Source organism: Carnobacterium sp. 1290_CSPC, from assembly GCF_001053265.1.
In the GTDB taxonomy this organism is placed as follows: Bacteria; Bacillota; Bacilli; order Lactobacillales; family Aerococcaceae; genus Aerococcus; species Aerococcus urinaeequi.
This window is the reverse complement of the sequence record NZ_JVVG01000064.1, coordinates 1-45,345: the sequence shown is the minus strand read 5'-3', so window position 1 is coordinate 45,345 and position 45,345 is coordinate 1. Positions and strand designations below refer to the sequence as shown.

General features: G+C 41.6%; 40 protein-coding genes and 1 other annotated feature. Of the genes, 25 read left to right on the top strand and 15 right to left on the bottom strand.

Features of this window, described 5'->3' with window-relative positions; genetic code table 11:
• The first annotated feature begins 118 nt into the window (after positions 1–118).
• The 5 genes from AC973_RS05720 to AC973_RS05700 all read left to right on the top strand — a co-directional run bounded on the left by AC973_RS05720 (position 119) and on the right by AC973_RS05700 (position 3,762).
• Complete coding sequence (locus tag AC973_RS05720; RefSeq protein WP_048728438.1) at positions 119–502, top strand: OsmC family protein; 384 nt, start codon at positions 119–121, stop codon at positions 500–502.
• 24 nt (positions 503–526) lie between these two features.
• Positions 527–1,336 carry an aldo/keto reductase gene (locus tag AC973_RS05715; protein WP_048728435.1) on the top strand — a complete coding sequence of 270 codons (810 nt, stop codon included), beginning with the start codon at positions 527–529 and terminating at the stop codon, positions 1,334–1,336.
• Between the two features lie 247 nt (positions 1,337–1,583).
• Positions 1,584–2,294 (top strand): MBL fold metallo-hydrolase, encoded by a 711-nt coding sequence (locus AC973_RS05710; protein ID WP_048728433.1) that lies wholly within the window; start codon positions 1,584–1,586, stop codon positions 2,292–2,294.
• 54 nt (positions 2,295–2,348) lie between these two features.
• Positions 2,349–2,996, top strand: a complete 648-nt coding sequence (locus tag AC973_RS05705; protein ID WP_048728430.1) for a YczE/YyaS/YitT family protein — start codon at positions 2,349–2,351, stop codon at positions 2,994–2,996.
• Between the two features lie 58 nt (positions 2,997–3,054).
• Positions 3,055–3,762 carry a DNA alkylation repair protein gene (locus AC973_RS05700; protein ID WP_048728428.1) on the top strand — a complete coding sequence of 236 codons (708 nt, stop codon included), beginning with the start codon at positions 3,055–3,057 and terminating at the stop codon, positions 3,760–3,762.
• Positions 3,763–3,842: 80 nt separating this feature from the next.
• Here the strand turns inward: AC973_RS05700 and AC973_RS05695 are convergent, their stop codons facing one another.
• The 4 genes from AC973_RS05695 to AC973_RS05680 form a co-directional block, all read right to left on the bottom strand.
• Positions 3,843–4,496 (bottom strand): SDR family oxidoreductase, encoded by a 654-nt coding sequence (locus tag AC973_RS05695; protein ID WP_048728423.1) that lies wholly within the window; start codon positions 4,494–4,496, stop codon positions 3,843–3,845.
• Positions 4,497–4,609: 113 nt separating this feature from the next.
• Positions 4,610–5,158, bottom strand: coding sequence for a QueT transporter family protein (locus tag AC973_RS05690; RefSeq protein ID WP_048728418.1), 549 nt, complete (start codon positions 5,156–5,158; stop codon positions 4,610–4,612).
• Positions 5,159–5,297: 139 nt separating this feature from the next.
• On the bottom strand, positions 5,298–6,077 hold the full coding sequence (locus AC973_RS05685; protein WP_082148247.1) for a 3-oxoacyl-ACP reductase: 780 nt from the start codon (positions 6,075–6,077) through the stop codon (positions 5,298–5,300).
• Positions 6,078–6,118: 41 nt separating this feature from the next.
• Positions 6,119–6,343: a DUF2829 domain-containing protein gene (locus AC973_RS05680; protein ID WP_048728409.1), complete on the bottom strand. Its 225-nt coding sequence runs from the start codon at positions 6,341–6,343 to the stop codon at positions 6,119–6,121.
• Positions 6,344–6,529: 186 nt separating this feature from the next.
• Here AC973_RS05680 and AC973_RS05675 point away from each other — a divergent pair, with 186 nt between their 5' ends.
• Positions 6,530–8,482, top strand: coding sequence for a heavy metal translocating P-type ATPase (locus AC973_RS05675; RefSeq protein WP_048728406.1), 1,953 nt, complete (start codon positions 6,530–6,532; stop codon positions 8,480–8,482).
• A 154-nt stretch (positions 8,483–8,636) separates the two neighbouring features.
• Here the strand turns inward: AC973_RS05675 and AC973_RS05670 are convergent, their stop codons facing one another.
• On the bottom strand, positions 8,637–9,677 hold the full coding sequence (locus AC973_RS05670; RefSeq protein WP_048728403.1) for an ornithine cyclodeaminase family protein: 1,041 nt from the start codon (positions 9,675–9,677) through the stop codon (positions 8,637–8,639).
• Between the two features lie 210 nt (positions 9,678–9,887).
• Here AC973_RS05670 and AC973_RS05665 point away from each other — a divergent pair, with 210 nt between their 5' ends.
• On the top strand, positions 9,888–11,270 hold the full coding sequence (locus AC973_RS05665; RefSeq protein ID WP_048728402.1) for an FAD-dependent oxidoreductase: 1,383 nt from the start codon (positions 9,888–9,890) through the stop codon (positions 11,268–11,270).
• Between the two features lie 115 nt (positions 11,271–11,385).
• Here the strand turns inward: AC973_RS05665 and AC973_RS05660 are convergent, their stop codons facing one another.
• The gene (locus AC973_RS05660) at positions 11,386–12,897 is read right to left on the bottom strand and encodes an FAD/NAD(P)-binding protein (RefSeq protein ID WP_048728399.1); all 1,512 of its coding nucleotides are present in this window, start codon (positions 12,895–12,897) and stop codon (positions 11,386–11,388) included.
• Between the two features lie 595 nt (positions 12,898–13,492).
• Positions 13,493–13,725, top strand: a binding site (T-box leader).
• Positions 13,726–13,814: 89 nt separating this feature from the next.
• Between AC973_RS05660 and AC973_RS05650 the strand changes: the two genes are divergently transcribed.
• From AC973_RS05650 to AC973_RS05620, 7 genes are all read left to right on the top strand, one after another.
• Positions 13,815–14,807, top strand: coding sequence for an MsnO8 family LLM class oxidoreductase (locus AC973_RS05650; protein ID WP_048728394.1), 993 nt, complete (start codon positions 13,815–13,817; stop codon positions 14,805–14,807).
• 7 nt (positions 14,808–14,814) lie between these two features.
• Positions 14,815–15,102: a glutaredoxin family protein gene (locus AC973_RS05645; protein WP_048728391.1), complete on the top strand. Its 288-nt coding sequence runs from the start codon at positions 14,815–14,817 to the stop codon at positions 15,100–15,102.
• 1 nt (position 15,103) lies between these two features.
• A complete protein-coding gene (locus AC973_RS05640; protein ID WP_003141837.1) occupies positions 15,104–16,396 on the top strand; it encodes an LLM class flavin-dependent oxidoreductase in 1,293 nt (430 codons plus the stop codon).
• A gap of 776 nt (positions 16,397–17,172) precedes the next feature.
• Entirely contained in the window at positions 17,173–17,922 is a 750-nt protein-coding gene (locus tag AC973_RS05635; protein WP_048728441.1) for an amino acid ABC transporter ATP-binding protein, read from the top strand.
• A 1-nt stretch (position 17,923) separates the two neighbouring features.
• Complete coding sequence (locus tag AC973_RS05630) at positions 17,924–18,595, top strand: amino acid ABC transporter permease (RefSeq protein WP_048728389.1); 672 nt, start codon at positions 17,924–17,926, stop codon at positions 18,593–18,595.
• Positions 18,596–18,609: 14 nt separating this feature from the next.
• Positions 18,610–19,419 carry a transporter substrate-binding domain-containing protein gene (locus AC973_RS05625; protein WP_048728386.1) on the top strand — a complete coding sequence of 270 codons (810 nt, stop codon included), beginning with the start codon at positions 18,610–18,612 and terminating at the stop codon, positions 19,417–19,419.
• Positions 19,420–19,478: 59 nt separating this feature from the next.
• Entirely contained in the window at positions 19,479–20,792 is a 1,314-nt protein-coding gene (locus tag AC973_RS05620; protein ID WP_048728383.1) for an LLM class flavin-dependent oxidoreductase, read from the top strand.
• 385 nt (positions 20,793–21,177) lie between these two features.
• Here the strand turns inward: AC973_RS05620 and AC973_RS05615 are convergent, their stop codons facing one another.
• Positions 21,178–21,861 carry a response regulator gene (locus AC973_RS05615; RefSeq protein WP_048728381.1) on the bottom strand — a complete coding sequence of 228 codons (684 nt, stop codon included), beginning with the start codon at positions 21,859–21,861 and terminating at the stop codon, positions 21,178–21,180.
• Positions 21,851–23,320, bottom strand: a complete 1,470-nt coding sequence (locus AC973_RS05610) for a Spo0B domain-containing protein (RefSeq protein ID WP_192828985.1) — start codon at positions 23,318–23,320, stop codon at positions 21,851–21,853. The genes AC973_RS05615 and AC973_RS05610 overlap by 11 nt, the downstream gene beginning before the upstream one ends.
• Before the next feature lie 225 nt (positions 23,321–23,545).
• Between AC973_RS05610 and AC973_RS05605 the strand changes: the two genes are divergently transcribed.
• Both AC973_RS05605 and AC973_RS05600 read left to right on the top strand, forming a co-directional pair.
• A complete protein-coding gene (locus AC973_RS05605) occupies positions 23,546–24,859 on the top strand; it encodes a 2-hydroxycarboxylate transporter family protein (protein WP_048728374.1) in 1,314 nt (437 codons plus the stop codon).
• Between the two features lie 26 nt (positions 24,860–24,885).
• The gene (locus AC973_RS05600) at positions 24,886–26,040 is read left to right on the top strand and encodes an NAD(P)-dependent malic enzyme (RefSeq protein WP_048728371.1); all 1,155 of its coding nucleotides are present in this window, start codon (positions 24,886–24,888) and stop codon (positions 26,038–26,040) included.
• Positions 26,041–26,160: 120 nt separating this feature from the next.
• On the opposite strand, the gene AC973_RS05595 is transcribed toward AC973_RS05600, so the two are convergent.
• Together AC973_RS05595 and AC973_RS05590 are read right to left on the bottom strand one after the other, a co-directional pair.
• A complete protein-coding gene (locus tag AC973_RS05595) occupies positions 26,161–27,798 on the bottom strand; it encodes a peptide ABC transporter substrate-binding protein (RefSeq protein WP_048728368.1) in 1,638 nt (545 codons plus the stop codon).
• Between the two features lie 332 nt (positions 27,799–28,130).
• Positions 28,131–28,997 carry a prephenate dehydrogenase gene (locus AC973_RS05590; RefSeq protein ID WP_048728365.1) on the bottom strand — a complete coding sequence of 289 codons (867 nt, stop codon included), beginning with the start codon at positions 28,995–28,997 and terminating at the stop codon, positions 28,131–28,133.
• A 687-nt stretch (positions 28,998–29,684) separates the two neighbouring features.
• Between AC973_RS05590 and galE the strand changes: the two genes are divergently transcribed.
• The 3 genes from galE (at position 29,685) to AC973_RS05575 (ending at position 32,310) form a co-directional block, all read left to right on the top strand.
• Positions 29,685–30,701 carry a UDP-glucose 4-epimerase GalE gene (gene galE / locus AC973_RS05585; protein WP_048728362.1) on the top strand — a complete coding sequence of 339 codons (1,017 nt, stop codon included), beginning with the start codon at positions 29,685–29,687 and terminating at the stop codon, positions 30,699–30,701.
• Positions 30,702–31,232: 531 nt separating this feature from the next.
• The gene (locus AC973_RS05580; protein WP_048728358.1) at positions 31,233–31,874 is read left to right on the top strand and encodes a LysM peptidoglycan-binding domain-containing protein; all 642 of its coding nucleotides are present in this window, start codon (positions 31,233–31,235) and stop codon (positions 31,872–31,874) included.
• Between the two features lie 181 nt (positions 31,875–32,055).
• On the top strand, positions 32,056–32,310 hold the full coding sequence (locus AC973_RS05575; RefSeq protein WP_003141237.1) for a helix-turn-helix domain-containing protein: 255 nt from the start codon (positions 32,056–32,058) through the stop codon (positions 32,308–32,310).
• 567 nt (positions 32,311–32,877) lie between these two features.
• On the opposite strand, the gene AC973_RS05570 is transcribed toward AC973_RS05575, so the two are convergent.
• Both AC973_RS05570 and AC973_RS05565 read right to left on the bottom strand, forming a co-directional pair.
• Positions 32,878–33,126: a DUF2922 domain-containing protein gene (locus AC973_RS05570; RefSeq protein ID WP_048728356.1), complete on the bottom strand. Its 249-nt coding sequence runs from the start codon at positions 33,124–33,126 to the stop codon at positions 32,878–32,880.
• A 49-nt stretch (positions 33,127–33,175) separates the two neighbouring features.
• The gene (locus AC973_RS05565; RefSeq protein ID WP_048728354.1) at positions 33,176–33,373 is read right to left on the bottom strand and encodes a hypothetical protein; all 198 of its coding nucleotides are present in this window, start codon (positions 33,371–33,373) and stop codon (positions 33,176–33,178) included.
• A gap of 166 nt (positions 33,374–33,539) precedes the next feature.
• Between AC973_RS05565 and recX the strand changes: the two genes are divergently transcribed.
• Positions 33,540–34,697 carry a recombination regulator RecX gene (recX, locus tag AC973_RS05560; protein WP_048728351.1) on the top strand — a complete coding sequence of 386 codons (1,158 nt, stop codon included), beginning with the start codon at positions 33,540–33,542 and terminating at the stop codon, positions 34,695–34,697.
• Positions 34,698–34,757: 60 nt separating this feature from the next.
• Complete coding sequence (gene mutY, locus AC973_RS05555; protein WP_048728348.1) at positions 34,758–35,996, top strand: A/G-specific adenine glycosylase; 1,239 nt, start codon at positions 34,758–34,760, stop codon at positions 35,994–35,996.
• 175 nt (positions 35,997–36,171) lie between these two features.
• On the opposite strand, the gene AC973_RS05550 is transcribed toward mutY, so the two are convergent.
• The gene (locus tag AC973_RS05550; RefSeq protein ID WP_003141245.1) at positions 36,172–36,714 is read right to left on the bottom strand and encodes a nucleoside tri-diphosphate phosphatase; all 543 of its coding nucleotides are present in this window, start codon (positions 36,712–36,714) and stop codon (positions 36,172–36,174) included.
• A gap of 190 nt (positions 36,715–36,904) precedes the next feature.
• Between AC973_RS05550 and AC973_RS05545 the strand changes: the two genes are divergently transcribed.
• A complete protein-coding gene (locus AC973_RS05545; RefSeq protein ID WP_048728345.1) occupies positions 36,905–38,188 on the top strand; it encodes a hypothetical protein in 1,284 nt (427 codons plus the stop codon).
• A 220-nt stretch (positions 38,189–38,408) separates the two neighbouring features.
• Complete coding sequence (gene pulA, locus AC973_RS05540; protein WP_048728342.1) at positions 38,409–40,397, top strand: type I pullulanase; 1,989 nt, start codon at positions 38,409–38,411, stop codon at positions 40,395–40,397.
• A 407-nt stretch (positions 40,398–40,804) separates the two neighbouring features.
• On the opposite strand, the gene AC973_RS05535 is transcribed toward pulA, so the two are convergent.
• Both AC973_RS05535 and proC read right to left on the bottom strand, forming a co-directional pair.
• Complete coding sequence (locus AC973_RS05535) at positions 40,805–41,896, bottom strand: FUSC family protein (protein WP_048728339.1); 1,092 nt, start codon at positions 41,894–41,896, stop codon at positions 40,805–40,807.
• Positions 41,897–42,016: 120 nt separating this feature from the next.
• Positions 42,017–42,826 carry a pyrroline-5-carboxylate reductase gene (gene proC, locus AC973_RS05530; protein WP_048728337.1) on the bottom strand — a complete coding sequence of 270 codons (810 nt, stop codon included), beginning with the start codon at positions 42,824–42,826 and terminating at the stop codon, positions 42,017–42,019.
• A gap of 156 nt (positions 42,827–42,982) precedes the next feature.
• On the opposite strand from proC, the gene AC973_RS05525 reads away from it, so the two are divergent.
• On the top strand, positions 42,983–43,795 hold the full coding sequence (locus tag AC973_RS05525; RefSeq protein WP_048728334.1) for a DUF1189 family protein: 813 nt from the start codon (positions 42,983–42,985) through the stop codon (positions 43,793–43,795).
• Positions 43,796–43,912: 117 nt separating this feature from the next.
• Positions 43,913–44,857 (top strand): aldo/keto reductase, encoded by a 945-nt coding sequence (locus AC973_RS05520; RefSeq protein WP_048728331.1) that lies wholly within the window; start codon positions 43,913–43,915, stop codon positions 44,855–44,857.
• The last annotated feature ends 488 nt before the right edge of the window (positions 44,858–45,345 follow it).

Genomic DNA, 45,345 nt, shown 5'->3' with positions numbered 1-45,345 from the left:
AACTTGATTCATCCATGTAATGAATTACACGGTTTTCTCAAGGGGCGACTTTAAATAAAAGTATTAAGAAGTTAGGGGACTGATGAACCAGTCCCTTAGCTGAGTGAGGAGTGAATAGATGACCTTACATTTAAATATGGCTGAGTTAGGTCCTGAGGCGGTCAACGTCAATGGGGATAATTGGCCTTTGAATAAGGAAACTGGTTTTTCACCTTTGAATACTTTTGTCTTGGCGGTTGCGGGCTGTTCAGCGGGTGTATATCGGAATATTTTGAATAATTCAAAAATCGACCATACTTTCCATGACGTGGCCATTGATTTTGACCGTTCTGAGGAAAGTGCCAAACCAGTTACTGCAATCACGATTACTATGTATGTGAGTGTGGCTGAGGAAAATCAGGGGCGTGCTGAGCGGGCAACCAAGATGATACACAAGTATTGTCCGGTGGTGCAAAGTATTGACCCAAATATTCAAGTGAATGAGATAGTTGTTTTTCAATAGAGAGCATATAAGGAGCGTGTAATGATGGAATTTGTAACGTTAAATAATGGCGTAGAGATGCCAATTTTAGGTACTGGTACCAACACTTTTGGTAAGGTTGACGGGGACTATTTTGGTGAAGTGACTGATGATACGACTGAATTGCAATCAGCGATTGCAACAGGGTACCGTGCCATTGATACGGCGGTTGCATACCGTAACGAGTCGACTGTTGGTAAAGCGATTAAAGAATCTGGTTTACCACGTGAGGACTTCTTTATCACATCTAAGATCCCTGGTGATTTAGACCACGCGGGTTCAGCTGAAAAAGTTGAAGCGACTTTAAATGCCTCACTAGAAGCATTACAAACAGACTACATTGACTTATACTTGATTCACCACCCTTGGGACAATGAGAATGAAATGCTACAAACTTGGTATGCTTTAGAAAATGCCTATAACGAAGGTAAAATCAAAGCTATTGGTGTATCTAACTTCGACCAAGACCAATTAGATATCATCATCGATAACGCGCGTATTCAACCAATGGTCAACCAAATTAAATCAAATGTTGAAGTTTGGAACGATGACATTATTGAATATTCTGCTGAAAACGATGTGGTTGTCACAGCTTGGGCGCCAATGAAGGGAACTGACGAAGCCTCTCGTGCTATCTTGGGTGAGATTGGTGCACAATACGGCAAAACTTGGGGCCAAGTTTTATTACGCTACCAAATCGAACGTGGTGTGGTCGTGATTCCTAAGTCACATAACGCAGACCACCAAGCAGACAACTTGAATGTATTCGACTTTAACTTGAGCGACGCAGACAAAGAGAAAATCGCTAGCTTATAATAGGTGGTGCGACAAAAGTCGTTATGACTCGACGCCTCTAACGCATTAGGAAGAGTTTGATTTTTGTGGAACAGCCGCCGGAACGCAGTGACATACGGTTGTTTGTGCGTAAGAAGATTCCGATATTAGTAAAAAGGGTTATGACGTAAATGTTGTAGCCTTTTTTATATGGGTAAAATTTCTAGGGGTATTGGAAGATTGTAAATTTTGTTATAATGAATTGATTGAAAAGGAGACGAGCTAAAGGATGAGACAATTAAAGCAATTAACAGAACGTGTGTATTATATGCCGGCGGATGGGGATTTGGACCGCCCAGTTCTGGGTTATATCAAAGGAGACAAGTTTTCCTTGCGAATTGATGCTGGAAATTCTGCCAGACATGTAACGAATTTTGACCAGGAAGTTGAACGCTTAGGATTACCTAAAGAAGCCATGACTTTAATTACCCATTGGCATTGGGACCATACTTATGGGATTCATGCGGTGGATACACCGGTCTTAGCGAATAAGAAAACCAATGCGCAATTAGGGGTGATGGCTGAGTGGAAGTGGACTGAGGAAGCGATGCAAGAACGCCTTGAAACAGGCGAAGAATGTGCTTTTTGTGACCAATATCTACGTGTTGAGTATGACAATCCAGTTAGCCAAATTAAAGTAAAACAAGCTGATTTAGAATTTGAGGGTGAGCTGAATATTGATTTAGGTAACCTTGAAGTGAAAGTTTTCCCAGTGGTGAATCCGCACTCTGAAGATGGGATGGTTATCTATATTCCGTCTGAAAAAGTGGCCTTCATTGGTGATACCATTACTGAGGACTTCTACAACAATTCTTATTTAGACCCTGAGAAAATGGCTTTCTTACGTCAAACATTGAGTCAACTGGACGCTGATTTCTACTTGCATGGCCACATCGACCCAATTACGTTTGAAGAATTAGACGCGTTTATGCAAGTTTAGTAGCGGCAAAAAGGATATTATTATAAAGGACATTATTAAAAAGGAGATTATTATATGAAAGATTATTTGAATAAAGATTTACTGATCCGAGCCATTGTGGCCTTTATTGGTTGTGTGGCAATTGCATTTGGCATCTCATTATCTGGGACGATCGATATGGGGATGGATCCATATAGTGCAATGAATATGGGGATTTCGGCCTTAACTGGCATTCGCTTTGGTACGGTAGTTGTTATTTTTAATGTATTTATATTTTTAGCCGTAGTATTCGTTGACCGTAGTCAATTTGGCCTGGGTACTATTATTAACTGGTTCTTTGTCGGTTATATCGTGGAATTTTTTGATTTCTTTTTTAATCAGGCAGGTTTAGGTGACGGTGATATGAATTTATTGATCCGGGTTGTATTGACTGTCATTGCAGGTACGATATTCCTATTCGGTGCATCTTTATACATTTCGGCCGGAATTGGTACAGCACCCCTAGATGCGATTGCACCAACTGTTGAGGAGAAAAGTAAATTTTCTTATGCGCAAGTCCGTTTTGCCCATGAAATTTTATGCTTACTGATGGCCTTATTATTAGGTGGTCCGGTTGGCTTAATGACTGTTTATTTAGGTTTCTTTGCGGGACCGATGATTTCAACCTTTAGAGCTAAACTGGCTGAACCCATTGTCAATAAATTAACTGGCAGTAAAATTTAAACGGCTATAAAAGGCGAAGACTAAATGATGTTAGCGACTTGAAAGATAGGGTGAGGGTATGGAATACGCTGAAGTGATGACGGAACTGGAAGCTTTGGGGAAAGAACGGACCAAGAAAATGTACCTATCAAATGGGGCGGTTGAGCCGTTATTTGGGGTAACGACTGGGTCAATGAAACCCATGCGGAAAGCGATTAGAATCGATCAAGACCTTGCTGAAGAATTGTATGCATCAGGAAACTATGATGCCATGTACTTTGCAGGTGTGATTGCGGACGCTAATGCCATGACGGAAGCGGATTATGACCGGTGGATCAACCAAGCTTACTGCTTTATGTTGGCTGATTGGGTGGTTGCTGTGACCTTATCTGAAGCGGATATCGCCCAAGAAGTGGCGGACAAGTGGATTGCTTCTGGCGAGGAGCTGAGGATGTCAGCTGGCTGGTCAACTTATTGCTGGTTGTTAGGTCGGTTGAAAGACGACAATTTTGATAAAGATAAGTTGTCAGCTATGTTGGAACAAGTTAAAGAAACCATTCATGATCAACCTGAACGGACCAAGCATTCAATGAACAACTTTGTTTATACGGTTGGCTTATCCTATATTCCTTTATCCGAAAAAGCCCTATCATTAGCGGAAGAAATTGGTGAATTAGTGATTGAGCGGGAACACAAGAAACCACAAACTTTGAATGCTTATGCGTCGATTCAAAAGGAAATTGAAAGAGACCGGATAGGTTTTAAACGTAAATACGTCAGATGTTAATTTAGATAAGAAAAAAGGTGCCTTCGAATTTGTTCGCGGGCACCTTTTACTTATTTACTGATTTATTTACTTGTGCATACTTATAGATTTTGAACGGCTGTTGTGACATCTGTATCGCCATCTACCACTTCAAATTCTTTACCAACAGTATTGTCATTTTCCAGAACTGCTAGTATGGTTTGGGCTACGTTTTGACGGGCCACGTCAATGATTTCAGCTTGGGGTTCGGTAGTAATTTTTCCAGAACCTGGTTCATCACGTAGAATACCTGGGTGAACGATGGTCCAATCTAAATTGGTACGTGATTTCAACCATTCATCTGCGTAAGTTTTCGCAGTGGTATAAACGCGTAAGGCACCTTTCTCAATTTCCTCGCGACCAGTTCTAAATGTAGATACAATCACGAAACGCTTGATACCAACTGCCTCAGCTGCCTGCATAGATTTAATAGCGCCATCAAGGTCAACCATCATAACAATGTCGTCACCTGATCCACCAGCACCGGCAGAGAAAATCACTGCATCAATATTATTGTCGGTCAGAATTTTTTCAATGTCTGCTTGTGTGTGTTTAGTTAAGTCTAAGTAAACTGATTCAATCCCGCGTTCTTCAAAGAAGGGGGCTTGGTCTAAGTTACGAATAGCTGCAACTTCTTCTACTGTTTCTGAATCTTTTACAAAATCTGCGAAGTGACGAGATACGCCACCATTGGCACCAATAACAAGTACTCTCATGTTTGAAACGCTCCTTTTCAAATGACTCTTTCATTTCTCTATCAAATTTCTATATTCATCTGTCTACTACATAGTATAAAGGTCAAAAAAGGGCAATTCAAAGAATCCGCTTGTTAGCGGTCGAAATCGATTCGTTTGCTTAATGGGTACATAATGAACATACCAAGGGTCATGGCCGCAAATTCAGACAGGGCTAGTGAGAAATATATCGGTAAGAAGGCGGCGTCGGCACCGACTAATACGATTGTTGTAGTGGTTGTGAACATGGATAGGGCGAAAATGACTGTCAAAGTAATATAGCGAATCCATTGGTCAGGCAATAAGTCAAATTGAGCTTGCTTGGCCATTTTAACAAGATGATCACCTAACCAGCGACCAATGTATAGAAAGATAAAGGTTGAAACAGAGCCGACGATCATGTCGATTGGGCCGTAAGTCAGGAAGTTGGCGATGAAAACACCGATAGAAACTGCCCAGATATAGCGTTTATTGTGAAGGGCTAGGAAGTTTAGAGATTCAGAAATCCGGAATTGAACGGGGCCGTAAGAAATCGGCGCGATGACTAGGGTGATGACCACGTATAAGGCTGCCACAACGGCAATCTTAGTCATATCTAGAGTGGTAAAACGTGAAGGGGTGATTGTATCATTTGCGTTATTCATTTAAGTCTCCTTTATAGGCTAGGCCTAGTGTGCAATTGCGACCAAAGGACACTGACACCAGTGAGTAGTACTCTACCGAAGTGTCGCAATTTTAGTGTAATTTGTGATGTTGGATTTGTGATTTTATATATGTAGAAAGTTACCGAATCAGCCAACCGCCGTCGACAGGTATGGTATTGCCCTGCATGTAAGCTGCCTGGTCGCTGGCTAGAAATAGGGTCAGGGCTGCCACTTCATCAGGACTTGCCCACCGTTTAGCGGGTGTTTGAGCCATCACTTGGTCGGCCATGGGACTATCACCCACAAAATCAGCTTGGTTCATTGGCGTCATGATGGCACCAGGCGCAATGGCGTTCGCCACTAACCCTTGCCCCGCATAGTCGTAGGCCATCTGTTTAGTAAAGCCGACGATAGCATGCTTAGCTGTTGTATAAGCAATCCCGCCACCACCAGCCGTTAAGCCCGCGATCGAAGCCATATTGATCAAGCGAGAAGTAGGATTGGTTAATAAGTATGGTAGAGCCGCCTTGGTCATATTATAAACAACTTGTAAATTACTAGAAATAATCGTTTGCCAGGTTGTTGGGTCCGTTTGATCTAAAGGTTTGTAATCGTCAAGGACGCCGGCTGTATTACATAGTACATCAATGACGTTCCAAGAAGTTTTTAATTCTTGAAAAAGGATAGTTACTGCCATTAAATCGCTACAATCCGCTTTGCGAAAGCTAAAGTTTTCCGGGTAGCTAGTAGTCCATTTATTAACCAACTCTGCATCTTCCTTAAGATCGACAGCCAAAACGCGATGGCCTTTTTCTAAAAAGTGTTGTACCTGACTGCTACCAATACCAGACATGCCTCCTGTAACGATAACCTTTAATTGGGCGGGGAGTTTAGGATAGTCAGTGTAGGATGTGTCCAAGTATCTGCTTCCTTTCTATTGTGTAAGTTATGTGTGCGTTACTAGTCAGAAACGATAGACCAGTCTTCAGCAAGGATATCGCATACAGTTGGTTGGAACATTGAGAAGCCCTCGCCAGCAACTGAAATTAGGAAATAGGGCGTAATTGCTTGACCTTCAAATTCTTTTGGGTCAACTAATTTTACGTACTCTTCTGCGCCACCCCAACCATCACGGATGATGTGTGCACCTTGGCGGAATTTAGGTAAGATTTGTTCAAATGTCATTTATTTTCACCTCCTCAAAAATGCGTCAACAACTATTATAGCAAATTTCAATTCTCCTATAGTATATATTTTCTATGTAATATGATTTATTTTTCATATAGGTGTGGTATAATGATAGCGAAGTATATGAATGAGTATTCATATAAACTTGTATATAGTAAGTGAAATGATAAAAAAGGAGCGGACATGATGACTGAAAATAGAGATTGTCATACGGAAGAAAAAAATCATGTTCACCATGGTCATAACCATGGTGAACATGATACCAAACTAGCTGCGAGACTATATATACTAGGATTGATTGCCTTTGTACTTGGATTAATCATCGGTAACTGGCAAAGTTCTATAGGTAATATCCTTATGGTATTATCCGTTATCCTTTCTGGCTACCACGTGTTAGGTGAGGGCTTTGGTGATACTATTCGAGACACCATGTCCGCTGGTAAATTCAAACCCAATATCCACTTATTGATGGGGCTGGCGGCAGTTGGCGCTTTATTAATTGGCTCTTTCTATGAAGCAGCCCTATTAATTTTAATTTTCGCGGGTGCTCACTTTCTAGAAGATTATGCGGAAGGGCGGTCGCGACGTGAAATTACCAACCTGATGAATTTGAACCCAACTGAAGCCTTACTATTACAGGCTGATGGTTCAACCCAAAACGTGGCAGTTGACCAACTGCAAATCGGTGACCAAGTCCAAGTCTTAAATGGGGGTCAAATCCCTACTGATGGCCGAATTGTCAAAGGGGCTACTGTCATCAACGAAGCCTCTATCAATGGCGAATCAATGCCTAAAGAAAAAACAGTAGGTGACGAGGTATTTGGGGCGACCATTAACGGGGACCACGCTATTGTGGTTGAAGTCACGAAGAATCCGGATGAAACCGTCTTTGCGAAAATCCTGCAAATGGTGGAAGCGTCCCAAGCCAATTTGACACCAGCTGCCACTAAAATTAAGAAAATCGAACCAATCTATGTCACAACCGTCCTGGCCATTTTCCCATTTATAGTCCTTCTAGGTCCTTGGATCTTCGGCTGGGAATGGGCAGAGGCTTGGTACCGTGGACTTATATTCTTAATTTCCGCCTCACCATGTGCCTTGGCCGCTTCAGCAGTGCCGGCAACCCTATCGGCCATTTCAAACTTGGCACGCCATGGCGTCCTATTCAAAGGTGGCGCTTACCTATCGAATCTGATTGATTTAAAAGCCATTGCCTTTGATAAAACCGGCACCTTGACCAAGGGTGAACCCGAAGTGACCGACTACTTTTTTGTTGACGGAATCCAAGACGAAGCAATCTTGCCAGTAGTTGTCGCGATGGAAAGTCAATCCAACCATCCATTAGCCCGTGCCATTTTGCAAGAATTTAAAGCCCACACAAAACCCTTAACCGACCCGATTGAAGTGACGAATGACCTTGGAAAAGGGCTGAGTGGGACCTACGCTGGCCACACTTATCAAATCGGTAAGCCATCAATTTTTGAGGTCGTTCCAGACAAAATCAAGGCGCACACAGACGAATTGTCGGCGGAGGGGAAAACGGTGGTTTATATCGCAAAAGACGATGCAGTTATCGGCTACATAGCTATGATGGATACGCCAAACCAAGCGGCTAAAGCAGCCATCGACTACCTCCACCAAGCGGACGTTCATACTGTCATGATCACGGGGGACAACCAGGTGACTGGGCAGGCAGTCGCTAATCAAGTGGGGATTGACCAAGTTGTGGCCAATGTTTTACCTGAAGAGAAGGCCCAAATTGTTAAAGACTTACAAGCTGAATACGGACAAGTTGGGATGACAGGTGACGGGGTCAATGACGCGCCAGCTCTAGTGCAAGCAGATATTGGTTTCGCTATGGGTGACGGAACGGATGTGGCAATTGACGTTGCTGATGTTGTTGTGATGGCTAATGACCTGGACAAATTGACTTATGCCCACCAAGTATCCAAAGATTTAAACCGAATTACTTGGCAGAATATGGCCTTTTCAATGTTTGTTGTGCTCGTTTTAGTCATCTTGAATTTTATGGGCATTGCAGATATTGCTCTTGGCGTCCTTTTCCATGAAGGCTCAACAATTTTAGTTATCTTGAATGGTTTACGCTTGTTGCGTGGGAAAAGGAATAACATTTAAAGCTATGTCAGAAAAAAGTTTTAAATTGCAATACAAGACACATGAACAAGGGCGAGTATTCAACATTAGGTGTGAATTTGAATAAATATGATACACAAAAAGGGGTGTGATGATTGGTCACGCCCCTTTTTGGTTGCTAGCTTAGCTATGGTTATTATTTTTCCAAGTCTGGTTCCATGTAATTGATGGTATTGTCTCCGCCTAGGAGGTCGAAGTCGAATTGTTGGCCGAGGCCTTGGACCTTGGCTTTGTGGTAGACGTGCCCTGCAACAGCTACATCCAATGCTCCAATACCGATTGGTATGACAATAGTGGTTGTTTTGTCATTGTGTTGAGGGGAGATTTCGCCTGTTGCCAGTTGACCAAAGTCAGCTGTGATATTAGCTTCTGAGATATGGCCAGCATCATTTAGGCTCTTTAAAGCACCTCGATGAAGGGCTTGAGCTCTGTGGTCTACATAAATATGATCGGCGTTAATGATGATATCGTCTGTGATTTCGCCACGTGACCCCATTGGCATGATGATGGTACCCGGTTTGATCATGTCACCTGTGATAAAGGGTGCGGTAGCTCCTGTGACCGTAATCAGCACGTCATTATCTGTGGCGTCTTCAGGTTTATCCGCAATGATAACTTCACCATCGATAAGGTGGGCGATGTCCTCTTTAAAAGCTTCTGCTGTTGAACGGCGGTGGTTCCATACGACTAGACGGTTGATTTTGTAACGTTTAGTGATGGCAATCACCTGGGTTCTGGCCTGGGTACCAGCACCAAACATACCCAGTGAGATGGATTCACCTAGGTTAAAGTATGATAGGGCGACAGCGGTTTGAGCACCTGTTCTAAGGTTTGTAATATAAGCCCCGTCCATAGCGGATAAGAACCGCCCCACATGTGGGTCTAACAAGAGGATCATCCCTGTCATGTAGGGGAATCCGGCTGCTCGGCGACCGCCATAAAAGCCACCAATCCACTTCATTCCAGCCATGTTTAACCAGTCGATATAGGCTGGCATGGCATTCATAAAGCCGTCGTAGAAGGGGTAATTACCCGTTTCACCTAAGTCTAAATTCACCTTACTTGGGTTGATAACCTTGCCTTGACCCATTTCATGATAGGTTCTTTCGACAATGTTGACGGTCTCTGCCATATCGACCAACCCTCGGATGTCTTTGACATTCAGTAATAATGTCATCTAATCACTCCCTTATTTCATTGTTTAAGCCCATCTATGTGCATCGGGCGTTTTTTGTATGCATATGAGATAATGATAGCGATTTATTTGCAAAAAGTAAAATTTAATTGCCAGTGATCGTTTTAACCCAGTGCATATCGTTTTGGAAAAAATGTCAAAAATCATATACTAATATATATAAAAGTGACCAATCGAAAGGAAGATTTATAGATGGAAAAATTTGATAACATCATTATTGGTTTTGGTAAAGCAGGCAAAACGATTGCTGGTACCTTAGCCAAGTCAGGGGAAACTGTAGCCTTGATTGAATCTTCACCTAAAATGTACGGTGGTACCTGTATCAATGTAGCCTGCTTGCCGTCTAAACATCTCATTACAGCAGCAGAACGTAAACCAGAAGACGCAGATAATAGGACTTATTATGGAAGTGCAGTCCGAGCGAAAAAAGACTTAATCAGTAAGTTGAATAATGCTAACTACCATAAAGTCGCTGACTTAGAAAATGGTCAAGTGATCGATGGTACGGCCTATTTCGTTGATGAACATACTGTTGAAATTAAGGGTGACGATGGTCAAACGATTCAATTATCAGCTGACCGCATTATTGTGAACACTGGTGCGCGGCCAAATGTACCAGGTAATATTGACGGTTTAGGCGACTTATTAGAAGCTGGTGCACCTTTCTATACTTCTGAAACCTTGATGGACCAAGAAGACTACCCAGCAAGCTTAACTATTATTGGGGACGGTTTTATTGGCTTAGAATTTGCTTCTATGTTTAACCAATTTGGTGCTAAAGTGAAAGTCTTATCTAACAGCGATGCATCCACTTTCTTAAAATCTGAAGACCGTGATGTAGCGGACGTAGTCTTAGAAGCTTTACAAGATCAAGGGATTGAATTCGTCTTTAATGCTAATACAACTGCTGCTCAAGTTGAGGGTGACCAAGCCATTTTGACAGTTGAACTAGATGGAAAAGAAGAAAGCATCCAATCTGAAGCTGTGCTAGTATCTGTTGGCCGTCACGCCAATACGGCAAGTCTACAATTGGATAAAGCGGGCGTTGAAGTGAATGATCGTGGTGAAATCCAGGTCAATAAACACTTACAAACGACCAAAGACCACATCTTCGCGGTTGGTGACGTTAAGGGTGGACCCCAATTTACCTATGTTTCACTATATGATAACCGGATTTTGAAAGACTTCATCTTTGGGGACGGTAGCTACAACCTTGAAAGTCGTTCAGTGATTCCAACAGCAACCTTTATTGAACCATCATTTGCATCAGCTGGTATAACTGAAACGGCGGCTAAGGAAGCTGGTTATGAGGTGAAAGTGGCCTCGTTACCAGTGGTGAATATTCCAAAAGCGAAAGTAATCAGCCGAACTACTGGCGTATTTAAAGCGGTCATCGATGCGAAAACCAATGAAATCTTAGGGGTTCGTTTATTTGGTGAAGGTGCCCATGAAATCATCAATATCATTACCGTTGCCATGAATGCCCGCTTACCATACACAACTTTACGTGACCAAATCTATACCCACCCTACTTTAGCTGAAGGATTGAATGACTTGTTCGCAATGGTTGACTAATAAGCTTGTTTAGTAAAACCGACTAATCTCAATAAAATATGAGACACAATAAAGGGACTTGCGCCGCTCACTTAGCTTGAGGGTGCAAGTCCTTTTTGCATGGAAAAATAGTAAATTACTGGTGTCTATTGACTTGTTGGTAGAAGTCAGTGACGGCGATTTGGGTTTGTTTCTTGGCCAGGGCAACGGACGTGTTCGGCCCTTGGGTTGAAGCAATCCAGCTACCTAGGAAGTAGACATTGTCTAGGATTTGGTAGTTAGGGTTTAATGGCGTCGCGCTTGGGTAAGCCGCTAAAATATTGTCCCGGTTGTCAGGCAGGATTAAATTACGGCGGATCAAATTACCCAGTAACGGGTCAGTGTCTTTTGCCTGACTTAAACGACTATTGAAGCCAGTGGCGTTGATTAAGACATCTGCCTTGTGGCGGATTCCGTTAGCGTAAAGGTGGAACTGGCCATTTTCCAAGGGTTGGATATCAGATAAGCCAGAAACTAATTTCAGTTTGCCTTGGGCTACTAAGTTTAAGATCATACTAATGGAAGCAGCTGGGGCTTGTGAATACAGCATGCGGAAGAAGGCGCCTAGATCCTTGTAGAAATAGTCTTTACCGGCAGCATCTAGGGCCCCCATCATTTGATGGAGAACTGGGTAGAAAGCTCGGAAAAATCCTTGGAAACGACGGTAATCAGGGTCATCTTGGCGGATGGCCTTGGTGACGGTAGCGACTGAACCTGTATTGAAGTTGGCCCATACCCGGCTGTAGTCAATACCGTTGGCCTTTAAGTCGGCCTTGACTTGGTTGATGACGACTTGAATCGGGATAGCCCCTTTGTTGACTGCTCTTTGTGTCTCAATCCATTCATCGTCGATGGATTGGATATAGTCTTCGTTAGCGTCAGGTTGGATCACTGACCGGAAGGGTTCGTGGCGAAAGTAGACCGTCACTTCTTGGTCGGCAAATAAATCATACTTGTTGCAGTAATTGATCAAGTCGATAGTTGTTAAACCAGAGCCCACAATCCCAATTCGACGCTTACCTTTAGTTGCCTCCAATTTTTCCCGCAATGGGTAAGGGTCTTGAATGTAGTTGGCTTGGCCGTCCAATTGATATGGGTCTAGGTAGGGCGGGTGGCCGATGGCAAAAAAGACCGCGTCGTAAATCTGAGACCAACCATTTTCGGACGTAAAGACTTGATAAGCTAAGCCATCTTCGATTGGTCGCTGGTAAAGGGGTGTCCCGTCTGCGTCTACGACTTGAAAATCGGTGACTTTGGCTTGGATATGACGGACGTAATCCTTGGCTAAATAGGGTTTGAGATATTCTTCCACGTACTCACCGTAAATGGTTCGCGGGGCAAAGACATTGTCGATATCGATTGCCGGATAGTTGACCTTGGTCCAGTTGATAAAGTCCTCGTTGTTATCGTCATCAAGGGACAATGACCGCGGGAAGGAGTTGATGACTGTGGCATCATCATCCTCCGCATACGGGGCACCTGCACCTAAACGTGGGCGTGTTTCATAGACATCTACTTGGTCGGTAGCGGCATTTAAATCAAACTGTTTACTTAATTGGATTAGGGTGCTGGCACCCGCAATCCCAAAACCTACTATGGCAATTCGCATCTGACATCCTCATTTCTAGAAATTGGTTGATTAGTTTATGTATCTATTTAAATAATTGCATAATCATTATAGAGAATTGTAACTGAGTAGGTGGTTCTAGTGGGGGAATTTGCTCAAGCATTTATCAATCAATGGATATCGATAAAAGTGATAACAGCAAAAGGCAATATTTGTGTGCAGAAAATCAAAATCGGTCAAACGATATCTGGAAGGTTAGGACCCGGTTTCAATTGATTTGATTAGAAAGGCTGATTTAATCACATTGTTAGAATTTTCGATTTGATGAGAAATGGCGTTTTGTACAATGATTGTATTTAAAATTCTTATTTTCTGTCTGTGTCTGTCCTACTTCCATATCAATGATGATAGTGGTTAGCGATTATGGAAAAATTACATTGATGTGAAAAGCTTGATGATCAAAGGCTTTTCCTAGATTTTTTAATGTGTCGCCATTTTGTCCAAAAAGAGATCTGGAAATTTTAGTGCTAGGCGGTAAGGTTGATGCTAGTGAGTGGAATTTGTTAGATTGAGTGCAAGCAAATTTATTGCAAGTCCAGATAGCAATAAAAGCAAATATAAGTAAATATTCAAATAAACTAGTGCGTGGATGAGTAGAGTAATTATGGCGGTAAGACACAGAAAGTCTGTAGTTGATGAGAGCAGATGCTTACCAGTAATGAAAATGACCTTTGAGCATCTAGCCAGTGAAAGCTGGTTAGACGGGTGGAACCGTTAAATTTTCTAGTATAGATTTACTGGATGAGAAATTGCTCGCGAGGGCAGTTTGAACAAGGGTGGCACCGCGAACGTTGACTCTTCGCCCCTTCTTAATAGACAAGACTGTTTATTAGGGAGGGGCTTTTATTTTTCAAAAAAAGGACACACGGTGGTAGTTGGAAAGAATTGGGGGTAAGTGAATGGCTTTAAGTTTAAGTTTATTAGATCAAAACATTATTTATGAAGGTGAAACCGCTCAGTCGACGCTGAAGAAGACGGTTGCGTTTGCCCAGAAGGCAGAAGCGTTGGGCTATGACAGCTTTGTGGTGGCGGAACACCATTTCACTAAAGAGATTGCTAGTGCGGCACCAGAAATTTTGGTGGGTTACATCTTAGCCAAGACGGACAAGATTCGCGTAGGATCTGGTGGGGTCATGTTGCAACATTACGTCCCATATAAAGTGGCGGAGTCGTTCAGTCTCCTCCACCAACTAGCGCCAGGTCGGGTGATTTTAGGGCTGGGTAAGGCCCAAGGTGGTAAGGATGAGGCGGTTGAGATCCTACAACGAGACTTTATCAAACCGGTCCAATCTTTCGATGATAAATTTATCGAAGTCACCCGTTTTATCCGCAATAATTTCCCGGCCGACCATCCCTATGCGACTGAAAACTATGACTTGCAACCGGCAATTGGTTCGGACTTTACCATCGAGTTGCTTGGGGGTAGTCAAGAAAGTGCCAAATTAGCGACCACTCAGGATACCGGCCTAGTCTATCCTTACTTTGCCAATGCAAATCTTGAAGCGCTTGGCAAAACGAGAGCCGCTTATCAAGGATCAGGGGACTTTAAAATTGCCGTCATTGTTTATATCACGGACGACCCGGACGAAGGTAAAGAATACCTAGCTGAACAAGCTGCCTATACGGTGGTCTTGAATTCTGGCAAAAGGGTCAACTTCAACAAACAAGCGGCCGCTGAAGAATATGCTGACCTGCACCAAGCTGAGGACGCAAAAATCCTTGAAAAACAAGTCGGCGCCTTTGTTGGTACGGCCAGTCAGGTAGAAGCGCAACTAGACGATTTTTCAAAGAGATTTAATACCGACCACTTTGTGATTCATACGATCGGCATCCCCTACGCTAAGAAATTCGAGATTATTGAAGCCTTAGCAGGGGAAATTAAAGGAGGATAGGATAAGAATGTCAGACAAACAACAAGCAGTAAATATCGTTTTATGGGCCAAGCAAGGCTGTCATTATTGCCAGGAAATCAAAGATTACTTAAAAGAGGAAAACCTTTCATATGAATTGATTGACGTGACAGAAAACGACCAATTTAGAGACATTTTGAATGCCAAATACGGGGTCTCTTATGTGCCGGTAGTTGAAATTGGTCAAAAAAACAGTAAGCAATACCAAGGCATTATTGATTTAGGGTTGGAACATGTGGTGAATGGGCTAAAAGCAGCTGGAATAGGAGTGAAGTAATATGACTAAACAAGTACATTTTGGGGCAATTTTACATGGTATCGGTGGCACAACAGATGGTTGGCGTCATCCGCAAGTAGATGAAACAGCCAGCACAAACTTAAACTTTTATAAGACGCGGGCGCAATTAGCAGAGAAAGGACTATTTGATTTCGTCTTTATCGCAGATGGTTTATATATTTCTGAGAAGTCAATTCCTCATTTCTTAAACCGTTTTGAACCGATTACCTTATTATCTAGTTTAGCGGCTGTGACTGAAAATATTGGTTTAGTGGGGACTTTCTCAACAACCTATACAGATCCTTTCACTATTTCACGTCAATTGCTATCGCTAGACCACTTGTCTAATGGCCGTGCTGGGTGGAACCTGGTGACGACACCACAAGCAGGGGTGGCTGAGAACTTCAACAACCGGACGCTACCGCCTCACGGTGAACGCTATAAAATCGCACAAGAACATTTAGACGTTGTGCGTGGTTTATGGCGGTCTTGGGAACCGGATGCCTTCCCTAGAAACAAGGAAACAGGCCAATACTTTGATCCTGAGAAACTGCACCGTTTAAACTATGAAGGAGAGTATTTCCAAGTGGCTGGTCCCTTAAACATTGGCCGTTCACCTCAAGGGGAACCACTCGTTTTCCAAGCGGGATCATCAGATTCTGGGCGGGCCTTTGCGGCAGGGAACGCGGAAGCGATTTTCACCCATGCCAATTCTTTAGAAGAAGTAAAAGCCTTCTATGATGACATTAAAGCACGGGCTAAAGCAGCTGGCCGTAATCCTGAAGAGGTCAAGGTGTACCCTGGCATCAACCCACTTGTAGGAGATACTTTGGAAGATGCTGAGGCAGCTTATACTGAATTTGCCAGCTTGATTCCAATTGAGAATGCAGTGAAATACCTAGCCCGCTACTTCGATGACTACGACTTCTCAGGTTATGACCTAGATGCACCGTTCCCAGATTTAGGCGATATCGGAAAAGACGCCTTCCGTTCGACAACAGACTACATCAAGAAACGCGCTAAGGAAGAAAACCAAACCTTACGTCAAGTAGCCTTGGAACAAGCGGTGACTCGTCCAAACTTTATTGGGACAGCTGAAGACATCGCTGACGAAATCCAACGCTGGGTTGAAGCGGATGCCGTTGACGGCTTTATCATCGCTGGCGATATTCCAGGTGCCTTTGAACGGTTCGTCAATGAAGTCGTGCCAATCCTTCAAGACCGTGGAATTTATCGGACAGAGTACCCAGGTACGACCCTACGTGAACAAATTGGGGTGCCTATTGTCCCTTAATGGCAAAAGGGCAATTCCTTTGAAAATGTGCTCATTGTGATTGCATAAAACCAATACAAACTGACGGAACTACTGCTGGTAAAGACTAGGGTAGTTTCGTTTTTTGTTGGAATGAAAAAAAGGATGCGCATCTTTTAAAGGCTTACATTCACGGATTTAATACAAATATTGTATTGAAATTCAATGAATTTCGTGATCATTTGACTAGCTTTTTAATCATTTTTGATAGTTATTTACGATTATAAGTCTATGTGTACTTGGTTAGAATCCGCTAAATATCAGCTTTTAAGACGCATTTTTATCTAGATTTAAAAATAAAAATGCTAAACGAAGCTTGTTTTCCCTAGGCAGTAATCTTGTCTAAGGTGTTCGGGTTTGTTAAATTGACTTCAAGCAAAAGACATTTTTTTAATCACGAAATGCGATGAAGAGAAGAGTAATTACTCATGTATTGGACAGAAAGTCTGTGTTGATGAGAGCAGATGGATACAGGTAATGGAAGTGCGCTTGGAGCATCCTGCCAGTGAAAGCTGGTTGGACGGGTGGGGCCGTTATGCCTGTCAGTATTTACTGACTGAGATATTGTCTGCGAGGGCAATATGAAAAAGGGTGGAACCATGATTGTTGACCAGTCATCCCTTCTTGATAGGACTAGTGCCTATTGGGAGGGGTTTTTATTTTACCCAAAAAAGGACTTAAACAGTCAACACAAGCGAAGATAATATGCATACAATAATGAGGATGAGCGACATATGACGAACAATAATAGTAATAATATGATTGAAATTGAACACTTACAAAAGGACTTTTCTGGGACCCAGGTCTTAAAGGATATTTCCTTTGAAGTTGGAGCCGGCGAAGTGGTGGCCATTATCGGACCATCAGGGTCAGGGAAATCGACCTTGCTTAGATGCTTAAACTACCTAGAAGAACCGAACGGTGGGGTTATTCGCATTGGGGATGTGGCCGTGGATACTAAGAAGGCGACGAAAAAAACTGTGGCTGAATTGAGAAAACAAACTTCGATGGTCTTCCAGCACTACAACTTATTTAAAAATAAAACAGTGCTTGAAAACGTGACTTATGCCCTTGAGGTGGCGCAAGGATTTTCAAAAGTTGCTGCTAAGGAAAAAGGGTTGGCTTTACTTGAAAAAGTAGGTTTAGCAGACAAGGCAGACAAATATCCAGTCACTTTATCAGGAGGACAGCAACAACGTGTGGGTATTGCCCGAGCGGTTGCGGTCAATCCAAAAGTTATTTTGTTCGACGAACCAACTTCATCGCTTGATCCGGAATGGGTAGCTGAAGTACTACAGGTTATTTCTGACATTGCCAGAGACGAGCAAGCAACGATGATTATCGTGACCCATGAAATGAATTTCGCTAAAGAAGTGGCGGATAAAGTCGTCTTCATGTCAGACGGTTACATTGTTGAATCAGGCGTACCTGAAGCCGTCTTAGAAAATCCGCAACATGAGCGGACGATTCAATTTTTACAACGTAATGCCGTTAGAATAGGAGGCTAATATGACCTTTGATTTTGCCTATATGTTGGAAATATTGCCAGATTTACTAGGCTATTTGCCCATTACCTTGTACCTGACCTTGGCTTCTATGGCGATTGCCGTTGTCATTGGGGGCATATTCGCGGTGGTTTTGGTTAATAAAGTGCCCGTACTGACCCAGATTATCCAAGTGATCATGTCCTTTTTCCGAGGGACGCCGCCCATTGTCCAGTTATTATTGATTTACTTTGGGTTACCACAGATTCTACCTATTGCAACAGGGATGTCGGCTGAAGCGGCCTCAATCTTGACTTTCTCCTTGAATACAGCAGCCTACTTAGCTGAGGTATTCCGGGCTGCCTTGGTTTCTGTGGACGAGGGTCAGGTGGAAGCGGCTATGACGGTGGGCTTGACTTACGGGCAAACATTGCGAGGAATCGTCCTACCGCAAGCCGTTCGTAACGCCATTCCAGGAACAGGGAATACCTTCGTTGGCTTACTGAAGAATTCGTCACTAGCCTTCACCATTGGGGTCGTCGAGTTGCTTGCCCAAGGGAAATTATTCGCTTCAAATTCATTGAAGTTCTTTGAAGCCTATTTCGCAGTGGCCTTGATTTACTGGGCCCTCACCATTCTATATTCACTATTACAAAACTGGTATGAGAAACGCCTAGCCGTACCATATACCAGATAAGAGGAGGAAAAACGATGAAAAAGTTTAAGTTATTGGGTATTGGATTGGCCTCGGCTTTGGTCTTAGCTGCATGCGGGGCATCTGCAGGGGAAGAAGCGACGAGTTTAAACAGCGGGTCTGCAGATAAAACAGTGACAATTGCAGCATCTCCAGATGGGTATCCGCAACATTATCAAGAAGGGGATGAACTGAAAGGATTCTCTGTAGAGGTTGCTGAAGCAGTAGCAGAGGAAGCGGGCTACGAAATTGAATGGGCCTTGTCTGACTGGTCTGGTGTTGTTGCAGCACTGCAAGCTGGAAAGGCAGATACCGCTGTTAACTTCGCCAATACGCCGGAACGTCGGGAGTCTTATGTGTATACAGATAACTACTTCTATGCGTCTACCGGGATTGCAGTAGCATCTGATGATACGGAAACCAACACCCTTGAAGACTTGGCGGGCGAATCTGTGAATGCAGTTGTTGGGTCTAACTATGCGGAAGTGTTGAAAGAATATGATACTGAAGATCAAATCGGACTTGAATTTGTAGAAAGTATGGCAGTTGCGGTTGCCAATATTCAATCAGGCAAGGTGAAAGGTTATGTCAATGGCTACGAAGAATTGACTGCGCAAATTAAAAATCGCGATCTTGATTTACGGATGATTGATGAAACTTTCGGTGAAAAACCAGTTGGCTTCCCATTCAAAGATACGGAAGAAAACCAACAAATCATTGCGGACTTTAATGCAGCCCTTCAAACTTTAAGTGAAGATGGAACTTTGGCAGAGATTTCAAATGAATACTTCGGGGTAGACATTACCCAATCTAGAGAAGCGGAATAGGATTTTTGATTAATCAAGCTATTTTATAAGACATTTAATAGAAAGAAAGGAAGATTTTCATGACTAAAAAACAATTAAAACTAGGTGTATTACTATTCGGCGCTGGCGCTCACATGAACTCTTGGAAGTCTGAAGATGTTGAACCTGACGCGTCAATCAATTTTGACCACTATGTCAATTTAACGAAAAAAGCTGAGAAAAATGGGGCGGATTTCGTCTTCATCGCAGATGGTTTATACATCGATGAAAAATCAATTCCCCACTTTGTAAACCGTTTTGAACCAATCGCTTTATTATCAGCTCTAGCGCCAATTACTTCGAAAATTGGTTTAGTTGGGACTTTATCAACTACTTATTCTGAGCCTTATAACGTAGCTCGCCAATTCGCGTCATTAGATATTATTTCCAAGGGGCGTGCTGGTTGGAATGTGGTAACTTCACCATTACAAGGGTCTGCAGGCAACTACAACAAGGGTAACCATCCAGAGCATGACTTACGTTATGATATGGCCAACGAATACTTAGAAGTCACTAAAGGATTATGGGATTCATTTGATGATGACGCCTTTGTTCGTGACCGTGAAACAGGTGTCTTCTACGATAAAGACAAAGTACATGTTTTAAACCATAAAGGCGAATTCTTCAATTCAAAAGGACCTTTAAACATCCAACGTACTCCGCAAGGTCAACCGGTTATTTTCCAAGCGGGTGCAAGTCCTAAAGGGATCGAGTTTGCAGCTAAGCATGGTGAAGTGATTTTTAATGCAGCTGGCACCTTGGAAAAAGCACAAGAGTACTACAAAGCTGTTAAAGACGCTGTAAGAGCCAACGGCCGTGACCCAGAAAAAGTGGTTATTTTGCCATCATTATCACCAATTACTGGTGCGACTGAAGAAGAAGTTGCTGCTAACTATGAGAAATTACAAGAATTAATCAGCTTGGATGAAGCGCTAGATTACTTAGCACGCTTCTTCGACCACCACGACTTCAAACAATACGATCCGGATGCACCATTCCCAGACTTAGGAGAAGTAGGATCTGACGGATTCCGTTCAACAAGTGACGCGATCAAAGTGCAAGCCAAAGAAGAGAACTTAACCTTACGTGAAGTAGCCCTACAAACGGCTACACCAAAAGGAAACTTCTACGGTACATATGATGAATTAGCGGACAAATTAATCTACTGGTTGGAAAATGACGCAGCAGATGGATTCATGTTAAATGAGCAAGTATTTGGGGATGCTTACGACGAATTCTTCGACAATGTATTGTCTAAGATTGCAGAACGTGGCTACTACTCATACGAATATGAAGGGGACACATTACGTGACCACTTGGGCTTAGACTTCAAAGAAAGTCGCTATGCTAAATAGAAGGTAAATAATAAAGGAAGTGATTGTGGTGATTGACCGCAAGAGCTTCCTTTTTCGTTTGATAGTTAGAGCTAGATACAAGTGTTTGAATAGTTGATAAAACAGTAATTTGGGCGTTTTAGAGTGGGTTCCAGATTTGCGTCTAATATTTTAATTAAAAGAAAGAGGTCAGAATCGTTGTCGAATGATTCTGACCTCTTTTTTTGAGTACGTAATGAATAGTTTGTGCCAGAACTTGTAATTGGCTCTCTCACCTTTAATCGGCTCCAAATATCAGACTCGTGCCATTTCAGAAATAAGTTTATGAGAGAGTTTGCACTTTAGCGCTTACTCGCTTAAATGCGTTAGAAGTTACGAGTCTAAGCGACATTTGTCGCACCATTTTTTATACTTCTAGCCAGTATACTGTGGTTGGTCGACCGATTGACCCGTATTTGGTTTCTTCTTTTAATACTTTGTGGTCGACCAAGAATTGGATGTATTTTCTGATGGTGACATGGGAAAGGGTGGTTTTACTGACCAATTCCTCAATGTCAAAGGGCTCGTCGGCTGCTCTAATAACAGTCATCAAATGCTGTAAGGTTTTTCTAGATATTCCTTTTTGCAGGGGTTCGTTATCTAGGTCTAGTCCTTGAACGCCTTGTCCGTATAGTGAGTCTAGGCTGGCTTGGTCTAGATGGTCTTTATTATGCAGGACTTGGTGCTTTTGCTTAAAGTGGTGCAGGCTTTGGTGCAACCGCTCAGCATTAAATGGTTTGAGTAGATAGTCAACTGCCCCGTAAGCCGAGGCTGTTTCGACAGTAGCCGCTTGGTTGGCTGCCGAAATAATAATGAATTCGACGGGAATTGACTGATCCCGAATCCACTTAACGAGGTCGAGACCTGACTCATTTTTCAAATTAATGTCTATTAAAACGAGGTCAAAGGGCTGGGTAAGTAAAAATTCTTTAGCCTGGTCCAAGTTTTGGGCGGTGGCAGTGACTTTGAAGTCGTCTAGGGCTTCAACGAAACGCTGATTAATCATGACAACCATTGGATCGTCTTCGACAAGTAGTGTCTTATAATTCATGGGCATCTCCTTGTGGGTAATCAATGCGGAATGAAAAGTTCAGTTGTTGGTCGTGCATGGATAATTCGGTCGTGACCTGTTCAGTCCGCCATGGGTAGTCAGAAAGCCATGTATATAGGTGGTCGACGTCTCCTTGTAGGCGGTAGTTGGTGATGAGTTGGCAACGGTCGGTATCAAAATCAAGTGATAGCCATAAGCGTGAATTCTGACCTAATTGACGTAATTCCTTATCAATAACTGCGACAGTTTCCATCCATAATTGGTTGGTAGTCGCTTCATAGGTGTTTGGAATTTCATTGTGAATTTCAAGTCGTAAGTCCTTCAAACTTTGTTTTAAAATCCGGTGTTCCCCAATTAAATGGCTAGCAATGGTTGGATTTTTAACCAACATGGACAGCCGAATCGTCAAATCTTCCTCGTCCTTAATCAATGAAGCCAGGTATTGGTCTAGTGCTTCATACTCTTCTAAATCTGTTAAACCGTAAATCACATGCAGGCGGTTCAAGAATTCATGGGCTTGAACTTGCAGCAACTGGGCATATTCAGCAGTTGAATGCAGTTGGTCCAGCAGGGCATAAATTTCGCTAGTGTCTCGAATGATATAAATTTGACCCACCAAGTTTTCTTGTACCAGAATGTCCGCTTGTGAAATCAGGTATTCCTTATCTTGATAGTGGAAGACCGCACTGTGATCGCCGTTCATTTCAGGTAGACTGATCACCTTATCCAATTGTGTCTTGTTTTTTTTCTTCGGAATTGGAAAATGGCGTAGCGCCTCTTTGTTGGCTAGGGTAATTTCACCATATTGATTGGTGACAATAATGGCGTCATGGCTGTAGGCAATCATTGCTGATCTTTCCTCGAAGGCTTTAGCGATTTCCTTTGGTTCCATATTAAAGAGCTCTTTTTTAATGGTATAAGAAACGAAAATCGCGACCGTTACACCGATAGCTATACTAACAATGAGGGCGCTAGTTGTTTGCTGGTCATATTTTTCAGAGAAGATATCAATAGCGTGGTTAGTTTTACCAACGACAACGGCTCCAATGACTTGTCCGTTTTGTATAACTGGGGCAAAAGACCGCAAGGAATTACCAAGGGTACCAATCCCTGTTGAGACATAAGATTGACCGGTAAAGACTTTTTCCTCGTCTCCGCCCGCAAATGGCTGGTTAATCAGGTCTGGGTCTGGGTGGCTCAAGCGAATAGAATCGGTATTAATGACCACCACATAGTCTAGGTGATATTGGTCTTCGTAGGCATGGGTAAAATCAGTGAGTGTTTGTGATGATTGGTTATTTTCTAGGGTAGTGATGATTTCAGGTTCATTTGCCAGGTCTTCACCCATGTTCAAGAGATAGCTAGACTCTGTTTCAATGATGGCATCTTTATTTAAGTGACGTGTCATTAAATAAAGGCAGCCTACTGTGATTGCTACCGTTGAAATAATCATTAACATGAGTTTGGTGAGGAGACGTAAATTATGCCATTTAATCAACTTGGCTGTCCTCCCTTATTTTTTCTCGTATTTTCATGCATATTTTCAGCGCATTTCCTATCAAATTTCAGTATAGCCCTTTAATTTATAAAGTTCAAATAAGACTTTAAAAACTTAAATAAAGGGAAAAATTCAAAAATCAGGCATATACTATAGTCGTTCAGAAATATATGAGGAGGAAATACAATGTCAGATCTTGCACGGGATGAAAGATCAACAGCGTCAGCGTGGCAGGGCGTCAAAGTCGGCCCCATGCCATTGACTTGGTTTCTCTTATTCGCAGCAATTATTTTAATGGCTGCAGTAACTGAAAGCCTACCTGTTGATATGTTAGGAGGGTTTGGTGTGATCCTAACGCTTGGATGGGCCCTTGGGAAAATTGGGGACACCATTCCTGGCTTAAATAAATTTGGGGGTTCAACCATTCTTTCTATGTTGGTACCCGCCGTTTTGGTTTTTTATGGCTTGTTACCAGATAACGCCATAGAATCAGTGACTATGCTGATGAGTGATGCCAACTTCTTAGACTTATACGTCTTTGCCTTGGTAACTGGCTCTATCCTTGGGATGAACCGCCAAGTATTGGTACAAGGATTCGCCCGCATGGTGATTCCAATGTCAGTTGGTTTGGTTTTAGCGATGCTGATTCCAGCAGCAATTGGCCAACTTGTGGGTATCGGCTTCCAGGAAACTTTATTTAATATTGTCACACCAGCTATGGCAGGTGGTATTGGTGGAGGTGTTTTACCACTAGCTCAAGGTTATAGCGAAGTTCAAAATATTGACTATGGTGCTATGGTAGCCATTTTAGCGCCAGCTTCTATCTTATCTAACTTCTTCTCTATAGGTGTTGCAGCCATTGTCGGCCGTTTTGGTGAGAAACATCCAGAACTTTCCGGAAACGGTACTCTAGTTCGTCAATCAGCTACTGAAGAAAAAGAATTAGTGAATAAAGAGAAAAAAACACCGATCAATTTCCAAAGTATCGGTATTGGCTTATTCTTATTAGTCGCAGTATATATTTTCGGTAATTTGATGCAAGGCGTTATCGGTTTACCAGCAGCAGTAATTGTTATCTTTGCTTCTACTATCATGAAATACTTCCAAGTATTACCAGCTAGCATCGAAGAGGGTGCTAAGCAATTAAACGGTTTTATTTCAAGTAACTTCACTGCACCATTAATGGTTGGTCTAGGGATTATCTACTTAGACTTAAAAGCAGTCTTAGATGTTTTAACTTGGCAATATGTAGTGGTGGTACTTGCAGTGGTGATTGTTTTAGGTTTAACCGGGTTTATCCTAGGTAAATTCTTAAACATGTATCAAATTGAATCAGCTATTTTATCTCTCAACCAGTCCGCAATGGGTGGTACCGGGAACGTAGCGATTCTAGCGACTACTGACCGTAACAGCTTGATGCCATTTGCTCAAGTAGCAACCCGTATTGGTGGGGCGATTACCATTTCCATCATGATTACCTTATTAAACTTATTCGCATAGACAGTTTTTAGAAAGGACGTATAAATATGACAGACGTAAAACAAGCAGCATTACAATTAAGTGAAGAAAAAGGCGGAAAAATTGAGGTTATCTCAAAAGTGCCAATCACAAACATGGACGAATTAGCCGTTGCTTATACACCAGGTGTTGCAGCTGTAAGTTCAGCAATCGCTGAAAATAAAGAGGATGTTTACCGTTATACTAGTAAACGGAATCTAGTAGCTGTTGTGACTGATGGTTCTGCCGTTTTAGGTTTAGGAAACATCGGACCAGAAGCAGCAATTCCAGTTATGGAAGGTAAATCTGCCTTATTCAAAGCTTTCGCAGATGTAGACGCTGTGCCAATTTCATTAGACACGCAAGACGTTGAAGAAATTATTTCGCATGTTAAAGCTATTGCACCATCATTTGGTGGGATCAACTTAGAAGATATTGCGGCACCACGTTGTTTTGAAATTGAACGCCGTCTAAAAGAAGAATTGGATATTCCAGTTTTCCATGATGACCAACACGGTACTGCAATCGTTGTCTTAGCTGGTTTAATCAATGCACTAAAAGTAGCTGAAAAAACGATTGAAGATGTGAAAATTGTGATCAACGGTGGTGGTTCAGCTGGTACTGCTATTGCTAAGAAAATGATTCATGCCGGCGCGACAAATGTGATTGTATGTGATATTGATGGGGCAATTTCTGAAGACGATCCTGAATTACAAGAACGTCACAAAGAATTAGCTTCAATTTCAAATCCAGACCACTTAAAAGGTTCATTAGAAGAAGTTGTGAAAGATGCGGATGTCTTTATCGGTGTATCTGCGCCAAATGTCTTCAAAAAAGAATGGATCCAAACGATGAATGAAAAAGCGATTATCTTTGCAATGGCAAACCCTACACCAGAAATTATGCCAGACGAAGCTAAAGAAGGTGGCGCATTTATCGTTGCAACTGGACGTAGTGACTTCCCTAACCAAATCAATAACGTATTAGCCTTCCCTGGTATCTTCCGTGGTGCTTTGGATGCACGAGCAAGTGACATTACTGAAGAAATGCAAATTGCAGCAGCACAAGGTATCGCTAGCATTATCCCAGATGATGAATTATCAGTTGAAAATATTATCCCAAATGCTTTCAACCCAAATGTTTCTAAAATTGTTGCTAAAAGTGTAAATGAAGCAGCAGAATAGACTACATTTGTTTATAAGCTCAAATATTCACCTCAATGATATATAGCAAGTTTAAAGCCCTAGGTCTTAAGTGTAATAAGATCTAGGGCTTTTGTATGTTTTTATTTATAGAGATACTTCTTATTCAGCAACATTGTAAGTAGCCGCACGGTAGTATTGGGCAACCCCATTTGGTTGATTGATAACATTATCTAAGTTTGGATCAATTAAATTAGCATATGCTCCTTGGTAGATTGGGCTGACTGCTGCAGCGTCTTCTACTAGGTATTTTTCAGCGGCTAGGAAGTTGTCCCAACGTGCTGCTGGGTCAAGGGCGTTAGTTGTTTTGCCTTCGGTCATTAATTCATCGTAAGTAGCGTCTGAGAAGTCACCTGATGATAGTGATGAACCTGTTACAAAGTAATCAAGGAAGGCAGTTGGATCGGCGTAAGACGGGTTATAGGTACCGTATACGATATCAAATTCTCCAGTTCCAGTGATTGCTTGACGAGATTTTAAAGGTACGTTTCGAACAGTTACGGTTAAACCAGGTAGGTTGGTTTGAAGTTGGGCTTGTAAGTATTCTGAAGTTGCTTTAGATGTGTCTGTATCAGAAGTTAACAATTCAATTTCAACTGTGTCTGTACCTAATTCTTCTAAGGCTAAGGCCCATTCTTCTTGGGCAGCTTCTAAATCAAAGGTCATTAGATCACCGTTTTCTTCACGGAAGTCGATGCCTGATTCTGGGTCAGAACCGAATTCTGATGGGATCCAGCCACCTGCTGCTTGTGAACCGTCGTCAAGGATAGCGTCAACAAAGGCTTCTTTATCATAAGCTTGGCTGATGGCGCGACGGAAGTGGACGTTATTCGTTGGGCTTGATTGGGAGTTGAATTCCATGTAACCAATCATCCCTTTAGGTTCAATGTGTAAGACGTCAGAGTCTTGGTATTCTTGAACGTAAGGAGTAGTAATTTCAGTGTATTGGAGTTCGCCACCTTCAAACAAGTTTACGTTTGTTGAGTTTTCTTTAGACATTACCCAGTCGATTTGGTCTAAATCAACATTGTCAGCGTCCCAGTACTCATCGTTTTTCGTTAATGTCCATTCAATTTCTGTTGAATTCCAGTCGCTCACTTCAAATGGTCCGTTGTACACGGCATTTTCTGAAGAAGTTCCGTAGTCAGAACCCAGTTCAGTTGCTACGTTATGGTTGACTGGTAGATAGTAAGGCGTCGCAAGTAGGTCAGTGAAGTAAGTAGTTGGTGACGCAAGAGTGATCTCCAATGTTTTATCATCGATGGCTTTAACGCCTAGCGTATCCGGTTCAGCTTCACCGTTTGCGATAGCTTCCGCGTTTTTGATGACGTAGAATTTATTGGCATTTCCACCAATGGTTTCAGGTGTGACTGTTTTTTGGTAGGTATAAACGAAGTCTTGTGCAGTTACCGGGTCACCATTTGACCAGTCTGCATCGTCACGGATGGTGAAGGTATAAGTTAAACCGTCTTCTGAAACGGTTGGCTCCTCAGCTGCAACCCCTAATTCGTTACTACCCTTATCAGCGGGGCGGTATAAACCTTCCATTACGTTAGAAATGGTGTTTTGACTTGGAGAATCCGTTGAAGAAATACTATCAAGTGACGCCAGTTCGCCGTTCACCGTCACCTTGATGCTTTTAGCTGCTTCCTCATTATCCGCCGTTGTGCCACCATTCCCACATGCCGCAAGCACCAATGACAATGCCGTTAATGAGAGAATACCCAATTTTTTCTTCATAAATCTCAACCTCTTTTCAATTTAGTATAGTTATCCCAATCATTATAACTTATCATTTGTGAAAAAAGGAATATATTGCCTAGAATCTGACTTACCAAAATACGGTCATGGTTGATATGAAAAAATCAAGGTGCGAGATCCGACGTATTTCCTAGCCGTTGTTAGATAGAAAAAGAGACGCGAACACATCACGTCTCTGGATAATAAATAGTAATCTTTAAAGAGGGTAAGTCGACTTTTACACCCTCTTGTCGGGTTCAAACTAAGTTGCATTACACTTTGTGTGATACGGCCTTAGTTTTCCAACATTGTTGAGCTTAGCGGTTTCGCTCTTACCCTCGTCTTTTCCTTTCATCCATTTCGGCTTCTAGTTTCAAGCGATTAGCTGTTGAATGTCTGAACAATTCTTTTAATTGCTCGCGGTCGTCGGTTCGAATGGCGTCTTTGATCAGGTTTAACTGGGCTTCAAAGTCTTGAATCGATTGTAAGAGGTAATGCTTATTATCGATAAAAAGTTCGCTCCAAAGGTCTTCGTTGATTTTGGCGATACGGGTTAATTCTGGGTATGAGTCACCTGTGAATTTACCGGTTTCGCGTTCTTCATGGTCTGAATTCATCAATGAAATCGCAATGGCATGTGGCAGTTGCGAGGTGAATGAAATCATTTGATCATGGAAGCTAGCTGAAACGCGGTTGATTTTACCAAAACCAATCTCAGTGGCTAGGGATTCTATTTTGCCCAAAGTATCTTCATTATTGGCTTCAGTTGGCGTGATCAGGAAGTTAGCGCCTTGAAATACCGACCCTTGTGCGTAGGCAATCCCTCGGTTCTCACGACCTGCCATAGGGTGGGTGTAGACAACTTCAATATTGTCCGGTAATACGGTCGCCAGCTCGGCCATAAAGTTTTCTTTCGTTCCCGTTGTATCCATTAAGACGCTACCATCTTTAAAGAAGTCGCGGTTAGCTGCAATAAATTGCACAGCTGTTTTCGGGTACAAGGCCATAATGGTCAGGTCCACTTGTCCTAAGATGTTTTCACCAGTTAGAAAACCTTTCTTAATCAAGCCCATTTCAACTGCGGTATCAAGCGTTTCTTGGTTACTATCAATCCCGTAGATGTCATGATAACCTGCAGTTTGTAACGCCTCCGCAAACGAACCACCAATTACACCTAATCCTAATATCCCAATCTTCATCTCGATACTCCTAACTGTTCTCTCATATTTTATTATTCCATGATAACATGTAGCCTCCTATAATTGTTAGGTTTTCTCTGAAAAATTCGGGTAGACTATTGCATTATTTAAAAATATTTATTGATTTGGCAAAATGGCTGACCACTTTTTAAACTAGATTATCTTGAATTATTGACACAGAAAAAGCCAATACAGTTGGATGCATTGGGAGTCATAAATAATTTGAGATGAACACGTACGCGACATATCTACTCTGTATATAGTATTGCCTTTTCTATCACTTAAGGTCAAACAATCTTTTAGTAACTTTTTTCCTCGCATATTTTTTGTTGAGTTGATTTAGACGCTGATCAAAGCATAAAAAAATCCAGTGTTCAAAAAAATTGTCATTTTTGTACATTGGAATTGAATTCCTTGTGAGGTCTTTTTCTAAGACAATACAATCATAAATGGTAGTAGGATTTTTGGTAATAGGAATTTGATGAAGCTTGATAATGTAATTTTATTTAATTATATATTGCAAATATTGCCATTTTCCCTAAGTCACTTTTAAGGAGGGAAAAACATTTTTTCAAAATTTATCAGATTGTTAATATTCTCCTTTTTATCGACTATGATACAATAGACTTAAGTATATAAATGTCATAAGCAATCTGCTGAATATTGCATGATCAAAGGAGAATTAAGATGGCTATTCTAGTTACAGGTGGTACTGGTTATATCGGTTCCCACACAACAATTGAATTAATCCAAGCCGGCTATGATGTCGTGATCGTGGATGATTACTCAAACAGTAAACCAGTCGTTTTAGAACGAATTGAAGAAATTTCTGGTGTGCGTCCACGCTTCTATGAAGCAAACGTATTGGACAAAGAGGCATTAACCCATATCTTTGAAGTAGAAAATATTGAAGCAGTGATTCATTTCGCAGCCTTCAAAGCAGTTGGTGAATCAGTTGCCAAACCAATTAAATACTACGACAACAACCTAGGTGGATTAGTATCAGTTCTTGAAGTGATGCAAGAGTTTAATGTCAATAAAATTGTATTCTCTTCATCTGCCACTGTATACGGTATGGACAACGAGTCACCGTTAACAGAAGACCTACCAACAAGCGCAACAAACCCATACGGTTATACCAAAGTCATGAACGAACAAATCCTTCGTGACCTAGCAGTAGCTGACGACACATGGTCAGTCATGATTTTACGTTACTTCAACCCAATCGGTGCCCACGAATCAGGCCTAATTGGTGAAGACCCAACAGATATTCCAAACAACCTAATGCCTTATATCACTCAAGTAGCCATCGGTAAACGCGACCACTTATCTGTATTTGGTAGCGACTATCCAACCCATGACGGTACAGGTGTCCGCGACTACATCCACGTCGTTGACCTAGCCAAGGGGCACGTGGCCGCAATCAAACACGCACTTGACCACCAAGGCGTTGAAACAGTTAACTTAGGAACAGGGATTGGCTACTCAGTCCTAGACCTTGTCAACACATTTGTAGCGCAAAACGGCGTAGAGGTCCCATACGAGCTAGTAGACCGACGTCCTGGTGACGTCGCCGCCAACTACGCAGACGCTACATATGCCAAAACATTATTGTCTTGGACAGCGGAACATGATCTAGCTGATATGTGCCGTGACTCATGGAAATGGCAATCAAACAATCCAAACGGTTACGACCAAGACTAAAAAAATATGAGTTAAAATGAGGCCCACCGTGAAAATCGTTTGTCTTTTAAATTGGCCAGGGGAACGACTCAACGCCTTGCAGTCGAGTTCGCTTCTGACACATAGGCAACACTATGTCACTACGTTCCAAGGGTTGCTCTATCGACCAGATGAAGTCAACTTCAGCTTATGACCGAGTCAGTGCTTTAGCACCTACTCGGTTAAATGTGTTAGAACTAGTTTGCACCACACTTTGTGTGCTACGGCACAAGTCTTCCAGTGTTGTTGAGCTGAGCGGTCTCGCTCACACCCTGTTTTTTTGTAACACAACTGCAATCTAGGGGTAATCTATAAGTTAAATTATATGGGTATTCTGTGTTATAATATGAGGGAAATGCTTTGGATTATGGCGCGCTTATATTTTGAATATGCGCATTATAGTTGGGATAACTTAATTTTAAGCGTATACGATATGTGGTAAAAGGTATGTAGAATGTTGAATTCTTGTACATTTGGCCACATAATTTCTTTTTACAAGGTGGGGGAAATACTATGCCAGCATGGCTAGGTGAATTTATAGAAAAGTGGCAGGCACAATCTCGATCAACGCAATTTACGGTTGTGGGTGTTGTGATAGCTGCTATCGTGTTGATGATTATTCCGTGGAGAGCGTCTGCTGAAGAGGGCAATCCTTTAGGTGTACAAGTGGATTCACAGCCATTGAGCGGTTCAGATTATTATTCGGCTGAGCCATTAACTGTGAGTGGTAATGGAACTGGTGTATCTTTAGGGGACTCAAGTGTCGAAACTAGTGAATCGTCAGTGGTTGCATCATCTGTTGAATTAACTAAAAATGCAGACTACAGTACAGATTTAGCAAGTTTAACAGCAGAATATGAAGCAAACTCAGCATCATTAGCGCAGTCAAGATCGAATGATCCATCTTATACAGCGCCGAATGTTTCATCTAGTTCATCGGCTTCTTCAAGTGCTAGCTCATCATCTTCTTCAACAGCAGATGCTAGCTCTAGCTCAAGTAGTGAAATGCCGTCAGCTGGAACATATACAGTTCAATCAGGTGACAATGCTTATCGAATTGCAACTAACAATGGTTTAACATTAGATGAATTCTTAGCAATGAACGGTAAAACTGAGGCTTCTGTAACCCCTGGTGAAGTAGTTCGTATACAATAAGTAAATTTTATGTAAATTTATTTCGTTAAAAACATTAACAATTGAGCGGATTCACTAGCAATTATAGAGAAAAAGTTGTATCATTATATAGGTGTTTTTTCAAATAAGTCAGATTTATAAGCGATTTATAACTAATATCGAATAATTTATAGTACAATATATATAAGTAAGGAGGCTGAACATGGAAGAATTAAAAATTGCGAATGCACAGCCACGCGAAGCGGCTCGTCAAAAAGCAACACAAAATGCAGCAGAGATCCTTTTAGAAATTCGTAGCAAACGTGGCATTTCTCAAGCGCGGCTAGCTGAAATCTCTGGCCGTAAACAAAGTTACATTTCACGTGTAGAATCAAGACAACAAAACATTTCATTAGCAACGTTACAAGAAATCGTTGACGCTGTTGGCGGAAACCTAGTTGTTAAAGTTGAATTATAATCTTGTCTGATTAATAGAATAACTTAGAAAAGTCGTATTCGTTTGTGGCCCTGAAGTTCCACGAACGAATGCGGCTGTTTTTATATCCAAAATTTATTTTTTTGAATGTGTGATTAGCTTAGATCGCTCAATCACATAGATTTTTTTGTATCTTCAATTTCAAGTAATTAATATTTAGCCAATTTGGTTTATATAAGTAAAGCTTTTATGCTGGTCATCAGTTTACTTGAGAATAATAGTATTGATAACTTTGAGTTCAAAAATCACCTGTGGTTAACAATTAAGGACAACTCTATTAGTAGGATGCAAACTTGGATAAATAGTAAATGTTAGCAATTTATTAGCACGATTTTGTTATAGCCATAGGTGGGAGCTTTCCTAGCATGACTGAGCAGTGAAAAAGAGAGGCTGACCCATAAGCTGGCGGTGCGACAAAAGTTGTTCAGAGATGAACGTTGGAGCAAGAGCTGAACAAAAATAGAATATCAAAGAAATTATTCAATAAAAATTAGCGTATAAAAAAGAGACTTGGACAAATTGCCCAAGCCTCGTGTTATTGCGGTGTGATTATGCTTCTACTGGTTCTGTTGTGTAAATATCTTGAACTTGACGGTTAACATAGCGTCCTGAAACAGCTGAGTGGAAGATTTTGTAACCTTCTTCGTTCAAAAAAGCGTCTGAAGCGATAAAAGCACTTAAGGCTGCTTCTACAGTTGCAGCATCTAAGTTTGCTTTAGGATTTTTAATAGTAACAGTACGTGTTTTGTTGTTAGCAGTTTTAAACTTTAATTCGAATACATTTGTTTCTTCAATCATAAGAATCCTCCTTTGGGACAATAGGGACATGTAAATGGCTTATTAGTGACTAGGCAACAGTGTAGCGTTCAACTGCTTCGGCACCTGTAAAGGCGTCTTCGATTAAGTCAGAAAGTGCAAGTGCTAAAGCATTTACTTTATCTGTATCTGGGTTTTCAATTAAACCATTTAAAGTAATGCGTGTTTCTTTATCCGTTTCCACGTTCAAGTAAGTTAATTCTAATTTGGCAGCTTCAAAGTTTTTCATAGGTATTCCCTCCAAGTTTTGTTTGTGTAAGCCCTCCGGATGACTTACACAAATAAGAACGACCTCAAGGAGAAAAGTGACAAGAGAATAGCGGAAATTGTTGCCAAAACTTTTACTGTGCTAAAATATATAGCATATACAAGGATTTTTGAGGAGGGAAGCGTGCATGACTGGAAAAAAACGAGGCCCCATGAAGCTGTCTGACATTGGTAATACAAAGCAATCGTCAAAAGCAGCGGTCGATAAAAAAAGCAAGCAAGACTCTTATACAAGGGAAAAACATTCAGATAATGGCCTTAGTGGAGGGGGACAATCCCCTAGTTACCAGAAAAAAGCAAGGGTTAAACAAACGCCCCGTCATCAAACATCAGCGAATATTGAAGATTCTGCTTCAACTGCCGATAATTTAGCCTCTGATTTACTAGCCAAAGCTGAAGGGTTGCGAGCTCAAAAAGCGAACCCCCTTTTTCAAGAGGGGGAATTACCGGCAGAAACTCCGGAAGATGAGGTGGTTGCTGGGGAAATCACTTTGATTGAGGTTCAGAAAAAGAATAAGAAGCGATTCAATGTCTATATTAAGGGTCAATTCGCTTTTGGGGTCAGTGAGAATACTTTGGTCAAGTTTGCCTTGCATAAGGGACAGGTGTTGGATAAGGATTTTATTGCGGATATCCAGCGAATTGATAAGGAAGATTATGCCTACCAGCTTGCGGTCCGGTTTTTGAGCCACCAGTTACGGTCTGAAAAGGAAGTTCGGGCTAAGTTAACTGAGGAGGAAATTGAGCCTGAGGTGATGGAGAAGGCGGTTGCTAAATTGAAAGAGGTCAAGCTGATCGATGACACTATGTTCGGTCAGGCCTATACGCGTACGGCTATGAATATCAATAAAAAAGGACCGAATGTGATTGCTCGGGAGTTGAAAAATAAGGGGCTTGGGCAAGATGAAATTGAACAGTCCATGAATGAATATGACCGGGATACTGAGGTTGAAAATGCTTATGCGATTGCGGAAAAATATTTTCACAAGCAGTTGCGAAAAGCGTCGCACCGAAATGCTAGTCAAAAGACCAAACAATACTTGGTGCAAAAGGGATTTGACAGTGATTTGATTCAAGAGTTGATGCAGCAACTGGCTGATCATTACCATGATGAGGACCAGGAATTGGCTGTCTTACAGAAAGACTTGGAAAAATATATGCGCCGGTATAAGAAACTTTCGGGCCGAGAATTGACCTTTAAAGTGAAAGGGATGCTCTACAATAAGGGGTATCCGTCAGAATTAATTAATCAAGCGCTTGAGATTTACGAGGAAGAAAATGAGTAAATGCTATAATAGGTAAATACGAGAAATACATATAACAGAAATAGAGGAGCAAGCATAGTAGTGACTGAAGTAAATCAAGATATCGACCTGTCTTTATATATGAATGAGTCGGCTATCCAAGACTTGGGGCCGGTAATTGAAGGTGTTCAAGTTTGGGGACCAGTTACCAACCAGGACTTTAGAAAGACTTTTCTAGACTGGTATGACAAGGAAAGTCGCCGTCTACCTTGGCGGGAATCTACGGACCCATACCGGATTTGGGTGTCAGAAATTATGTTGCAACAAACTCGGGTAGATACCGTGATTGGCTATTACGCCCGCTTTCTGTCTGCTTTTCCGACCATCAAAGCTTTAGCGGAAGCAGAAGAGGACCAATTGTTGAAAGTTTGGGAAGGCTTGGGTTACTACTCAAGAGTCCGCAATATGCAGGCAGCGGCCCAACAAATCATGGCGGACCACGACGGGATTTTTCCAGATAATTTAGCTGACATCAAAAAGTTGAAGGGGATTGGGCCTTATACAGCAGGTGCCATCGGGTCTATCGCCTTTGGTATCCCCGTGCCAGCTATCGACGGCAACGCCATGCGGGTCATTTCTCGCTTGTTTATGATCAATGCAGACATTCAAAAGCCAGCCAACCGGAAGATTTTTGAAGCGGTAGGCCAATATTTAGTGGATCCCGACCGTCCAGGAGACTTCAACCAGGCCATCATGGATCTCGGTTCATCATTTGAAACGCCGAAGAAAGCCATGCCCGAATTGTCGCCTTTGCGCGATTTCACAATGGCAACCCTGACCAGGACCACCGACAACTACCCGGTTAAAAGTAAGAAAGCCAAGGCTAAACCCGTGTATTACCAGGCCCTTATCTTACAAAATGCTAAAGGACAAGTATTGATTGAGAAAAGGACGCAACACAAATTGTTGAATAACTTGTGGACAGTGCCTTTAATCAACTTGGGTACAAGTGCCAATCAAAATCTGCCTGCAAATGAGAAAACAGCCTTTTTACTAGCTGAAACTCAGGAAGCTTATGGCATTTCGCCTATATTCATGCGTAAAGAAATCGGCCAAGTCAAACATGTCTTCACCCATTTGATTTGGCATATCCTATTAACCTACGGGCAATTAAAGCCTGTGGACGAAAAGAAAATCAACGATATGGTAACCTCTGGCGAGGCGGATTATGCCTGGGTAGCGCCCCATCAATTTGAAGATTATGCCTTTCCAACTGTGCAAATGAAAGTCTGGCAAGCTTATGAAGATTATCAAAAAGACAATCACCACAATATTAAATAATCAAAAAACAAATGGCTACGACTTTTGCTGTCGTAGCCATTTGTTTAAATTGTCGTGAATATTCAGGATGGATGAAGTCTTATAGGTGTTGGTCCAGGGCCCACACCGCTTGCTTAAAATCACATCACTTTTATTTCACCACAGTCTTTATCTACATATGGTCTATTACTATGATTTATTTTTTGCGTTTGTGACTTAACTGACAATAGCGTTCGTACCAAATATCTACATACTCTTTAGAAAAAGGCCCTTTTTCCTCATTAATCCAACGTACAAGTTCCTGAACGTTATCTTTTAAAATAGCATCGATATCAGACGAGTACCCCATCAACTGACGGTGGTCTTTATATTCATCTACGTCTAACAACTTCCGCTTACCATCAGGAAAAATCTTGATATCTAAATCATAATCGATATACTTCAAGGCTTCATCATCCAATACGTAAGGGGATGCTAAATTACAATAATAAGATATGCCGTTCGGACGAATCATTGTAATAATATTGAACCAATAGTGCTTATGGAAATATAGTAGGGCGGGTTCTCTAGTCACCCATCGTCTACCGTCAAAATCAACAACCAAGGTATGGTCATTGCAAGCAATGATACTTTGGTCACTTGTTTTTAAAACCATAGAATCTCGCCAAGTGCGATGTAAGGAACCATCGTGCTTGTAGCTTTTGACTGTGATGAATTCACCTTCTTTAGGGTTTCTCATCACCAAACCTACTTTCTACACCTAGCTAGGTTGTAACATAAAATATTATATCATAATGAAAATTGAAAAAGTAGGCTAATTGCCTACTCACATATTCTTAAAAAAACCTAAAAGATTTAATTCAGTTTGGCTTAATTTTGTTATATGATAGAATAAACAATGGGAAAAGTTTGTATAAAGGAGCTCAAGCATGAATAGAAAATCAAATAGTAACCAAATGGTCTTGACAGCAGTCTTTATTGTCATTTCATTGGTATTAGTGGGAGGTAGCTATTTTGTTTATCGCTCACGCCAACAAAATATGTTAGCGGACCAAGCCAGCACATTTTCCTCAATGTCTGTAGATATGAACCAAACAGCACCATCAACACCAGAAGAATATAATGCAGAAGATATGGTGCAAGCATTTACGGACAACCGCGGGGAAACAACAGCGCTTCATTACTTATACTACCTGCAAAGTGTAGAACAAGTGCCGACCATCTCAATTGCCCGTACCCAAGCAGACCAAGAAGCTTGGACAACAACTATCAGTGACCGTTTAAATGAAATTGGCTTTGACGACACAAGTGTTAACTCAGTTGACTGGACAGAAATTACTTCCGCCGATGCAGTTGAACAATACTCTAGTAACTTAACTGAAGCCAACCCACAATTACTGATTATCCCAACTTTCGTAGAAGAAGATTATGAAGCTGAAATCTCTGAAGAAGACCATTTAGCGAATATTGAAGAATTATTCAATACTATTCGTATGGACTTGCCTTCTGCCTTAATCGTCTTTGCGCAATACCCAGCTTCAAGTCAAGAAATGTCTGAAGACGAAGACTACGTAACTTATAACGACAACACTTTATCAGCTATGCAAGAAGCAGGCTACAATGTTTATGATGTCAACACTGCTTACAGCGAAGCACGTGATAACTCAGAAAGCTTAAACCTTGAAAATAGCTTTACAGATGAAGGTTTCTCTGAAGAAGCGAGTCAATTAATGGCTAACACTTTAATGGCCCAAATTGAAGATACGCAAATCAATGCCACTGATGGTTATGACGGTGCAAATGAAGACGTTGCTGAAATGCAAGCGGAACTAGATGCTCAAGCAGAATCAGAATCGATCGCAGCGGAAGAACAAGCATCATTAGATGCAGAAGCTGAATCAATTGCAGCAGAAGAACAAGCATCAATCGATGCTGAAAATGCTTCTATTGCCGAATCAGAATCAATCGCCGAATCAGAATCAATCGCAGCGGAAGAATCGGCGGCAGCTGAAGCAGCATATATTTCAGAATCAATTGCAGCAGAAGATGCGGCGGCTGAAGAAGATTACTACTACTCTGAACCAGAACCTGATTACGGTTGGTCTGAGTCGAGTGAATCATCAAGTGAATCATCAAGTGAAGCAACTGATACATCTCAAGAGAGTGTTATTGAAGAAGAATCTACTTCAGATGAAACATCTGTTTCAGAATAATCAATTCAGCATGATTTAAAGTAATACAACAAGATAAAACACCTTAAAAGGGCACCCACATTCACTGATATAACCAAAAAATGGTGATATTGTACTGAATGGACGGGAATTCACCTTCTAGGGTGTTTTTTTGTAGTCTTTTAGTAGAAAAGTCGATAAAATAAAGATGATAAACTTAATGTAAATCAGACATTTTTCGAGCTGAAGAAAAGAGGCAATTATGGCAAAAGATATTGCAACTATCCAAGAGATTTTTGATTTAATTGAAACGGCAGATCCTGAATTAATTAGTCTGCGCATGCGCGAAACCATGGAGTCGGATGCTTTTGATAAGGCTTATTACTATGACGGATTTCTCGGCTACTCTTACTCAAAAACCAGTACGCTCTTACGTATTTGGACCCCAACAGCGATTGATGTTGAATTACTCTTATACAAATCTGACACGTCTGACGAATATGAAGCTATCCAGATGGAAGAAGAACTAGAAACCGGTACCTACGCCGTTCGGTTAGAAGGTGATTACAAAAATGTTCCTTATATGTACCGGATTTTCTTCCCTAATTCAACCGTTGAAATCACCCAAGACCCGTACTCACGAGCCGTTACCGTTAATGGCGCCCGGTCTGTCATTGTCGATTTAGATGAAGGTTACCCGGATGACTGGGAAGATGACAAACGCCCACCGTTTGCTAACGCACGTGATGCCATCATCTATGAAGCGAGCGTCCGGGACCTCACCTCCAATATCAATTCCGGTGTACCCAAGGAAAAACGCGGTAAATTTGCTGGCCTTGCGCTAAGTGGCACTAAATCAGCCAACGAATTTGCCACGGCCCTAGATTATATTGCTGATCTAGGGATTACCCACTTGCAGTTAATGCCAATGGCTGATTTTGTAACGGTAGATGAATTGTCTGATCGACCAGATAATTACAACTGGGGCTATGACCCCATGCATTACAATGTGCCAGAGGGTTCCTACTCAATGTCGCCAAGAGATCCAGTAGCCAGATTGAAAGAAATGCGGGAAATGGTCCAAGCCTTGCATGCCAAAGGACTTCGCGTCGTGATGGACGTTGTCTACAACCATGTCTATGAACATGAACGTCATCCGCTTGGTTTAACTGTTCCTTACTACTATTTCCGCTACAACAAAAATGGCGACTTATCGAATGGGTCAGGTGTAGGAAATGAGACGGATTCAACTCGTTTGATGTTCCGCCGTTACATGATTGAATCCATTACTTACTGGGCTGAAGAATTCCATATTGATGGTTTCCGCTTCGATTTAATGGGGCTTCACGACATTGAAACCCTGAATTTGATCCGCGAGGCCCTGGATAAGATTGATCCATCCATTTTAATGTACGGTGAAGGTTGGGACTTAGAAACTCTTTTATCTTCTGACAAAAAGGCTATCCTTCGTAATGCTTATAAAACCCCTCATATTTCTTACTTTAATGACCAACTCCGCGATCAAGTACGTGGATCGGACTACGGGGATGCAACGGATCCAGGTTTTATCACGGGTAAATTTATGACAGAACAAGCCGTCCTTGCATCATTCTTAGGTGGGGGTAACTTGTCAAAGCGTGATGCCAACGTGACCCAAGCCCAACAACTAATCCAATATATTGAAGTGCATGATAACTATACTTTACGGGATAAAATTGCCTTGTCTCACGGCGAAGAACCAGTCAGACTGCGTAAAAGACGACAACTATTAGGAAATTCGATTATCGCCTTGTCAGCCGGTATTCCGTTCTTTCATTCTGGTCAAGAATTCTTCCGGACTAAGCATGGGGTAAGGGATTCCTATAACTCAGGTGACGAAATCAACTGCATGGACTGGGATTTAATGGCTTCAAATTATGATGCAGTTAACTACTTTAAGGGGTTATTGGCATTGCGGAAGAAATACCCATTCTTTACAGAGAAAAACCAGCAAACATTTTTTGAAAATGTAACCGTGATTAAGTCAGACTACCAAATCATAGGCGTGCATTACCACGGCTTAGGTCATGAATTAGTAGTGATTTTTAACGGCCAATTGAATGATGTAAAAGTATGGATACCAGACGGTGGCTGGCGACCAATTGCCCGCGATAACAAAATGGTTGGCGATGCCTTTGCGGATTTAATCAAAGGTAATGCGGATGTTAAGGTATCAGTTCTTTCTACCTTGATTTTAGAAAGAGTGGAATAATAGCTAATTTTAAAAAGAAGACTTCGGCTTCCACGTTATCTTATCATTGTCTTAAAATTAAGATGTGATCCAGGGCATTGAGACAGGAGACACTGGAATAATAATGCCGTGGCACACAATGTGTGTCGCAAGTTATTTTGAAATGGACACTTGTTTGCCTTGAAAACTCGACTAGCAGTGGGGACTAGAAATCAGCCAAAGTCTGATTTCTAGTCTGAAGATTCAGTCTGAGGGAGCGAGCTCCCACTGACTGCTATACTTCAGCGCATCCTTAGTAGGGTTCTTATTGCTCAAAAGGATATTATGACCACGAAATTAACTGCACATTCAAAAAAAGGAGGGGTTGAGACTATTGTCTCAACCCCTCCTTTTAAAATGGCCCATATTTTGTTTTGATGACATGTGAGTTATTCGATGCCTTCTAGTGAGTCTGCTTGGTATTCGTCTTCGTCATGGTGGATTCTATATGAACGAATCAGGGTGTTTAGTTTAATTAATGACTCTTCGTAAGATACCAATTGGCCGGTGATTAACATTAAGGCGTTTGATCGCTCGAATTCTTCTTGGGTAGCGGTTTGTTTAATGGCTGCGTATTCGAAGATAGAGTCCATTAAGTCTTGCCGGTACCCTTGGGTTGGTTGGAAGAAATTCACTTCTAAGGGTGAGATTCGACCGTCAAATTTCAAGAAGATTTGTTCGTGAGCTGAACATAGAGTCTCAATCCGTTCGCGGATTTGGATCCGTAGTTCTTCTGGTAATTGGAACATGACATTGGTATGGGTATGTAAGACGGATAATAAGGCCAGTGCTTGTTCTAGTGAAACGATTAAAGCCCGGAAAACAACGAGTTTTCGTTTTAACATGGGTAGTTTTCGTTTAGACCATACGTTCTCATCTTTTAGGAGTGCATATAGGCTGTGACTTTGTGCGATACGATTTTCTGCCCAGGCGATATCTGAGGTTAGGGTAGAGTATTCGCCGTTTTTGCGAAGAATGGCTCTTAAACGCACTAAGATTTCACTAGAGGTTTTATTGACTTCTTCGTATAGAATGGCGTCGTATTTAGGTGGCAAAACAAAGACGTTTACTAATAGGGAAACGGTCACCCCAAGTAATGACTCAACCACACGGGCGATGGCAGAGGTGATAATCATATCTTGGTCGCGCAGCATAATCACAACAAGGGTAATGGTCGCTAAGGAGATAACGTTGGCCATATTAAGCGCCCGCAAAATCCCAATAAAAATCGTCACGGTCACCCCAATAATAATAGGGGAATTACCGAAAAAGTTCACCATGACTACAGCAACGATACCTCCAAGTATCGCCGCCATAACACGGTTGAAGAAGGTATCGATAGATCCTCTAACAGTTTGTTGTAAACCGATGATGGCAGTAAAGGCAGGGATGACAGGTTCAACAAAGGGTAACCAGTCAGCAATTAAAATACTGAGCATTACCCCAAGACCTGTCTTAAACATCCTGGCACCAAGTTTCATTTTTATTCAATCCTTTTTAATGTTCTTCATCATTTTGTAGTATCTCTTCAACTATCCATATTACTAGGCAATGGCCCTGAAAGCTAGCAATAAAAGCAAGTTTTCAGCAATTTACACAAATTATAAACTTTCCGACTTTTCAATACCCGCAATCATCGTTTCGATAATTGTTGAGCGCAGGTTCATTGATTCAGCAGTACGAACTTCTTCAATTGTTGTTCCGCCTGGTGTACAGACCGCATCCTTCAAAGCGCCAGGGTGTAAGTCCGATTCAATCGCCAACTGAGCTGCCCCCTTAACCGCTTGTTTTGCAAAGGCAAAGGCTTGAGGTCTAGTTAATCCTTTTGCCACACCAGCATCCGCCATCGCTTCAATAATCATGAAGACAATAGCTGGACTCGAACCTGCAATCCCTGTAAAGGCGTCCAACTGGTTCTCGGTCAACTGTTCCGCTGACCCAAAAGTATGGAGAATTTGCATAATTAACTCCTTATCCACTGTCGACAAGTTTTCATTATAGACAACACCGGAAATTCCTTCCCCAACTTGCGCTGGAATATTAGGCATCACCCGAGCGAATTTCGCAGAATCCCCTAGCTGTACAGCCGCGTCAGCCAAACTGTAGCCCGTCGCAACCGAAATCACAATCGTCTCCGCAGTGAGTGTTGGTTTGATTTCATCCACCACATCCTTGATTAAATAAGGTTTTACCGCAAGGACAACCACGTCCGCTCCCTTAGCCGTCTCCTTATTATCTGTCAAAATGGCGAAACCATACTTAGCTGAGTCCGCTTCAGCTTTTTCAGGGTTAGCCCGTGAACCAGCAATCAGTTGGTTATCAATCTCGTCCGATTGTACCAAGCCGTTTAAAATCGCTGTTCCCATATTGCCTAGTCCGATAATGGCAATCTTTTTATCTATTTGTTTCATATACTGTGCCTTCCTTCTTTAACTGAAAATTTTGTACATTAGAATACTTTCATTTTAGCATAAGTTCCGCCACTACACGACAAAGTAAAAGCTTGCCTAGTTAAAGCCAAGTTCAGTTATAATAGAGTCACCACTAAAAAGGAGCGATTCATTTAAATGTTTCCAATACACTATGTGAAAGACATGTTCAGTCCAGCTAATATCTTCTACCACCGTCACCTAATGACCTGGTGGAAGTCAATCCTTGTAATGGTTGTTTGGTCGATTATCATGACCTGGCCCTTTGCCAGAAGTTTCGAGCCCGTTGAAGACGGGACAGTTAATAATGCCTTTGAAGAATTACAGACCATTATCCCAGAAGAAACAGTCAGCGAATTATCGAATTTTACCTATGACAATGGCGCCTTTCAATCAGACCAGTCGGACATCGTTATTGACGGTGTCCAATTACAAGTAGTCATTTTCCCCAGTGCGGATAATTTAGACGGCTACTTAAAGGGGAATGACAAGTCACTCTTGATCCTGTCAGACCAATTCGTTTATCAAACAGACCAAGATACGCGCTATACAGCTAATCTACCATTAGACTTGAATGACTATATGACTGATAATGCGACTTTTATCGAAAGTTTACGGGTCAGCTATCAAACGGAAGTGAATACCCAAAGTAAGCAGATCCTGGTCATGACCCGTCAGCTGACCATCTTTATTCTTGGTTTAGGGGGCTTAATGATTATTGTTTCACGGTTGAATATTTTACAAAAAAACAAATTCCATGACTTATTCTCCTTCCAATACTGTTTAGGCATGGTCGCAACCGCCATGGGATTACCTGCAATTATCGCTATTATTGTCGGCTTTTATACCACAAGTGTCAGTGTGATGATCCCCATCTTATGGGTTGGAACGATTATCATGCTCTGCCTATCCTACCGACAAACAAAATTTATCCGAACAGACACCATTTAAGTCTGGGACCAGATATTTCGATGGAACAGATGCTTTTGTTTCCATTTGACCAGAAAACAAGTATAATTTTACCAGTAACAAGAAAACGTTTTCTTAAACTGAATCGGAGGTAAATATATGAAACATATCTCATTAGGGCAAAATGGTTTAACAGCACCCAATCTAGCAGTAGGTTGTATGCGGATTGAAGGTAAATCAGTAGAAGAAGTCCAAGACTTAATCCAACAATCCTATGACGCAGGTTTAACCTTCTTCGACCACGCAGACATTTACGCAAGAGAAAGAGGTGGGGCGGAAAAATTATTCGGCCAAGCCTTTGCTGGCTTAGACATCCCAAGAGAAAATATCATTCTGCAATCTAAAGTAGGGATTTACCTTCCAGGTACCTATAACAACAATGAACAAAACTTCTTCGACTTATCAAAAGAACATATCTTACACTCAGTAGATGAATCTTTAGAGAGACTACAAACAGACTATCTAGATATTCTACTATTACACCGTAACGATGCTCTATGGGAACCAGAAGAAATTGCGAAAGCCTTCGATATATTGGAAACGAGCGGTAAAGTTCGCCACTTCGGTGTAAGTAATCATACGCCAATTCAAGTTGATCTATTGAAGAAATATGTCAAACAAGATTTAGTTGCTAACCAAATCCAATTATCTCCAGCCCACACACTGGCGCTTGATTATGGTTTCAGTGTAAATACCAAAGCTGACGAAGGGGTGAACCGTGGTGGGGAACTAATCGATTATGCAAGGCTGCACGATATGACAATCCAAGCGTGGTCACCAATTCAAGGAGAAAATGGGGTAATATTCAGCGATCCTTCCTATAAAGGCTTGAATGATAAGCTAAGCGAAATCGGGGGTCGTTATGGTCTAGACAATGAAGCTGCAGCTATTGCATGGTTACTCAGAATTCCAGGGAATACTCAAGTTGTCTTAGGAACTACCAATATCGACCGGATTTTAAATTATGCCAAAGCGAGCGATATTCAATTTACCCGTCAAGAATGGTATGAAATCTATCAGAGTGCAGGAAATAGACTGCCGTAAAATGCATAAAATAATAAAAGAACGCAAATCTATCAAGGGTTGGCGTTCTTTTATTATTTGAATAAACAATTTTTTTGGATTTTTATTTAATTTGCGCTTGTATAGAAATAGAATACTTGCTATAATTCTTGTTACGGAAATAGTTCTGAGAGGGACATTTCGAGCAAATATTTTTGAAAAATACTTATTGACATTCTGATTTATATCATGGTATTGTTAAGTAGTTGTCGGGAGCGCTATTTTAGCTCTCAAAACAAACAAAAATATTTCTTAAATTACTTGTTGACAAGACGTCAACTAGTAAGGTAAGATAGCCAAGTCGCTTCATTAAGGAAACAAGTATTCAACAAAGTGTTGAAAAACTTTTTAAAAGTTTCCCTTGACAATTCTTGAATGAAGATGATATGATATACGAGTTGCTGCAAGGTGACGAAATAGACCTTTGAAAACTGAACAAAGAAGACAAACCAAAAATTGTGTATGGAATC

Bases quoted from the DNA above. Each gene is read 5' to 3' on its own strand.
- AC973_RS05720 (WP_048728438.1), top strand. From the start codon at position 119: ATGACCTTACATTTAAATATGGCTGAGTTAGGTCCTGAGGCGGTCAAC.
- AC973_RS05715 (WP_048728435.1), top strand. From the start codon at position 527: ATGGAATTTGTAACGTTAAATAATGGCGTAGAGATGCCAATTTTAGGT.
- AC973_RS05710 (WP_048728433.1), top strand. From the start codon at position 1,584: ATGAGACAATTAAAGCAATTAACAGAACGTGTGTATTATATGCCGGCG.
- AC973_RS05705 (WP_048728430.1), top strand. From the start codon at position 2,349: ATGAAAGATTATTTGAATAAAGATTTACTGATCCGAGCCATTGTGGCC.
- AC973_RS05700 (WP_048728428.1), top strand. From the start codon at position 3,055: ATGGAATACGCTGAAGTGATGACGGAACTGGAAGCTTTGGGGAAAGAA.
- AC973_RS05695 (WP_048728423.1), bottom strand. From the start codon at position 4,496: ATGAGAGTACTTGTTATTGGTGCCAATGGTGGCGTATCTCGTCACTTC.
- AC973_RS05690 (WP_048728418.1), bottom strand. From the start codon at position 5,158: ATGAATAACGCAAATGATACAATCACCCCTTCACGTTTTACCACTCTA.
- AC973_RS05680 (WP_048728409.1), bottom strand. From the start codon at position 6,343: ATGACATTTGAACAAATCTTACCTAAATTCCGCCAAGGTGCACACATC.
- AC973_RS05675 (WP_048728406.1), top strand. From the start codon at position 6,530: ATGATGACTGAAAATAGAGATTGTCATACGGAAGAAAAAAATCATGTT.
- AC973_RS05670 (WP_048728403.1), bottom strand. From the start codon at position 9,677: ATGACATTATTACTGAATGTCAAAGACATCCGAGGGTTGGTCGATATG.
- AC973_RS05665 (WP_048728402.1), top strand. From the start codon at position 9,888: ATGGAAAAATTTGATAACATCATTATTGGTTTTGGTAAAGCAGGCAAA.
- AC973_RS05660 (WP_048728399.1), bottom strand. From the start codon at position 12,897: ATGCGAATTGCCATAGTAGGTTTTGGGATTGCGGGTGCCAGCACCCTA.
- AC973_RS05650 (WP_048728394.1), top strand. From the start codon at position 13,815: ATGGCTTTAAGTTTAAGTTTATTAGATCAAAACATTATTTATGAAGGT.
- AC973_RS05645 (WP_048728391.1), top strand. From the start codon at position 14,815: ATGTCAGACAAACAACAAGCAGTAAATATCGTTTTATGGGCCAAGCAA.
- AC973_RS05640 (WP_003141837.1), top strand. From the start codon at position 15,104: ATGACTAAACAAGTACATTTTGGGGCAATTTTACATGGTATCGGTGGC.
- AC973_RS05635 (WP_048728441.1), top strand. From the start codon at position 17,173: ATGATTGAAATTGAACACTTACAAAAGGACTTTTCTGGGACCCAGGTC.
- AC973_RS05630 (WP_048728389.1), top strand. From the start codon at position 17,924: ATGACCTTTGATTTTGCCTATATGTTGGAAATATTGCCAGATTTACTA.
- AC973_RS05625 (WP_048728386.1), top strand. From the start codon at position 18,610: ATGAAAAAGTTTAAGTTATTGGGTATTGGATTGGCCTCGGCTTTGGTC.
- AC973_RS05620 (WP_048728383.1), top strand. From the start codon at position 19,479: ATGACTAAAAAACAATTAAAACTAGGTGTATTACTATTCGGCGCTGGC.
- AC973_RS05615 (WP_048728381.1), bottom strand. From the start codon at position 21,861: ATGAATTATAAGACACTACTTGTCGAAGACGATCCAATGGTTGTCATG.
- AC973_RS05610 (WP_192828985.1), bottom strand. From the start codon at position 23,320: ATGTTAATGATTATTTCAACGGTAGCAATCACAGTAGGCTGCCTTTAT.
- AC973_RS05605 (WP_048728374.1), top strand. From the start codon at position 23,546: ATGTCAGATCTTGCACGGGATGAAAGATCAACAGCGTCAGCGTGGCAG.
- AC973_RS05600 (WP_048728371.1), top strand. From the start codon at position 24,886: ATGACAGACGTAAAACAAGCAGCATTACAATTAAGTGAAGAAAAAGGC.
- AC973_RS05595 (WP_048728368.1), bottom strand. From the start codon at position 27,798: ATGAAGAAAAAATTGGGTATTCTCTCATTAACGGCATTGTCATTGGTG.
- AC973_RS05590 (WP_048728365.1), bottom strand. From the start codon at position 28,997: ATGAAGATTGGGATATTAGGATTAGGTGTAATTGGTGGTTCGTTTGCG.
- galE (WP_048728362.1), top strand. From the start codon at position 29,685: ATGGCTATTCTAGTTACAGGTGGTACTGGTTATATCGGTTCCCACACA.
- AC973_RS05580 (WP_048728358.1), top strand. From the start codon at position 31,233: ATGCCAGCATGGCTAGGTGAATTTATAGAAAAGTGGCAGGCACAATCT.
- AC973_RS05575 (WP_003141237.1), top strand. From the start codon at position 32,056: ATGGAAGAATTAAAAATTGCGAATGCACAGCCACGCGAAGCGGCTCGT.
- AC973_RS05570 (WP_048728356.1), bottom strand. From the start codon at position 33,126: ATGATTGAAGAAACAAATGTATTCGAATTAAAGTTTAAAACTGCTAAC.
- AC973_RS05565 (WP_048728354.1), bottom strand. From the start codon at position 33,373: ATGAAAAACTTTGAAGCTGCCAAATTAGAATTAACTTACTTGAACGTG.
- recX (WP_048728351.1), top strand. From the start codon at position 33,540: ATGACTGGAAAAAAACGAGGCCCCATGAAGCTGTCTGACATTGGTAAT.
- AC973_RS05550 (WP_003141245.1), bottom strand. From the start codon at position 36,714: ATGAGAAACCCTAAAGAAGGTGAATTCATCACAGTCAAAAGCTACAAG.
- AC973_RS05545 (WP_048728345.1), top strand. From the start codon at position 36,905: ATGAATAGAAAATCAAATAGTAACCAAATGGTCTTGACAGCAGTCTTT.
- pulA (WP_048728342.1), top strand. From the start codon at position 38,409: ATGGCAAAAGATATTGCAACTATCCAAGAGATTTTTGATTTAATTGAA.
- AC973_RS05535 (WP_048728339.1), bottom strand. From the start codon at position 41,896: ATGAAACTTGGTGCCAGGATGTTTAAGACAGGTCTTGGGGTAATGCTC.
- proC (WP_048728337.1), bottom strand. From the start codon at position 42,826: ATGAAACAAATAGATAAAAAGATTGCCATTATCGGACTAGGCAATATG.
- AC973_RS05525 (WP_048728334.1), top strand. From the start codon at position 42,983: ATGTTTCCAATACACTATGTGAAAGACATGTTCAGTCCAGCTAATATC.
- AC973_RS05520 (WP_048728331.1), top strand. From the start codon at position 43,913: ATGAAACATATCTCATTAGGGCAAAATGGTTTAACAGCACCCAATCTA.